The organism is Paraburkholderia aromaticivorans, from assembly GCF_002278075.1.
Taxonomy (GTDB): Bacteria; Pseudomonadota; Gammaproteobacteria; order Burkholderiales; family Burkholderiaceae; genus Paraburkholderia; species Paraburkholderia aromaticivorans.
This window is the reverse complement of record NZ_CP022989.1, coordinates 1,372,559-1,428,084: the sequence shown is the minus strand read 5'-3', so window position 1 is coordinate 1,428,084 and position 55,526 is coordinate 1,372,559. Positions and strand designations below refer to the sequence as shown.

54 protein-coding genes and 1 riboswitch (2 of these 55 running past the window's edge) are annotated in these 55,526 nt (G+C 64.5%); of the genes, 21 read left to right on the top strand and 33 right to left on the bottom strand.

Annotation, left to right across the window (positions count from 1 at the left end):
- The 5 genes from CJU94_RS06440 to CJU94_RS06425 form a co-directional block, all read right to left on the bottom strand.
- On the bottom strand, positions 1–153 hold the 5' portion of the coding sequence (locus CJU94_RS06440) for a hypothetical protein (RefSeq protein WP_095418010.1). It extends 99 nt beyond the left edge of the window; only the first 153 of its 252 coding nucleotides appear in the window; its start codon is at positions 151–153; the stop codon falls past the left edge of the window.
- A complete protein-coding gene (locus CJU94_RS40770) occupies positions 150–356 on the bottom strand; it encodes a hypothetical protein (RefSeq protein WP_157763723.1) in 207 nt (68 codons plus the stop codon). The genes CJU94_RS06440 and CJU94_RS40770 overlap by 4 nt, the downstream gene beginning before the upstream one ends.
- A 576-nt stretch (positions 357–932) precedes the next feature.
- Positions 933–1,613 (bottom strand): DUF2242 domain-containing protein, encoded by a 681-nt coding sequence (locus CJU94_RS06435; protein ID WP_095418009.1) that lies wholly within the window; start codon positions 1,611–1,613, stop codon positions 933–935.
- Between the two features lie 167 nt (positions 1,614–1,780).
- Positions 1,781–2,431, bottom strand: a complete 651-nt coding sequence (locus tag CJU94_RS06430) for a lytic transglycosylase domain-containing protein (RefSeq protein ID WP_095418008.1) — start codon at positions 2,429–2,431, stop codon at positions 1,781–1,783.
- 542 nt (positions 2,432–2,973) lie between these two features.
- On the bottom strand, positions 2,974–3,957 hold the full coding sequence (locus tag CJU94_RS06425) for a helix-turn-helix transcriptional regulator (protein ID WP_244220928.1): 984 nt from the start codon (positions 3,955–3,957) through the stop codon (positions 2,974–2,976).
- A 114-nt stretch (positions 3,958–4,071) separates the two neighbouring features.
- Here CJU94_RS06425 and CJU94_RS06420 point away from each other — a divergent pair, with 114 nt between their 5' ends.
- The 3 genes from CJU94_RS06420 (at position 4,072) to CJU94_RS06410 (ending at position 5,852) form a co-directional block, all read left to right on the top strand.
- The gene (locus tag CJU94_RS06420) at positions 4,072–4,719 is read left to right on the top strand and encodes a glutathione S-transferase family protein (protein WP_095418006.1); all 648 of its coding nucleotides are present in this window, start codon (positions 4,072–4,074) and stop codon (positions 4,717–4,719) included.
- A 184-nt stretch (positions 4,720–4,903) separates the two neighbouring features.
- The gene (locus tag CJU94_RS06415; protein ID WP_095418005.1) at positions 4,904–5,164 is read left to right on the top strand and encodes a DUF6723 family protein; all 261 of its coding nucleotides are present in this window, start codon (positions 4,904–4,906) and stop codon (positions 5,162–5,164) included.
- Between the two features lie 139 nt (positions 5,165–5,303).
- Positions 5,304–5,852, top strand: coding sequence for a copper-binding protein (locus CJU94_RS06410; protein WP_244220927.1), 549 nt, complete (start codon positions 5,304–5,306; stop codon positions 5,850–5,852).
- 91 nt (positions 5,853–5,943) lie between these two features.
- On the opposite strand, the gene glmS is transcribed toward CJU94_RS06410, so the two are convergent.
- From glmS to CJU94_RS06385, 5 genes are all read right to left on the bottom strand, one after another.
- Positions 5,944–7,761: a glutamine--fructose-6-phosphate transaminase (isomerizing) gene (gene glmS / locus CJU94_RS06405; protein WP_095418003.1), complete on the bottom strand. Its 1,818-nt coding sequence runs from the start codon at positions 7,759–7,761 to the stop codon at positions 5,944–5,946.
- A gap of 65 nt (positions 7,762–7,826) precedes the next feature.
- Positions 7,827–9,188 (bottom strand): bifunctional UDP-N-acetylglucosamine diphosphorylase/glucosamine-1-phosphate N-acetyltransferase GlmU, encoded by a 1,362-nt coding sequence (gene glmU, locus CJU94_RS06400; protein ID WP_095418002.1) that lies wholly within the window; start codon positions 9,186–9,188, stop codon positions 7,827–7,829.
- Positions 9,189–9,313: 125 nt separating this feature from the next.
- Entirely contained in the window at positions 9,314–10,324 is a 1,011-nt protein-coding gene (ttcA, locus tag CJU94_RS06395; protein WP_095418001.1) for a tRNA 2-thiocytidine(32) synthetase TtcA, read from the bottom strand.
- Between the two features lie 3 nt (positions 10,325–10,327).
- Positions 10,328–10,723, bottom strand: coding sequence for a dihydroneopterin aldolase (locus CJU94_RS06390; RefSeq protein ID WP_095418000.1), 396 nt, complete (start codon positions 10,721–10,723; stop codon positions 10,328–10,330).
- Between the two features lie 88 nt (positions 10,724–10,811).
- On the bottom strand, positions 10,812–11,630 hold the full coding sequence (locus CJU94_RS06385; RefSeq protein WP_095417999.1) for an SDR family oxidoreductase: 819 nt from the start codon (positions 11,628–11,630) through the stop codon (positions 10,812–10,814).
- Positions 11,631–11,643: 13 nt separating this feature from the next.
- Between CJU94_RS06385 and CJU94_RS06380 the strand changes: the two genes are divergently transcribed.
- The gene (locus CJU94_RS06380) at positions 11,644–12,834 is read left to right on the top strand and encodes a class I SAM-dependent methyltransferase (RefSeq protein WP_095417998.1); all 1,191 of its coding nucleotides are present in this window, start codon (positions 11,644–11,646) and stop codon (positions 12,832–12,834) included.
- Positions 12,835–12,856: 22 nt separating this feature from the next.
- The gene (locus CJU94_RS06375; RefSeq protein ID WP_007179893.1) at positions 12,857–13,051 is read left to right on the top strand and encodes a DUF2905 domain-containing protein; all 195 of its coding nucleotides are present in this window, start codon (positions 12,857–12,859) and stop codon (positions 13,049–13,051) included.
- Between the two features lie 74 nt (positions 13,052–13,125).
- On the opposite strand, the gene CJU94_RS06370 is transcribed toward CJU94_RS06375, so the two are convergent.
- From CJU94_RS06370 to CJU94_RS06355, 4 genes are all read right to left on the bottom strand, one after another.
- Positions 13,126–14,358 carry a multifunctional CCA addition/repair protein gene (locus CJU94_RS06370; protein WP_095417997.1) on the bottom strand — a complete coding sequence of 411 codons (1,233 nt, stop codon included), beginning with the start codon at positions 14,356–14,358 and terminating at the stop codon, positions 13,126–13,128.
- Complete coding sequence (locus tag CJU94_RS06365) at positions 14,355–15,008, bottom strand: glutathione S-transferase family protein (RefSeq protein WP_095417996.1); 654 nt, start codon at positions 15,006–15,008, stop codon at positions 14,355–14,357. The genes CJU94_RS06370 and CJU94_RS06365 overlap by 4 nt, the downstream gene beginning before the upstream one ends.
- Positions 15,009–15,036: 28 nt before the next feature.
- Positions 15,037–15,990, bottom strand: coding sequence for a complex I NDUFA9 subunit family protein (locus CJU94_RS06360; protein ID WP_095417995.1), 954 nt, complete (start codon positions 15,988–15,990; stop codon positions 15,037–15,039).
- 80 nt (positions 15,991–16,070) lie between these two features.
- Positions 16,071–18,038 (bottom strand): lytic transglycosylase domain-containing protein, encoded by a 1,968-nt coding sequence (locus tag CJU94_RS06355; RefSeq protein WP_095417994.1) that lies wholly within the window; start codon positions 18,036–18,038, stop codon positions 16,071–16,073.
- A gap of 77 nt (positions 18,039–18,115) precedes the next feature.
- Between CJU94_RS06355 and CJU94_RS06350 the strand changes: the two genes are divergently transcribed.
- Positions 18,116–18,658 (top strand): 5-formyltetrahydrofolate cyclo-ligase, encoded by a 543-nt coding sequence (locus CJU94_RS06350; RefSeq protein ID WP_244220926.1) that lies wholly within the window; start codon positions 18,116–18,118, stop codon positions 18,656–18,658.
- 55 nt (positions 18,659–18,713) lie between these two features.
- Here the strand turns inward: CJU94_RS06350 and CJU94_RS06345 are convergent, their stop codons facing one another.
- On the bottom strand, positions 18,714–19,226 hold the full coding sequence (locus CJU94_RS06345) for a winged helix DNA-binding protein (RefSeq protein WP_095417993.1): 513 nt from the start codon (positions 19,224–19,226) through the stop codon (positions 18,714–18,716).
- A gap of 207 nt (positions 19,227–19,433) precedes the next feature.
- On the opposite strand from CJU94_RS06345, the gene pxpB reads away from it, so the two are divergent.
- From pxpB to CJU94_RS41720, 7 genes are all read left to right on the top strand, one after another.
- On the top strand, positions 19,434–20,087 hold the full coding sequence (gene pxpB / locus CJU94_RS06340) for a 5-oxoprolinase subunit PxpB (RefSeq protein ID WP_095417992.1): 654 nt from the start codon (positions 19,434–19,436) through the stop codon (positions 20,085–20,087).
- Positions 20,084–21,136 (top strand): 5-oxoprolinase subunit C family protein, encoded by a 1,053-nt coding sequence (locus CJU94_RS06335; protein ID WP_095417991.1) that lies wholly within the window; start codon positions 20,084–20,086, stop codon positions 21,134–21,136. Before pxpB ends, CJU94_RS06335 begins: the two co-directional genes overlap by 4 nt.
- Before the next feature lie 19 nt (positions 21,137–21,155).
- Complete coding sequence (gene pxpA, locus CJU94_RS06330) at positions 21,156–21,908, top strand: 5-oxoprolinase subunit PxpA (protein ID WP_095417990.1); 753 nt, start codon at positions 21,156–21,158, stop codon at positions 21,906–21,908.
- A gap of 247 nt (positions 21,909–22,155) precedes the next feature.
- A complete protein-coding gene (locus CJU94_RS06325; protein ID WP_095417989.1) occupies positions 22,156–22,905 on the top strand; it encodes a DUF969 domain-containing protein in 750 nt (249 codons plus the stop codon).
- The gene (locus tag CJU94_RS06320; protein ID WP_095417988.1) at positions 22,902–23,858 is read left to right on the top strand and encodes a DUF979 domain-containing protein; all 957 of its coding nucleotides are present in this window, start codon (positions 22,902–22,904) and stop codon (positions 23,856–23,858) included. Before CJU94_RS06325 ends, CJU94_RS06320 begins: the two co-directional genes overlap by 4 nt.
- Before the next feature lie 215 nt (positions 23,859–24,073).
- Positions 24,074–25,879: a tetratricopeptide repeat protein gene (locus CJU94_RS06315; RefSeq protein WP_095420240.1), complete on the top strand. Its 1,806-nt coding sequence runs from the start codon at positions 24,074–24,076 to the stop codon at positions 25,877–25,879.
- A 47-nt stretch (positions 25,880–25,926) separates the two neighbouring features.
- On the top strand, positions 25,927–26,115 hold the full coding sequence (locus tag CJU94_RS41720; protein WP_244220925.1) for a type II toxin-antitoxin system PemK/MazF family toxin: 189 nt from the start codon (positions 25,927–25,929) through the stop codon (positions 26,113–26,115).
- 116 nt (positions 26,116–26,231) lie between these two features.
- On the opposite strand, the gene CJU94_RS06305 is transcribed toward CJU94_RS41720, so the two are convergent.
- The 7 genes from CJU94_RS06305 to CJU94_RS06275 form a co-directional block, all read right to left on the bottom strand.
- Positions 26,232–27,383, bottom strand: coding sequence for a TraB/GumN family protein (locus tag CJU94_RS06305; RefSeq protein WP_095417987.1), 1,152 nt, complete (start codon positions 27,381–27,383; stop codon positions 26,232–26,234).
- A complete protein-coding gene (locus tag CJU94_RS06300; protein WP_095417986.1) occupies positions 27,376–28,395 on the bottom strand; it encodes a peptide ABC transporter ATP-binding protein in 1,020 nt (339 codons plus the stop codon). Before CJU94_RS06300 ends, CJU94_RS06305 begins: the two co-directional genes overlap by 8 nt.
- The gene (locus tag CJU94_RS06295) at positions 28,392–29,396 is read right to left on the bottom strand and encodes an ABC transporter ATP-binding protein (RefSeq protein ID WP_095417985.1); all 1,005 of its coding nucleotides are present in this window, start codon (positions 29,394–29,396) and stop codon (positions 28,392–28,394) included. Before CJU94_RS06295 ends, CJU94_RS06300 begins: the two co-directional genes overlap by 4 nt.
- On the bottom strand, positions 29,396–30,313 hold the full coding sequence (locus CJU94_RS06290) for an ABC transporter permease subunit (RefSeq protein ID WP_095420239.1): 918 nt from the start codon (positions 30,311–30,313) through the stop codon (positions 29,396–29,398). The genes CJU94_RS06295 and CJU94_RS06290 overlap by 1 nt, the downstream gene beginning before the upstream one ends.
- Positions 30,314–30,484: 171 nt before the next feature.
- Positions 30,485–31,495 (bottom strand): ABC transporter permease subunit, encoded by a 1,011-nt coding sequence (locus tag CJU94_RS06285; RefSeq protein ID WP_095417984.1) that lies wholly within the window; start codon positions 31,493–31,495, stop codon positions 30,485–30,487.
- Positions 31,496–31,634: 139 nt separating this feature from the next.
- Positions 31,635–33,263, bottom strand: coding sequence for an ABC transporter substrate-binding protein (locus CJU94_RS06280; RefSeq protein WP_095417983.1), 1,629 nt, complete (start codon positions 33,261–33,263; stop codon positions 31,635–31,637).
- Between the two features lie 241 nt (positions 33,264–33,504).
- Positions 33,505–35,148, bottom strand: a complete 1,644-nt coding sequence (locus CJU94_RS06275; protein WP_095417982.1) for an ABC transporter substrate-binding protein — start codon at positions 35,146–35,148, stop codon at positions 33,505–33,507.
- On the opposite strand from CJU94_RS06275, the gene CJU94_RS40765 reads away from it, so the two are divergent.
- Positions 35,135–35,446: a hypothetical protein gene (locus CJU94_RS40765; RefSeq protein WP_157763722.1), complete on the top strand. Its 312-nt coding sequence runs from the start codon at positions 35,135–35,137 to the stop codon at positions 35,444–35,446. The two genes, CJU94_RS06275 and CJU94_RS40765, sit on opposite strands and share 14 nt — an antisense overlap.
- Before the next feature lie 8 nt (positions 35,447–35,454).
- Here CJU94_RS40765 and metF read toward each other — a convergent pair whose 3' ends face one another.
- From metF to CJU94_RS06255, 4 genes are all read right to left on the bottom strand, one after another.
- Complete coding sequence (metF, locus tag CJU94_RS06270; protein ID WP_095417981.1) at positions 35,455–36,285, bottom strand: methylenetetrahydrofolate reductase [NAD(P)H]; 831 nt, start codon at positions 36,283–36,285, stop codon at positions 35,455–35,457.
- An 11-nt stretch (positions 36,286–36,296) separates the two neighbouring features.
- On the bottom strand, positions 36,297–36,650 hold the full coding sequence (locus CJU94_RS06265) for a phage holin family protein (protein WP_095420238.1): 354 nt from the start codon (positions 36,648–36,650) through the stop codon (positions 36,297–36,299).
- Between the two features lie 141 nt (positions 36,651–36,791).
- On the bottom strand, positions 36,792–38,213 hold the full coding sequence (gene ahcY / locus CJU94_RS06260; protein WP_095417980.1) for an adenosylhomocysteinase: 1,422 nt from the start codon (positions 38,211–38,213) through the stop codon (positions 36,792–36,794).
- 33 nt (positions 38,214–38,246) lie between these two features.
- A riboswitch (S-adenosyl-L-homocysteine riboswitch) is annotated at positions 38,247–38,383 on the bottom strand.
- Positions 38,384–38,501: 118 nt separating this feature from the next.
- The gene (locus CJU94_RS06255) at positions 38,502–39,308 is read right to left on the bottom strand and encodes a glycosyltransferase family 2 protein (RefSeq protein WP_095417979.1); all 807 of its coding nucleotides are present in this window, start codon (positions 39,306–39,308) and stop codon (positions 38,502–38,504) included.
- A gap of 283 nt (positions 39,309–39,591) precedes the next feature.
- Between CJU94_RS06255 and CJU94_RS06250 the strand changes: the two genes are divergently transcribed.
- Complete coding sequence (locus CJU94_RS06250; protein WP_095417978.1) at positions 39,592–40,554, top strand: LysR family transcriptional regulator; 963 nt, start codon at positions 39,592–39,594, stop codon at positions 40,552–40,554.
- Positions 40,555–40,614: 60 nt separating this feature from the next.
- Here CJU94_RS06250 and CJU94_RS06245 read toward each other — a convergent pair whose 3' ends face one another.
- Both CJU94_RS06245 and CJU94_RS06240 read right to left on the bottom strand, forming a co-directional pair.
- Complete coding sequence (locus tag CJU94_RS06245; RefSeq protein ID WP_095417977.1) at positions 40,615–42,366, bottom strand: OmpA family protein; 1,752 nt, start codon at positions 42,364–42,366, stop codon at positions 40,615–40,617.
- Positions 42,367–42,537: 171 nt separating this feature from the next.
- Complete coding sequence (locus CJU94_RS06240) at positions 42,538–44,196, bottom strand: GMC family oxidoreductase (RefSeq protein WP_095417976.1); 1,659 nt, start codon at positions 44,194–44,196, stop codon at positions 42,538–42,540.
- Positions 44,197–44,606: 410 nt separating this feature from the next.
- Between CJU94_RS06240 and CJU94_RS06235 the strand changes: the two genes are divergently transcribed.
- Entirely contained in the window at positions 44,607–46,292 is a 1,686-nt protein-coding gene (locus tag CJU94_RS06235) for an isovaleryl-CoA dehydrogenase (RefSeq protein ID WP_095417975.1), read from the top strand.
- Between the two features lie 96 nt (positions 46,293–46,388).
- On the top strand, positions 46,389–47,807 hold the full coding sequence (locus CJU94_RS06230; protein WP_095417974.1) for a coniferyl aldehyde dehydrogenase: 1,419 nt from the start codon (positions 46,389–46,391) through the stop codon (positions 47,805–47,807).
- 42 nt (positions 47,808–47,849) lie between these two features.
- Here CJU94_RS06230 and CJU94_RS06225 read toward each other — a convergent pair whose 3' ends face one another.
- The 5 genes from CJU94_RS06225 to fliE form a co-directional block, all read right to left on the bottom strand.
- Positions 47,850–48,209 carry an EscU/YscU/HrcU family type III secretion system export apparatus switch protein gene (locus CJU94_RS06225; protein ID WP_095417973.1) on the bottom strand — a complete coding sequence of 120 codons (360 nt, stop codon included), beginning with the start codon at positions 48,207–48,209 and terminating at the stop codon, positions 47,850–47,852.
- The gene (gene fliK, locus CJU94_RS06220) at positions 48,206–49,660 is read right to left on the bottom strand and encodes a flagellar hook-length control protein FliK (RefSeq protein ID WP_095417972.1); all 1,455 of its coding nucleotides are present in this window, start codon (positions 49,658–49,660) and stop codon (positions 48,206–48,208) included. Before fliK ends, CJU94_RS06225 begins: the two co-directional genes overlap by 4 nt.
- Before the next feature lie 90 nt (positions 49,661–49,750).
- Complete coding sequence (locus tag CJU94_RS06215) at positions 49,751–50,077, bottom strand: flagellar protein FliT (RefSeq protein WP_095417971.1); 327 nt, start codon at positions 50,075–50,077, stop codon at positions 49,751–49,753.
- On the bottom strand, positions 50,074–50,508 hold the full coding sequence (gene fliS, locus CJU94_RS06210) for a flagellar export chaperone FliS (RefSeq protein WP_007179925.1): 435 nt from the start codon (positions 50,506–50,508) through the stop codon (positions 50,074–50,076). The genes CJU94_RS06215 and fliS overlap by 4 nt, the downstream gene beginning before the upstream one ends.
- Before the next feature lie 218 nt (positions 50,509–50,726).
- Entirely contained in the window at positions 50,727–51,062 is a 336-nt protein-coding gene (gene fliE, locus CJU94_RS06205) for a flagellar hook-basal body complex protein FliE (protein ID WP_095417970.1), read from the bottom strand.
- A 236-nt stretch (positions 51,063–51,298) separates the two neighbouring features.
- On the opposite strand from fliE, the gene fliF reads away from it, so the two are divergent.
- The 4 genes in view from fliF to fliI are tightly spaced (each overlapping or abutting the next) and all read left to right on the top strand, a layout consistent with a single transcriptional unit that may run on beyond the window.
- Positions 51,299–53,101 carry a flagellar basal-body MS-ring/collar protein FliF gene (fliF, locus tag CJU94_RS06200; protein ID WP_095417969.1) on the top strand — a complete coding sequence of 601 codons (1,803 nt, stop codon included), beginning with the start codon at positions 51,299–51,301 and terminating at the stop codon, positions 53,099–53,101.
- Complete coding sequence (fliG, locus tag CJU94_RS06195; protein WP_007179928.1) at positions 53,091–54,086, top strand: flagellar motor switch protein FliG; 996 nt, start codon at positions 53,091–53,093, stop codon at positions 54,084–54,086. The genes fliF and fliG overlap by 11 nt, the downstream gene beginning before the upstream one ends.
- Positions 54,073–54,756: a flagellar assembly protein FliH gene (fliH, locus tag CJU94_RS06190; RefSeq protein ID WP_208645349.1), complete on the top strand. Its 684-nt coding sequence runs from the start codon at positions 54,073–54,075 to the stop codon at positions 54,754–54,756. Before fliG ends, fliH begins: the two co-directional genes overlap by 14 nt.
- Positions 54,750–55,526, top strand: the start of a protein-coding gene (fliI, locus tag CJU94_RS06185; protein WP_095417967.1) for a flagellar protein export ATPase FliI. Its footprint extends 891 nt past the window's final position; 777 of the gene's 1,668 nt are visible here — the first part of the coding sequence; it begins with the start codon at positions 54,750–54,752; its stop codon lies off the right edge, out of view. Before fliH ends, fliI begins: the two co-directional genes overlap by 7 nt.

Below are 55,526 nucleotides of genomic sequence, written 5' to 3'. Positions count from 1 at the left end.
TGAGCCTGCGCCAACCGAAGTCTCGACGCGCACATACCGGCGGCCGCCAAGCCGGGTGCGGCTGAATTCGGTGACATGAACCGGCACGGACGGCTCCGGCGCGAGCCATTTCTCCACCAGAAACCGCAGCGACTGTTCGCTCGCCATTCTCATGATCCGCTCCGGACTGGCTTGTCTTGATGCGCGTCGCGCGAGGCTTCGCTGTTGTCGTCGCTGTCGGCGGCGTCCGCGTCGTGTTCAGCGGATGCGAGCGTGATGGCCCGGTTGGTGGCTGCCGCCCGCAGTGTGCTGCAATGGGTGGCATGTCGAATATCCGAAAGAAGACGGACAAGCTGTCGTGCTGTTCTGCGTTTCATTCCACACCCCCGCACCGCACCAATAACTTCAGGAAACACTTTAACTTTATGCCTGGATCAGCCGTTGCCGAAATGCTTTTGACTAAATAGCAACAGTTGCGCTTGCAAAAAGAGAGACGCAATCTTTGTACCGTCCGTTTTCAATGTGCGCGTGCACAGTGCCGCGGTCTGTACGGTGGCGAGCGCTTGGCGAAGTTGAAAACTTGCCCGGCAAGAGTTGAAAAAACCGATCTCTGAAGCGAGTTATCCACAATTTCCTATGAATAACTCCGGGATATCGCATGGAACAGCCTGTGTGTGGAATCTTGATAAGACGGCCTGTCAGCCAAGCCCCATCAAAGTTATCCCGGATTTGTAGTTTTTCTACAGACGTATTCTGTAGGGTTATGGGTTTTCTATGACGTTGATGTGACGGAACATTTGGGAGTTATCCACAAAAGGGGTTAACCCTTGTTAACTATTACTACGTATGTATACGTCTGAAGTAAAAGACATAGGATAAGTGATGCATCGCGATGAGATCAAAGGCGGATCAGGCCTTGTTCAGCCCTTGATCCGCGAACTGCAGAGGATGACTCAAGGCGCCACGCCGACCCCGCTGGCCGGCTGCGCGGACGCAGCTGTGCCGATCATGTCCGACATTCCGGGAGCGGGTGCCGTCGCCTCGACCGGCATCGGCAGAAGGCGTGTCTCGATGCGGCTACTCGCCACCGGCTGCGTGCGCACGACCGTCTGCAGATAGTGGTCGACGAGCCCGAAGAAGCGGTCGTAAAACTTGCCCGACGGAATCGTCTCGCTCGAGATCTTGACCATCGCGTCGCTGTTCGAGCGGATCGGCAACGACAGCGAACCCAGCACGCTCAGCCCGACGCTCGCCGAGGTATCGCTCTTCTTCAGCGCAAAGCCGTTCTGCACGGCATTGACGTAGACGATGCTGGTGTCGCTCGCCTCCTCCCCTGGCGTACAGACCACATGAAATTCGACGACCACGTGGCTATCGCCCGACGGCTGGAAATTCTTGGTGCCGTCGACGGTGTCGTTGCGCGTCATGGTTGTCAGATAGCCCTGGCTTAGCAGAGCACGACGGGCGGCCTCGCAGCTGTCCGTGGCGTTCGAGTTGAAATTGCGCGCATAGGGGCTCGCGCCTGTTTCGAATGATTCCTGCTGGAATTTCGTTTGCGGCGTGCTGCCACAGGCGGCAAGGGTCAGCAGGCCGACAAGCGCGGCGGCTGTGGTTCTGGAAATCGAGGTCAGCATAGTCGATCGGAAGGGGTGCGGCGTAGGCGCGAATGGGAATGCATTGTAGAGCGGTTGCCCACTATGCGTAAAAAGCACGCAACTCGATGTCTTACGGGACGTGACAGCGCATTGCCGCAGCCGTGGCGCCGTGGCGGGAAGTCAAGCAGAGGGAAACAGGTTGTCGCTCAGTGCGACGCAGCGGGAAGTGTTGACGACGCGGCCGCGGCAGTTTTCCCGCCGGCGCTGACGGCAGGGACGGTGAACGCCCCGGCCCAATCGTCCAGCGCCGCGCAATGGTCGGAGACAGGCTGCGCGGCGCACGCACCGGCCTGCGCGTCCGCCTGCTGGGCGGCGTCTTGCGGCGTGGCGACCGCCGCGAAATCTTCGACCCGCAGGCTCACTTTCTGCGCGTAGGCTTGCGACCCGCCATAGCTCTTGAGCGCGGCGTTCATGTCGCCGTTGGCCGAGCGCATATAGCCGTACAGGATTGCCGAGCCCACTTCGATGTTCGCGGTCGGTTCGGTGAGGTCCTTGACGTTCCTCAGCAGGCCGCGATGCGCGCCCGGCACCACCTGCATCAACCCGGTCGCGCCGTTGGCGCCCTTGGCCTTTTCCTTGAAACGGGATTCGATCGAGATGATCGCCAGTAGGAGCGCCGGCGGGAGGGAATATTTCGAAGCGGCGGATTGCACGGCGTCCGAAATCTTCTGAGCCTTTTCCTTCGCCAAGCCGAATTTGTGCGTCAGATACGCGGACATTCGCTCGGTGTTTTCGTCGGCCGCCGCGGTCTGCATCAGGCCGAGCGAAAGCACGATCAGGCAAAGTAACCGGCTCATAACGGAGGTCGGGAAGAAAAGGGGATCCGGTCATTATAGCTCTGCCCCCAAATTAGACCCAGATCGGGTCGAAATTCGTCTTAGGAAACGTGGCCCCGATTGAGGTTTTTACCTGATTCAGGGCGATCCGGCTGGCTTCGGCACGTAGCAGTCGTTGAGCGTCGCGACGGGAGCGGCGACGTCGTCGAGATCAAGCGTTGACCAGATCAGGGTGCTCGTCGGCTTGGCACAATTGCCGCCTGCCGGGCTGTCGAACAGTTTTTCGTCTCTCGGTAAATGTGCCGTTAGTTGCAATTTAGTGGCGCGGTAGTCGCCGGACTTGCTCGTGTAAAGATGGAACGCGGATCCTCAAGCTCGAAACGCCCGGTCGCGTGAACGGCCTGCGGGAACGCCTTCGCGCGGTCAGCGAAAACGTTCTGGCCGACCGAATACGCCCGTGAAACGCGCCGCGTATGGCTCGTGTTTCAGTTTCGCGTGGTCGTCGCGAGGTCCTTGTTGGCCACTTCGTGGGGATCGAACAGCGGAAAACCCACCTGCCCCCATCAACGCGCGTAACGGCGATGCAGCGCCGCGGCCACCTCCGACATGTGCGCGCGCAACTCAGGCGGCGCCAGCACCTCGGCCTCGGTGCCGAAGCGCAGCAGCTCCGCGCACGCCTGCCTCACCGAACCGACGGGCAGTGTCACGGTGCGCCAGCCGTCGTTGGGATCGGGCTCGCCGATGATCGCCGCCGAGCGCGCGAACGGTGACGTGAAGGCTTCGAGCATCCGCATGCCCCATGGCGACAGGCGCAGCGTCGCTTCGCTCGCGTGCAATTCCTCGGAAAGACGCTGCGTGCTGTCCTGCCAATAGGCGGCGAGATCGAACGCGGGCGGGCGCTCGAACGTCTCATCGAGCACCCTCAATTCGAGGATGCGCGAGATACGGTAAATGCGCACATCCGCCCCGACGCGGCCGACCACGTACCACGCCCCGCTTTTCAGCACGATGCCAAGCGGCTCGATCCGGCGAAACTTCTCGGCTTTCCAGCTCTGATAGCGAATGTGCAGCGGATGCTGCTCCCATACCGCGCGCGCGATCGACGGCAGAAGTGCAGGCTCATCCGCGCCGGAAAACCAGGCCGGCGCGTCGAGATGAAAGCGGGAGCGCATGCGTTGCGCGCTCGCGCGCAGTTCGAGCGGCAGCGCGGCCAGCAACTTGGTCTGTGCGCCGGCCATCACCGCGCCCAGACCGAGCGCCTGCATCGGCCCCGGCAGGCCGGCGAGAAACAATGACTCCGCTTCCTGTGAGGACAAGCCGTTCAGCCGCGTGCGATAGCCGTCCAGCAAGCGGTATCCGCCTTCGGACCCGCGCTCGCTATGAACCGGAATGCCTGCGGCGCCGAGGGCGTCGATGTCGCGATAGATGGTGCGCAACGAGACCGCGCATTCGTCGGCGAGAGACTGCGCCGTGACGCGGCCGCGCGCCTGCAGCGTCATCAGGATGGAAAGAAGGCGGCTCGCTCTCATGCGGACAAGTGTAGCCATACCTGACACGAACTGACAGGTATAGGCGCTTAGGATGAAGGCGTCCCGGCGCAGCGTCGCTGCTTCGAAGCCGGTTCTTTGTGTGCCGCACGCTCATTCGAAAAGGCTCCCTTCATGACCACAGACCGCACGATCACGCTGTTCCACTCGCCGCAATGCCGCTCCGTCAGCGCGCTGACGCTGCTCGAGGAACTCGGCGCACCGTATCAACTGAAGGTGCTGAACATGAAGGCCGGCGAGCAGCGCAAAGCCCCCTATCTCGCGATCAATCCACTCGGCAAAGTGCCGGCGCTTCTCCACGGCGATGCGCTGGTCACCGAACAGGTCGCCATCTTTATCTATCTGGCCGACCTGTTTCCCGAGGCCCGTCTCGCGCCGGCGCTCGATGACCCGTCACGCGGGCCGTATCTGCGCTGGCTGGTCTATTACGCGGCATGCTACGAACCGGCGTTGGTCGACAAGGCGACGAAGCGCGAACCCGCGCCGCTCGCCACCTCCCCGTACGGCGATTTCGATTCGATGATCGCCACGGTGACGAACCCGTTGCAGGCCGCGCCCTACCTGCTCGGTGAGACCATGTCGGCTGCGGATATCTTGTGGGGCATCGCCTTGCATTGGGGAATGATGTTCAAGCTGGTGCCTGAATCTCCGGTCCTGGTCGATTATGTCGCCCGCATTTGCTCGCGCCCGAGCTTCGTGAAGGTGAACGAGCGCGATGTCGCGCTGGCGGCGGAGCACGCGGCGGCGGTGAAAGGCGTTTGACGATACCGGCGGCCGGCTAGGGCGGCGTTACCTGCCGGCCGCCGATTTGCTGGTGGGGTCGCCGGTCGAATCCGCCCGGATTTGAGACAATGAAACCCGCCGGCAAATGTCTCCCGGCACAACCGGGTGTAGGCTGGGCGTTTCTTGCCGGTGTCGGCCCATTGAACAGGCGATGTTTCCAGGTATGAGCAAGACTGCATTCATTCCCAGCGTCCCCGCGACGTCCGAGGACGATTTTGAAATTTCAGCGACGTCGAAACTCGCCGGCTACAAGCGTTTTTTCGGCGTATTGAAAGTGGTTCGGACCACCGACGCACGCGTGCTCTTCCCATTCGACGGCGCGCCCGAACTCGGGCCGTATGCGACCAAGCTGGAAGCGATCGCGGCGGCGCAGGTGTACGGCGAACACATTGTCGCCAGCGACCTGGCGCGCCCGGAGTTGTAGGCGCGAAAGCGCGGCGGATTTGCGTTGATCGCCTGGATTGAATGCTTGCGGCAATGAATCGTGATGATCACTTCCGGAGCAGCAAATGACCTGTCCGCGCAGAATCGGTTCATCGGCCGCTGTCATGTGGGGGGCGGCTATGCTGGTAAGCGTCATCGCCTTCGCGCCCTGGCAATCCAGCTTCGCGCAGGACGCCGACATCCCCGCCGGGCAGCAGGCGCTCGCACGCGCCGAGGTGGTTCACGCTCAGGTTCGCGTCGTCGCAATCAATACCGTCACGAATAGCGTCACGCTGCGCGGTCCGCGCGGCGATCTGGCTGATGTCGACGTCAATCCCGCCCTTGCCGATGTCAGCCGGCTCAGGATCGGCGACAGGCTCAATGTTGCGTATCAGCAGGCGCTGCTGCTCAGCATAGATAAATTGTCCACCAGGGGTGTGCGCGAACGCGTGGAGACGACCGCGGCCATACCGGCTTCGGCGGGCTACGCGTCGTCGGCGCATAGCGTGAAGGTGGTCGCCACGGTAATGAAGATCGATCGCAAGAACCGCATGGTGACGCTGCGTGGCCCCAGGCATCAACAGGTGCTCAGGGCCGCCAGCGGGATTTCGCTCGGGCAGTTGAAAGTCGGCGATAGCGTGCGTGCGGAGTTTATTTCGGCGGCAGCGGTGGAATTGGTGCGGGAGTGAGAGGTGTTTGCGCTCGACCGCAGGGACGAAAAAAAACCACCGGGAAGGTGGTTTTTTTCAACCTGCACGCATGAAGCGAGCACCCGCTCATTCACTCCACCGTTACCGACTTCGCCAGATTTCGCGGCTTGTCCACATCCGTACCTCGCGCACACGCGGTGTGATACGCCAGCAACTGCAGCGGTACGACATGCAAAATCGGCGACAACAGGCCATAGTGCTCCGGCATCCGGATCACATGCAAACCTTCGTCGTTGACGATCTTCGTATCCGCGTCGGCGAACACATACAGCTGACCGCCGCGCGCGCGCACTTCCTGAATATTCGACTTCAGCTTTTCCAGCAGCGCGTCGTTCGGCGCCACGGTCACCACCGGCATGGCTTCAGTCACGAGCGCGAGCGGCCCATGCTTCAACTCGCCGGCCGGATACGCCTCGGCGTGAATATACGAAATCTCCTTGAGCTTCAGCGCGCCTTCCAGGGCGATCGGGTAATGCAACCCGCGCCCGAGGAACAGCGCATGTTCCTTGCGCGAAAACTCTTCCGACCACGCGATGATCTGCGGCTCCAACGCGAGCACGCTATTCAACGCGGCCGGCAAGTGACGCAGCTGCTTCAGGTATTCGGCTTCCTGCTCTCCGCTCAGACGCCCGCGCAGCTTGCCCAACGTCGCCGCCAGCACGAACAGCGCAACCAGTTGCGTGGTGAATGCCTTGGTCGATGCCACGCCGATCTCGCGGCCCGCGTGCGTCAGGAACGACAACTCGGTCTGCCGCACCATGGCGCTCGTGCCGACATTGCAGATGGCCAGCGTATGTGGGTGACCGAGATCCTGCGCATGCTTGAGCGCTGCCAGCGTGTCCGCCGTTTCGCCCGATTGGGAGATCACCACGACCAGCGACTTCGGATTCGGCACCGATTCGCGGTAGCGATACTCGCTGGCAATTTCAACCTGAGTAGGGATTTTGGCGATCGATTCGAGCCAGTACTTCGCGGTCAACCCCGAGTAGTAGCTCGTACCGCACGCCAGAATCAGCAGGCTGTCGATCTCCGCGAACACCTTGCCCGCGCCCTCGCCGAATAGCGACGGGTCGAACGAATCCGATTGCGGGATCGTGTCGGTGATCGCGCGCGGCTGCTCGAAAATTTCCTTCTGCATGAAGTGGCGATACGGGCCGAGTTCGACCGCTCCGCCATACGCCGCCACTTGACGCACTTCGCGCTGCGCTTCATAGCCGTCGCGATCGGCGATGCGCACGCCCTCGAGCGACAGTTCGCAGACGTCGCCTTCTTCGAGGAAGATGAACCGTTCGGTGCTGCCCGCGAGCGCTAGCGCGTCCGAGGCGAGGAAGTTCTCGCCCTGGCCGAGCCCAACCACCAGCGGCGACCCCTGCCGCGCGCCGACCACCGTATGCGGCTGGTCCTTATGCAACACGGCGATCGCATACGCGCCGTGCAATTGCCCGACGGTCTCACGCACGGCCGCGAACAGATCGCCGCGATACAGGCTGTGAATCAGATGCGCAATAACCTCTGTGTCGGTCTGCGAGACGAACGTGTAACCCTTGCCGCGCAGCATTTCGCGCAGCGTTTCGTAGTTCTCGATGATGCCGTTGTGTACCAACGCGAGTGCGTCTTTCGAGAAGATCGGGTGCGCGTTGTCTGTAACCGGCGCACCGTGCGTCGCCCAGCGCGTATGCGCGATACCCGTGATGCCTTCGAGATGGCTCTCGCTCACCTGCTCATCGAGATCGGCTACACGCGCCACGCTGCGCGCACGGCGCGGACCGTCGGCGCCGAGCACGGCCACGCCGCACGAATCGTAGCCGCGATACTCGAGGCGACGCAGTCCTTCGATCAGGACCGGAACGATATTACGTTGCGCTACCGCGCCGACAATGCCACACATGGCCCATTCCTTTTCAGTGCTAGTGCCGGGTTTCAAGGAGCGCGCCTCGTGCGCGCATCAGCCCTTCAGCTTTTCTTCTTGGTCGGGCGCACGTAGCCCGCTTTGCTCGTTTGCGTTTTGTCGTTCAGGACCAGCGCGTCCGCTTCGACGTCCTTCCAGACCGTGGTGCCCGCCGCGATCGTCACGCCGCGCTTCACGCGCACCGGCGCAACCAGCTGCGTGTCCGAACCGACGAACACGTCGTCTTCGATAATCGTGCGGAATTTGTTCGCGCCGTCGTAGTTGCAGGTGATGGTTCCCGCGCCGATGTTCACCCGCGCACCGATATCCGCGTCGCCGATATAGGTGAGGTGATTCGCCTTCGAGCCGTGACCGAGGACCGCGTTCTTCACCTCGACGAAGTTGCCGACATGCGACTCGTCGTGCAGCGACGCGCCGGGGCGCAACCGCGCATACGGCCCGAGCACGACATTCGCGCCGACTTCGGCGCCTTCGATATGCGTGAACGCGTCGACGCGCGTCCCGGCGCCGATGTTCGCGTTGCGGATCACACAGTTCGGCCCGATGGTGACGTTGTCGGCGAGCGTGACACGCCCTTCGAACACGCAGTTCACGTCGATCGAGACATCGCGGCCGCATTCGAGCGTGCCGCGCACGTCCAGACGCGCCGGATCGGCGAGCGTCACGCCCGCGACCAGCAACGCGCCCGCCACGTTGTGCTGATGAATCCGCTCCAGTTCGGCAAGCTGCTGCTTGCTGTTCACGCCGAGCGTTTCCCACTCGTCGTCCGGTTGCGTGGTGACGACTTCGAGTCCGGCTTCGATCGCCATTTCCACCGCGTCGGTCAGATAGAACTCGCCTTGCGCGTTGTCGTTCTTCAACGCGGCGAGCCAGCCGCCCAGGCGCTCGGTCGGCGCCACGATGATGCCCGTGTTGATCTCGGCGATCTCGAGCTGCTCGGGCGTAGCGTCTTTCTGTTCGACGATGCGCGCCACCTTGCCCTGCGCATCACGCACGATGCGGCCGTAGCCGCTCGGGTCCGCGAGCGTGACGGTAAGCACGCCGTAGCCGCCCTGCCCCGCACGGTCGGTCAATGCCTGCAGCGTGCTCGCGCGCGTGAGCGGTACGTCGCCATACAGCACCAGCGTGGGCGCGGACGGATCGAGCAGCGGCAACGCCTGCTGCACCGCGTGGCCCGTGCCGAGTTGCTGTTCCTGCACGGCGAACTGCACGTCAGGCGCGGCGACGGCGTTGCGCACGGCTTCGGCACCATGGCCGATCACCACCACGAGATGCGTGGGCTTGAGCGTGCGAGCCGTGTCGATGACGTGAGCGAGAAGCGGCCGACCGGCCAGGGGATGCAGCACCTTGGGAAGCGCGGACCGCATGCGCTTGCCGGTGCCTGCCGCCAAAATCACAATGTTCATGGCACGGCAAATAGACGAGTTTGGAGCCGACGATTCTAACACGCACCCTCTAACGAAAAAGGCCGCTGTCGCGGCCTCGTTGCAAGCTGAAATGGGCGGAGACGCCCATTCCACGGGCGTTTTGGTCAAAGATCGTCAAACTGGACGATCGCAATCGATTGCGCTCCACCGAGCGTCGCGCTATTACCGGCATCGGTCGAACACGGCTCTTCGTCGAACGCGATATCGCCTTGAGGATCGGCCTCGCCGGTTGCCCGCAGGCCAGCGAACGGGAACAGCTTGTGGTCCATCAAATGCGAGGGCACGACGTTCGACAACGCATTGAACATATTTTCAATGCGGCCGGGGAAGCGCTTCTCCCAGTCGCGCACCAGCGCCTTCATTTCCGCGCGCTTGAGATTCGGCTGGCTGCCGCACAGGTTGCAAGGAATGATCGGGAATTCGCGCAGCTCGGCGTACTTCTCCAGATCGGTTTCTTTCACGTAGGCGAGCGGGCGGATCACGATATTCTTGCCGTCGTCCGATTGCAGCTTGGGCGGCATGCCCTTCAGCTTGCCGCCGTAGAACATGTTCAGCAGCAGCGTTTGCAGAATGTCGTCGCGATGATGGCCGAGCGCGATCTTGGTCGCGCCGAGTTCGCCCGCCACGCGGTACAGAATGCCGCGCCGCAGCCGCGAGCACAGCGAGCAGGTGGTCTTGCCTTCCGGCACCAGCCGCTTGACGATGCTGTACGTGTCCTGGTTCTCGATGTGAAACGGAATGTCGAGTTGCTTCAGGTACTCGGGCAGCACGTGCTCGGGAAAGCCCGGCTGCTTCTGGTCGAGATTGACCGCGACGATGTCGAAGTTGATCGGCGCGCGCTCGCGCAGCCGCATCAGGATTTCGAGCATCGCGTAACTGTCCTTGCCGCCCGACAGGCACACCATCACCTTGTCGCCGTCCTCGATCATGTTGAAGTCGACGATCGCCTGGCCGACCTGGCGCGCAAGCCGCTTGAACAGCTTGTTGTTCTCGTACGCTTCCTTCTGTTCGCGGCGCGTGAGCGGCGACTTCGCACGCGCGGCGGCCGGCGTGGCGCCGGTTGCGTCAGCGGCTGCGGCGGCCGTGGCGCCGTTCAGGATTTCCGGAGCATTCATGGCTCAATCCTCTTTGATACGGAAGACTTCGACGCCCACCGCGTCGCAGTCAGGATAAACGTCCGGCTTTTCCGTCGACACGCGCGCGGCCCGCACTTGCGGATGTTCGAGCATGGTCTTCACGAGGTCGTCGCAAAGCGTTTCCTGCAGGTGAATATGGCCTTGCTCGACACGGCGCGAGATGGTCGAACGCATGAAGTCGTAGTCGACCACTTCGTCCAGCTTGTCCTGAACCGGCGTGGACAGCGCGAGCGGCACGAACAGTTCGACGTTGATCACGACGCGCTGTTCGCCGCGCTTTTCGAAGTCATGCACGCCGATGTTGATGTGCACTTCGTAATTGCGCAGAAAGAGCCGGCGGCAATCGGCGAGCCGGGGATGCGAAAGAGCGGCAAACATGTTCGTTCCAGTCGAAAAAAGCGTGCGGAGCACGCAAAGGGGCGCTTCAAGGTGCGGCGGCCGCCAGATTGGCGACTGGCCACGCGCTTCAGGCGCCCGTCAAAAACATTACGTCGCGCGGCAGCGGCACGAGGTGCTGCCCGCCGTCGACCACCAGCGTCGTTCCGGTCACACCCGCGGCATCCGCGAGATACAGCGCGGCGGCGACAATGTCCTCGGCCCGCGACGCGCGGCCCAAAGGCGTAGTACGGTGAGCGGCTTCAAAACCGTCCGGCGTCTGATCGCCGGATTGCATCGTCAGACCGGGCGCGAGCCCGACCACGCGCACTTTCGGCGCCAGCGCCTGGGCGAGCGCAACCGTGGCTGTCTGCAACGCCGCCTTGGTCAGCGTATACGACAGGTAGTCCGGATTCATGTTGTACAGCTTCTGATCCAGCACGTTGATGACGACGCTGCGCAGGCTTTCGTCGGTGCGTGCGGCCTCGGGCGTCAATTCGTACAACCCGCGCGCCAGCACCAGCGGCGCGCCGACGTTCATTGCGGTCAGTTTCAGCAGCAGCTCGTAACCGACGGTGTGCGCCGTATCTTCCTCGAAGCGCGACGCATTGTTGACGATACACGACGGCCGGCCCAAGGCGTCGATACAAGCCGGCAACAGCCGTTCGACTTGCGCCTCGTCGCCCAATTCGGCGTGCAGCGCGACCGCCCGGCGGCCCAGCGCGGCGATTTCGGCGACCAGTTCGTCGGCTTGCGCCCGCGAGGCGCCGTAATGGACGGCCACGTCCCAGCCGCGCGCGGCGAAGCCGAGCGCGAGCGCCCGCCCGATACGGCGGGCGGCGCCGGTAATCAGTACGACGCGGGGCGTTTGAGGCGCGCGGGCGGCGCCGGTGTCCAGAGAGGCGGTCATTTACAATGCGGGGATGAATCCGAAAGCTCACCAACCCGATAGTTTACCTGCTCCCGGCCCGAGCGCGCTTGCGCAGTCCGAAGCGCTGGTCGCGCAGATCCGTGCGGAGCTCGACGCCGCCGGCGGCTGGCTGCCGTTCGACCGCTACATGGAACGGGCGCTGTACGCGCCGGGACTCGGCTACTACAGCGGCGGCGCCCGCAAATTCGGTCTGCGCGGCGATGACGGCAGCGACTTCGTCACCGCTCCGGAACTGTCGCCGCTGTTCGCCGCGACGCTGGCGCGCCCGGTTGCGGAAGCCTTGCAGGCGAGCGGCACGCGCGACGTGATGGAATTCGGCGCCGGCACGGGCAAGCTCGCCGCCGGCGTGCTCAATGCGCTCGGCGCATTGGGCACCGCATTCGACAGCTACTCGATCGTGGATCTGTCGGGCGAACTGCGCGAGCGCCAGCGCGAAACGATCGAAGCCGCGGCGCCCGCGCTCGCCGCCAAAGTGCGCTGGCTGGATGCGTTGCCGGAGCGGTTCGAGGGAGTGGTGATCGGCAACGAAGTGCTGGACGCGATGCCCGTGCGGCTGTTCGCCTTCACCGGCGGCGCCTGGCACGAACGCGGCGTGGTGTGGCGCAGCGAAGCATTCGCATTCGACGACCGGCCCGTGTCCGCCGCCGCGGACCTCGCGCTGCTGTCGGACATCGACACAGCCGGCGAAGACTACGTGACGGAAACGCACGAAGCCGCGAGCGCATTCACGCGCACCATCTGCACGATGCTGGCGCGCGGCGCGGCCTTGTTCATCGACTATGGTTTTCCGCGTCACGAGTACTACCATGGGCAGCGCGCGCAAGGCACGTTGATGTGCCATTACCGGCACCGCGCGCACGGCGATCCTTTCCTGTACCCGGGTTTGCAGGACATTACGGCGCACGTGGAATTCACCGGCATTGCCGAGGCCGGCGTCGAGACGGGCGCGGATTTGCTGGGCTTCACGTCGCAAGCGCGGTTTCTGCTCAATGCGGGCATTACCGAGGCGTTGTCCGCGATCGATCCCACGGACATCAAGCAGTATCTGCCCGCGGCGAACGCCGTGCAGAAGCTGCTATCGGAGGCGGAGATGGGTGAACTGTTCAAGGTCATCGCCTTCTCGCGCGGCCTGGACGACACGCTGCAAGCATTCGCGAGCGGCGACCGCTCGCATACGCTGTGAATTCCTGCATCAGGAACCGACGATGATCCGCTGGCTGTTGACTACGTTTATCGCCGTGGCGGTGTTGTCGTCGTGCTGGCCGTGGCTGAGGAAAATCGGCATCGGGCGCATGCCGGGGGACGTGACCTTGCGCCTCTTCGGCCGCGAGTATCCGTTTCCGTTCATGTCGACGCTGGTCTTGTCGATGGTGTTGTCGCTCCTCGCCAGACTGCTGTAGGTTTCCGTTGCCTGCAGGCGCGGCGGCATCGAAGTGAGCCCCACACTCGCCGCCGCTCACGCAAGCAGGCAGCCTTAGCCGAGGGCTGCTTCCACCGCCCGGACTCGCTCCTGATGCACGGCGTCCTTGATTCCGGCCGGCGCATCCGCAAGCCGTTTGGCCACGGCGCCGGCGTCCACGCCCCGCGCGGCGATGAGCGCCACTCTCAGCCGCTCGGCTTGCGGATAGTCCCGCGTCTCAAATCCAAGCCGCCCGCGGGCATCGGCTTCACATGCCTGCAAGGCTTCCGCAAAGCGCGCGGGTTTGCGAATCGCGTCGCTGCGCTCGATCAGCCTCACCAGCGCGGCAGCGCCCATTTCCATCACGCGATGAATGTTGCCGTGCTCGCGCGCAACCAGCAGCGCAAGATCGCGGCAATCGTTCGGCACGCGCAGCCGCTCGCATAAAGGCTTCAGCAGATCCACGCTGCGCCCCTCGTGGCCGATATGCCGCGGCAGCACGTCCTCGGGCGTGGTCGCCTTGCCGAGGTCGTGCGCGAGAGCGGCGAATCGAACCGGCAGCGTATAGCCTTGCTGTGCAGCATGATCGACCACCATCATCACGTGCACGCCCGTGTCCACTTCAGGGTGATAGTCGGCGCGCTGCGGCACGCCGAACAGCGCGTCGACTTCCGGCAGAATCCGCGCCAACGCTCCGCACTCGCGCAACACCTCGAACATGCGCGACGGCTTCTTTTCCATCAGACCGCGCGACACTTCCTGCCAAACGCGTTCGGCCACCAGCGCATCCACTTCGCCGTCGGCCACCATCTTGCGCATCAGCGCCAGCGTCTGCGGCGCGACCGTGAAATCCACAAAGCGCGCCGCAAACCGCGCGATCCGCAAAATCCGCACGGGGTCTTCGAGAAACGCGTCGCTCACGTGACGAAACAGACACGCCTGCAAGTCACCCTGGCCGTTGAACGGATCGATTACCGGGCCGGTCAGCTCGCCGTCCGGGCGCACCTCGCGGGCCATGGCGTTGATGGTCAGATCGCGGCGCGCCAGGTCTTCTTCGAGCGTGACGTCCGGCGCATAGAAGAACTGGAAACCGTGATAGCCGGCCGCCGTCTTGCGCTCCGTGCGCGCGAGCGCGTACTCCTCGTGGGTCTGCGGATGCAGGAACACCGGAAAGTCCTTGCCCACCGGGCGGTAGCCTTGCGCCACCATTTGCTCCGGCGTCGCGCCGACCACCACGTAATCACGGTCCTGCACCGGTACGCCCAGCAACTCGTCGCGGATCGCGCCGCCTACGGCATAGATGTTCATGGGCATACGTCTTGATAAGCGATCGCATGCGTTTCATTCAGCGCGTCGTCGATCCACGCTTTCACCGCCGGCAGTTCCGTCACGCGCTGCATATAGGCTTTGGACACGGCCGACAGCGCCGGCTGCCAGGTCCGGAAGCGCATCACGACCGGCGCATACATTGCGTCGGCAATGCTGAATTCGCCGAACAGGAATGGGCCGCCGTAGGTGTCGAGGCAGTCGCGCCAGATCGCCTCGATCCGCGCGATATCGGCGAGCGCGCCCGGCGTGGCGTTCTTGCCAGGGAACGACGCGCGAATATTCATCCACATATTCGTGCGCAGTTCGCCGAAACCCGAGTGCATTTCCGCGCTCACGCTGCGCGCGTGGCTGCGCGCCGCCGCGTCGCGCGGCCACAGCGCATGTTGCGGGAACCGCTCAGCCAGTGTTTCGGCGATCGCGAGCGAATCCCACGTGGCCGAGCCGTCGTCGCCGATCAAACAAGGGATCTTGCCCGGACCCGACGGCGCGTACGCGAGCACTTTCGAATTGGTGTCCGGCTCATTCAGATGAATCAGCACTTCCTCGAATGGAATGCCGAAATGTTTGAACAGCAGCCATGGGCGCATCGACCATGACGAATAATTCTTGTCACCAATAAGCAGCTTCATGCTTTGTATAAGGAATGAGAAGGGAAATTCAGCGTCCGGCGCTGGCGCGGAACGTGTCGAAACGCGAACGCGTCGACGCGCCGGTCAGATAGATCGGCGCGATCGTTTCGATGCTGGCCGGCTCGATGCCGAGCTCGGGCGCGAGCGGTCCGCTCAACACATTGTCGACCTTCATCGAGTCGAGATTGTCGCGCGAGATCACCGGTTCGCCGGGCGCCATTTCGAAAGTCAGCGCCTGCAGGCGCGCCAACGCCTCCGGCAAACGGATGATGCGTGCATGTTTGCCGATCACGTCGCCGCAGTATTTGACGAGATCTTCGAGTGTGTAAACGGTCGGGCCGCCCAGTTCATAGGTGCGGCCGCCGGCGGCGTCCAGATCGAGCACGTTGACGATCGCCTTCGCCACATCGCCGACGTACACCGGCTGGAATTTTGCGTCCGGCATGGCGAGCGGAATCATCGGAAACATCCGCTGCAGAACCGCGAACTTGTTGAGGAACTGATCTTCCGGTCCGAACACCACGGAGGGACGGAAAATCGTCCACGCGAGGTTTGCCGCATGCACGGCTTTCTCACCGTCGCCCTTCGAGCGCGTGTACATGCTCGGGCCGTTCGAGTCGGCGCCTAGCGCGCTGATATGAATCAGCCGGTGCACGCCCTTGCCTTCACATGCCGCTACGATTCGGGTCGGCAACTCCACATGCATGCGCGCGAATTCCGGACCGTATGGCTTGCCGCGTTTGCCGTGCAGCGTGGCCACGAGGTTGATCACGCAATCGGCACCTTCGACAAAGCGCGCGAGTTGCACCGGATCGAACACGTCCGCTTCGATCACGTCGATGGGCAGGAGGGTGAGATGGCGGGCGTTGTAGCGCCGCCGGGTGGCGATGCGCACGTCTTTGCCCACTTCGACGAGGGCGTTGACGAGATGGCTGCCGATAAAACCGGAACCGCCGATGATCGCAATGGCTTTGTGTCGCATTTTCGACTCCCTGGTGGAAGCCGCGGCAACGGCTGGCGTGGCGCGCCGCCGCTCGAAACGACGCGGCGGCGGCACGGCGCTTACGGTGCGATATAACCCAGACGCGCCTTCAGCGATTGCGGACGGCCTTCGAACAATGCCGCATAGTAGACCGTGTTGGACAACACATTCTTAACGTAGTCGCGCGTTTCCTGGAACGGAATCGCCTCAGCGAAGATCGCGCCTTCCACCGGATGCTGCAAGGACTGCCGCCAGCTGCGCGGACGGCCGGGGCCCGCGTTATAGCCCGCAGTGGCCAGCACGGCGGACCCGTCGAACTGATTGTAGATCATGGACAGATAGTTCGTGCCGAGCAGGATGTTGGTGTTGATGTCGTTCATCTGTTCGCGCGAGATCGGACCCAGCCCGATTTTCTTCGCGACCAGTTGCGCGGTGCCCGGCATCAACTGCATCAAACCGCTCGCGCCGACTTCCGAGCGCGCATTCATGATGAAGCGCGACTCCTGGCGAATCAGACCGTACGCCCATTCCACGTCCAGCCCATTGGACTGCGAATCGCGCTCGACGATGTCCTTGAACGGCGACAGATATCGCAGCGAGAAATCGTGCTCGCTCTTCGTGCGGTCCGCCGTGTTGACTGTGCGGTCATACAACTGGATGCGGCGTGCGTATTCGGCGGTTGCGAGCAGTTGCCGGTCGCTCATGTTGCGCAGCGGCCAGTTCCATTCGCGATTGCCTTCGAGCCGCAGATTCAGCGCATAGAATCGCTGCGCCAGATCGAAGCCGGGCGTGTTGCCGGCCTCCTGCACTTCAGCGTCGCTCACCGCGGTTTTGGGCGGGACCGTGATCTTCCGGCCCAGTTCTTCCGCCGCCAACTGGCCGTAGAAATTGTAGCCCGGCGAAATCGACTCGAATTCCTGGTTGGCCGTGGTCGTGTCGCCCGCCTGCTTGAGCGCGCGGGCATGCCAATACACCCACGACGGCTGATTGCGCAGCGCCGCCGGCATCTGTTCGATCGACCAGCGCACCATTGTCCAGTCGCCCGCGAGCAATGCGGTGCGGGTGCGCCATTCATACGCGGGGTTCGACAGCGGCGCATTCACCGACAGGCGATACCAGTCCACCGCGCCCGGCATCTGCTTGGCGGCGGCCTGATAGGCAATGGTGCCCCAGCCGATGGCGCGCTCCGGCGAGCTCAGCGACGGCGCCACCGACGCGAAGGTGGCGGCGGCCATGGCCGGATCGTTGCGCGCCATGCGCGTGATGGCCAGCAACGCGAGTTGATGCGACTGCGTATCCGGCCCGACGCCGCGCGCCAGCAGCAACGGCGGCGTGGTGGTGGCCTGATTGAACAGCACCGGGTCGGGCGGCTGGTTGCTGAGCGCGTCGACAAGCTTCGCGCCCGTGTTGGTGTAGTTCTGTTCGTAGGCGAGGCGGATCTGTTGCCACACGTCGGCGGAACTGAACTGCTGGTTGATCGCCAGCGCGTTGATCAGGTCCACGCAGCCGTCGCCGTACCACTTCGGATCGACGAGCAGCGCGCGGGCCGCGTCGGCGACGTTTTCGCCGCGCGAGGCGCGCGATTCGAGCGCATAGCACTTCACCTGGGTGTCGTCGTTCAGTACGAAGCGGGCGTACTGCTGATCGAAATTGCGCCAGTCGTGACGCGCGCCGAGCACCGTGAGGTAGTCGTTGCGCATGCGGTCGGCGATCGCCTGGCCGTCGTATTTCTGCAGGAAGCTGAGCACCGGCGCGTCAGGTGCGTCGATGCGCGCGTGCCCGCTCGAATCGAACAATTGCGGCTTGATCTGGAAGTACTCCAGATAGGCGGGCGCCGGATAGCCCGGAATCATGCTGGCCAACTGCGCCGCGCGCGCCGCGTCGTTCGTGCGGGATGCCTCGCGCAGCTGGACGAAGATCTGGTCGTCGTTCGTGAGTTGCGAAAGAGGAAGGGGCTTGACGGCGGAGGCCGTGCTGCACGCGACGAGTGCCGCAGCGGCAAGCGCCAGGCCGGCCGCGCGATATACTCGGTAAAGGCGTTTTGACATCGTTGTTTCTGGAGCGCGAATTGGACCCAAGCATAGCATGCAACCCTGCCGCGGAATCGAAAAAGGCGCTGCGTAAAATGCTATTGGAAGCAAGGCTGAAAGCCGCTTCCGAGCCGGCGCGCAACGCCGCGCTCGCACGGCACTTGCTCGATGCATTGAAGCAGTACGGCGCGAACAGCGTGGGGTTCTACTGGCCGCTCGCCGGTGAGTTCGACGCACGCGCAGCGGTCTCGGTCTGGCTCGCGGCAAGCCCGCAACGCGAAGCGAGTCTGCCGGTGATCAGGGAGCGCGGCGTGCCGCTCGAATTTCACGCATGGACGCCCGACACGCCGATGAAGATCGGCCACCACAAGATCGCCGAGCCGACCTCGGGACGCATTGTGACGCCCGAACTGCTGTTCGTGCCGTGCGTCGGTTTCGACGCTCATGGCTACCGCCTCGGTTACGGCGGCGGCTATTACGATCGCACGCTGGCTGCGTGGCCGGGCGCGAAGAAGCCCATCACCGTGGGTATCGCCTACGAGGCGTGCCGCACGCCGTCTTTACACCGCGAAGGCCACGACATTCCGCTCGACCTGATCGTCACCGAGGCGGCGCTCTACCCGCGCCCGGCGGATTGAGCGGCCGGCGGGCACGGCGCGGCCATTGCGCCGCCGCAAAGCCGGCCGCGCCGCGTTATAAGGACGCGGCCGCCCGCGCGGCGGTATCGTAGAGGCCGGACGCGTTGCGCATCAACTGCGCCGCTTCGCCGATCTGCTCGTTGGTCAGGCCGCTTTCCTTCAGCGTCGAGATGAGACAGCTCTCACGCACTTCGCGATATTTCAGGCAGAGCTCGCGGCCGGCGTCGGTCGCCGAGAAGAACACTTCCTTGCCGGTCTTTTCGCTTTTTACATACCCTCTAGCTACGAGCTTCTTCAACGCGTAGGTGGCGACGTGCGTGTCTTCGATGTTCAGCACGAAGCAGATGTCCGCCAGCTTCTTGCGGCGCTCGCGATGGCTGACGTGATGCAGCAGCGAGACCTCGATAGCGGTCATGTCCTTGTCGCCCGCCGCCGACATGCAGCGCACCATCCATCGGTTGAAAGCGTTGCCCGCCATGATGAGCGCGTACTCGAGTTCCGACAGTTCCGCGCTGGTCTCGGACACGAGATGTTCCGAGGAGACGATCTTGGTGGGATGGCGCGACATGGCAAAGGTTCTCGAGAGGCGGATTGGGAAGGTGTCGGGAGTGTACGACGAGCGCTCGGTCCCAGGGAGCCTGGCAAAAACGCTTATTGATAAATTGTTGATATTTTATTGATAATGTACGCTTCAATCGTCACCTCACCGATGCCGATAACCACTCGAAGGGTGTGCGTTGCCCGAATCCCCCGACTCGACCTGGGCCGTTAATTCATGAGCCAACCAAGAATCTTTCCGCTCGGCGATACCGCGCTAGTCTGCGAAGCGCCGCCGCCTGCCACGCTGGAATGCCAGCGTCGCGTGTGGGCGGCGGCCGCTGCCGCGCACGAGTGGCCGCATGTGCTGGAGGTGGTGCCCGGCATGAATAACCTCACGCTGGTTTTCGATCCACTCGAGGCCGACCGCGACGCGCTGGTAAGCCACCTGCAGGCGGCCTGGAATGCGGTGAGCGACGCGCCCGCGCCGGGCCGTGAAGTCGAGATTCCGGTGCAGTACGGCGGCGAGTTCGGCCCTGATCTGAAAACGGTCGCCGATCACACGGGCCTGAGCGTGCGCGAGGTCGTCGAACGTCATTCGAACGGCGACTACGTGGTGTTCTTCCTCGGCTTCCAGCCGGGCTTCGCTTATATGGGCGGACTCGAAGCTGCGCTGCACACGCCGCGCCGCGCGTCGCCGCGGCTCGAAGTGCCGGCCGGGTCGGTCGGCATCGGCGGCGAACAGACCGGCATCTATCCGGCCACGTCGCCCGGCGGCTGGCAGCTGATCGGCCGCACCGAGCTGCCGCTCTTCGACCCGGCGCGCCGGCCGCCCACGCTGCTGCAACCGGGCGACCGGGTGCGCTTCACCATCGCGGGGATACAGGCATGATCGATGTGATTCGCGCGGGTCTGTTGACCACGATTCAGGATCTCGGCCGTCACGGCTACCGGCATCTCGGCGTCGCGATGGGCGGGGCGCTCGATCGTCTGTCGCTCGAAGTCGGCAACCGGCTGGTCGGCAACCGGCCCGATGCGGCGGGTCTGGAAATCACTTTCGGCCCCACCGTGCTGCGCTTTCTGCGCGCCACACGAGTGGCGATCACCGGCACCGAATTCGGCGCGACGCTCGACGGCAAACCGGTCTACTCGTGGTGGAGCCTGCCGGTGCAAGCCGGCCAGGAACTGGTGTTGAATGCGGCGAAGCGCGGCATGCGCGGCTATGTGTGCGTGGCGGGCGGCGTCGACGTCTTGCCGATGCTCGGCTCGCGCAGCACTGATCTCGCCGGCCATTTCGGCGGACTCGGCGGCCGCGCGCTGCGCGACGGCGACCGCCTGCCGGTCGGCGCGCCGCCGCAACGCGGCCACCTCGGCTTCACGCCCGAGGCGCCGGAGTTCGGCGTGAAGGCGCCCGCGTGGTGCAAGTTCGTGCTGGTTCACGAGCCGCTGCGGCGTGGCCGTCACCCGTCAGGCGTGCCGTGGGCCGTGCCGATTCGCGTGCTGCGCGGACCGGAATACGACAGCTTCACCGACCAAGCCCACGAATCGTTCTGGGCCGACGAATGGCTCGTCACGCCGAACAGCAACCGCATGGGCTACCGACTGGCCGGCGCCGAGCTCAAACGCGCGCAGAAGACCGATCTGCTGTCGCACGCCGTGCTACCGGGCACGATTCAGGTGCCGCCGAACGGCCAGCCGATCGTGCTGTTGAGCGACGCGCAAACCACCGGCGGCTATCCGAAGATCGGCGCCGTGATTCAGGCCGACCTCTGGAAGCTCGCGCAGGTGCGGCTCAACGCATCCGTGCGCTTCATCCCGACGACGCCCTACGAGGCGCGTCAGGCTTTACTGGAAGAGCGCACGTATTTGCGGCAGATCGACGCTGCGATCGCGATGCATGAAGAACGCTGCGCGCGCCAGTTTGCCGTCGCGGCGCTGTAATACTGAGTAGGGGAATTCCATGGAAATCGATTTGAACGCCGACCTCGGCGAAGGCAGCGGCTCCGACGAAGCGCTGCTCGACCTCGTCAGCTCGGCGAATATTGCGTGCGGCTGGCACGCGGGCGGCGCCAATGCGATGCACGACTGCGTGCGCTGGGCGGTGCAAAAAGGCGTGTCGATCGGCGCGCATCCGAGCTTTAACGATCCGGAGAATTTCGGCCGCAAGGAAATGGATCTACCGGCCAACGACATCTACGCGGGCGTGCTGTACCAGCTCGGCGCGCTCTCGGCGATCGCCCAGGCCGAGGGCGGGCGCATCGCGCACGTCAAGCCGCACGGCGCGCTGTACAACCAGGCCGCGCGCGACGCGAGGATCGCCGACGCGATCGTTTCGGCGGTGCACGATTTCGACCCGTCGGTGGCGGTGTTCGCGCTCGCCAACAGCGGACTCGTGACGGCCGCGCGCAACGCGGGTCTCACCGCGGTCGAAGAAGTCTTCGCCGATCGCGGCTATCGCGCGGACGGTTCGCTGGTGCCGCGCAAAGAACCGGGCGCGCTGCTCGACGACGAAGAAGAAGTGCTGGCGCGCACGCTCACGATGATTCGCGAGCAACGCGTGCAGGCCGTGGACGGCCAATGGGTGCCGCTGAACGCGCAGACCATCTGCCTGCACGGCGACGGTCCGCATGCGCTGGCGTTCGCGCGGCGCATCCGCGGCGCGCTGCGCGACGCCGGCATCGAAGTCCATCCGGCGGTCGCCGCCCGCGCCTGAGCGTCGGCCGAACCACGAGCCGGACAGCGCGATTCAAACCTTGTCCACCTTCCCACGCCCCGCTTCAAGCGGGGCGTTTGCCAGGTGCAGGACGCATTGCAGTACCCGCAGTCAGCAGGTGCAGGTGTAGTTCGAAGCAGAGGCGGCCGTCCAGAGCCGTCGCAACAAGACGGCGCCCGGACCACCGGACGCCGGCCCACGTTAGCCGTCACAAGCGGCAAGGTTGAAACCCTGTTTGGAGATCCAGATGCAGACAACAGTCAGTCTATGGCCGCTCATTGGCGTGGCCGTCATCATCGTCGGCTTTTTATTGCGGTTCAATCCCATGCTGATCGTGGCGGTCGCCGCGATTATCACGGGCCTCGCCGCGCACTTCCCGCCTGAAAAGATTCTTGCCGAGATCGGCACCGGTTTTATCAAGACCCGCAATATCCCGTTGATCATTCTGCTGCCGCTGGCCGTGATCGGTCTGCTCGAACGGCACGGACTGCGTGAACGCGCGCAAGCGTGGATCGGTGGCATCAAGGCCGCGACCGCCGGGCGTCTTCTGATCGTCTATCTGCTGGTGCGCGAACTGACCGCGGCGGTCGGCCTGACCGGACTCGGCGGCCATCCGCAAATGGTGCGTCCGCTGATCGCGCCGATGGCCGAAGGCGCGACCGAAACCCGCTTCGGCAAGATCAGCGACGCCGTGCGCTTCAAATTGCGCGCGTTCTCCGCCGCGACCGACAACGTGGGGCTCTTCTTCGGCGAAGACATCTTCGTCGCGTTCGGCGCGATCGTGCTGATGACCACCTTCCTGAAGGAAGCCGGGATCGTCGTCGAACCGATTCATGTGGCCGTGTGGGGCATTCCCACCGCTATCTGCGCATTCATCATTCACGGCTTCCGCCTGTATCTGCTCGATCGCAAACTCGAGCGCGAACTGCGCGGCAATGCCATAGCGAGCGGCGCCGCCGGATCGTCGACGCAATCCGCCGCGGGAGACAAAGCATGACGCTCACGATCACCTATCTGTTCTGGCTGCTGGGCGTGGTGCTGCTCGTCATCGGCGGCATGATCGTCACGGACAAGGATCACCCGCGCCGTTTCACCGCCGGCGGTTTCTGGATTCTCTACGCGCTGATCTTCCTGATCGGCGACAAGCTGCCGCCCGCCGTGGTCGGTGTGCTCGTCATCGTCATGGCGCTGATTGCCGGCTTCGGCGGCGTGACCGCGGCGAGGCCGAAAGTGCTGTCGATCGAAGCGCGCAAGGCTAGCGCCGCGCGTCTGCGCAACAAGCTGTTCGTCCCCGCGCTGACGATTCCGGTCGTCACCGTGATCATCACGCTCTCGGCAAGCCACCTGGTGTTCGGCGGCTTGCCGCTGATCGAGAAGGCCAATGTCACGCTGATCGGTTTTGGCATCGGCTGCGTGATCGCGCTCGCGATTGCCTGCGTGCTGACGCGCGACACCGTCGGCCAGTCGATGAAGGAAGCACGCCGGCTGGTCGACGCGTTGTCGTGGGCGGCGGTGCTGCCGCAGATGCTCGGCATGCTCGGCCTCGTGTTCTCGGATGCCGGCGTCGGCAAGGCGGTCGCGCACGTGACCACGGCTTACATCAGCCTCGACTACCGCTTCATTGCGGTGGCCGTGTACTGCATCGGCATGGCGCTCTTCACCATGGTGATGGGCAACGGCTTCGCCGCATTCCCGGTGATGACGGGCGGCGTCGGTGTGCCGATTCTGGTGGGCGTGTTCCACGGCAATCCGGCGGTAATGGTCGCGATCGGCATGTTCTCGGGCTACTGCGGCACGCTGATGACGCCGATGGCCGCGAACTTCAACATGGTGCCGGCCGCTCTGCTGGAACTGCCCGACAAGAACGCGGTGATCAAGGTGCAGATTCCGACCGCGCTGACCTTGCTGATCGTGAACATCTTCCTTCTGAATTTCCTGATGTTCTTGTAGGACTCTGTCTTCGACAATCGATGAACGCTGACGTAACGCAGGATTTTTCTGCGATACGTCGGTGAAATGGACACACTGCACGACATGGATGCGACCGAATTAGGAAGCGTCCGATCGTCGGGAAATGGAGGGCGACCCTACGATGCTGGATGGTCTCCCATCCACACGCGCCGGTACGCGCAGCGCGCGCCGCCGACGCTCTCCTGCAGGTTTCCATGGAACATCACTCCCAGCCTGAGCGCGCGCATGCCGCACCGCCGCAAACCGCTTACCTCACCGCATTGATCGACGCCGCGCTCGAAGCGCACCAGGCCGGCCAGCTCGACACCGCTGAATCGTTTTACCGCGAAGCGCTCACGCTCGATGCCGCGCATACCGGAGCACTGCACTACTTCGGCGTGCTGCACTATCAGCGCGGCAATCACGATACCGCCGCCGGCCTGATGAGCCGCGCGCTCAAACTCGACCGCCACGATGCCGCCTGCTGGAGCAACCGCGGACTCGTAGCGGCCGCGCTCGGTCATCTCGACGAAGCAATGATCTGCTACGACCAGGCGCTGCAACTCAAGCCTGATTTCGCCGACGCGCACAACAACTTCGGCGCCGCGCTGCAAGCGCAGGGCGCCTTCCTGGAAGCGGTCGAACATTACCGGCTGGCGCTGGCATCGAACCCCGCGCTGCTCGACGCGCATCTGAACCTAGGCACGGCGCTAACCAAGCTCGCCCGTTTCGACGAAGCGCTCGCGTGCTACCGGCACGTCCTGTCGCTCGATCCGGCATCGGCGGACGCGCACTTCAGCGCGGGAAATGCGTACCAGGCGAAAGGCGACCACGGCGCGGCGATCGCCAGCTTCGAGCAAGCGCTGGCGCTGCGGGCGGATTATGCGCAAGCGCACGTCAATCTGGGCAGCCTGATCGGCAAGCTCGGCGACTATGCGGGCGCTGAAGCGCACTACCGGCGCGCAGTCGCGCTCAAACCGATTCCGACTCACCTCGTGTGTCTGGGCGGATCACTCGGTGCGCAAGGCCGCCTCGACGAAGAGGAAGGTTTCTATCGCCAGGCGCTCGCGCTCGATCCGCATTACGCGGACGCGCATCAGAATCTCGCATGGCTGTTGCTCAAGCGCGGCGACTACACGCAAGGCTGGGCCGAATTCGCGCTGCGCTGGCGCAAGAGCGACTATGACGCGATCGCGGTGCCGGGCGTGGCCGAATGGCGTGGCGAGCCGCTCGCAGGGCGTCGCCTGCTGCTGGTCGGCGAACAGGGTTTCGGCGACCACTTCCAGTTCCTGCGCTTTGCGAGCGTGCTGGCCCAGCGCGGCGCGACCGTCGACCTCTGCGTCCGCGAGCCGCTGCTGCCTCTGGTCGAGCGCATAGCGGGCGTGCATCGCGCGGTCAGCGGCAAGCCCGGCGGCGAGTACGATTTCTGGGTGCCGATGATGAGCGTGCCGTCCTGTCTCGGCACGGATCTCGCAAGTCTTCCTGCGGACGTGCCCTATCTGTTCGCCGAGGAAACGAAGCTCGAGGCATGGCGCAAACGGCTCGGCGCGGCCAACGGATCGAAGCGCAAGGTGGGCCTCGTTTGGGCCGGCAGTCCCACGTTCGGCAACGACCGCTATCGGTCGATGACGCTGGCCGAACTGAGCACGCTCAGCGAGCTGGAGAATGTCACTTGGTACGCGTTGCAAAAAGGCCCGGCGCATGCGCAATTGGCCGACGCCCCGCCGGCTTTCCGTGCCCATGATTTCACCGCCGAGTTGGACAGCTTCGAAGACACGGCCGCGCTGATCATGAATCTCGATCTGGTGATCGCGGTGGACACCGCCGTCGCGCATCTGGCCGGCGCCTTGGGCAAACCCGTGTGGTTACTGCTGCCCGCCAACTCCGACTGGCGCTGGCTGGAAACGCGCAGCGACTCGCCGTGGTATCCGGGGATGAGGTTGTTCCGCCAAGCGGTGTTGGGGGATTGGGCGCCGGTGGTCGGAGAAGTGACACAAGCTTTGAAGAAGGACGCTCAGTGAGTAAATCGCGACATTGGACAGGTTTTGGCGTGCCTGCGCACAGCCAGATGAGTCACGAAAACCGTTTCGTCGTCACGCCGAGCGAGATCAACGCGCTGCGCGTGTGTACGACCGTGCCCATCACGAGCAGCGAAAGTTTCACCCGCAACGTCGGTCTTGCGGTTCCGGTCTCAGGGCACGACACGAGCGGCGTCGCAGTCCGCAACCAGCTTCGCACCTTCGACATCGACGCATGAGTGAGCGGCGGTTCGGCCCGCTACATCGAAACGCTCGACAAGGTCACCGCTAACGAAATCGTCGCGCGGGTCAGCAGCGCCATCGACCCCGCGCCGTAGCAACATCCAGCGCCGCCTCACCCCGCCTCCACCACGAACCCGCGCTGCCGTAAAAGCTCCAGCACGCCTTTGCGGCCACCCAGATGCAGCGCGCCGATCGCCACGAACACTGGTTTGTTCGGCGCGGCGATCAACAGCATCCGCGAAACGAAGCGCCGGTTGCGGTCATAGACGATCTTGTTGTCGATCGAATCGGAGACACGTTTGTCGCGCGCCAGCTTTTCGGATTTCGCGGCTTGCCAGGCGGCGATCGCATCCGCATCGCCCACGCGCCACAGACGATGTAGCGTCCGCACATCCTCGACGTTTTCCGCCGGCGTCTGCACGAGGTCCTGCGCCAGCATCTCGCGCTGCTGCGCGAGCGACAGCCCCGTGAACGCGCGCATCTGCTGCGGCAAGGTCTCGAGACCGACGATCTTGCCGCGCGTGCGGATATACACGTTCTGCAACTGCGCTTCCGAGCCGTACTCGGTCTGCAGGCCCGCGCTCAGGGAATCGTAGGTTTCGACCAGCAACGAAGCGAGCCAGGGCCGCGTTTTCTTGATGGCGTCCAGTGCTGCCGGGTTGCCGCGCAGGCGGAGCGCCAGCTTGTGCCACAAAGGCTCGGGCAGCAGACCCGGCAGACAGTCGCGCCGGCAGACGCCGTACTTCGACACATCGTCTTGCGAGACAAGCAGTTCGTCGGGTGAGAGTTCGAGCGCCAGTGTCGGCGAGGCAGCCAGTGCGCCGAGGATCGGTGCGCGAAAGGGCTGATTGGCGGGGTAGTCGGCCGGATCGCCGACATGCAGCGTACCCAGCACGTAGATAGTGGTCGTGCCGCGTGTGGCGACGTAGAACGGCATGCGCGCCGGCTGCGCTCGTACCGGGCCGCTCGCCGTGGTGCCCGGCGAGGCGGGCGGCGGATTGAAACCCGGCAGGCTGGCGCGTGGCGGCGCCGGCAGGTTGGGCACTGGCAGCGCTGGACGCCCTGCCTGCGCGGGCGCATTGGCGGCCGCCCCGGCCGCATGCGTGACGCCGATGGCTGCCGTGCCCGGATGAAAAACGGAACAAACGCCGAGGAGCGCGGCACCGGTCAGTGCACGCGCCCTCCAGCGCCGCGCGAATGCGGCACCAAGGTCGCCATCACGCAAGCGGCGCGTAAGACGACGCGCCGCCAACCCATCAGGCATCCACGTCCCCCACCTCCTCGGCGCGGTGACACGACACCTGGCGGCCATCCACTTCACGCAGCTTCGGTTCTTCACTGCGGCAGCGGTCGATCACGTACGGGCAGCGTTGATGAAACGTGCAGCCCGACGGTGGATTCAGCGGCGACGGCATTTCACCTTGCAGCTTGATCTTGATCGCGCGATCCGCCTCGAAGATGGACGGCGTGGCCGACATCAACGCGCGCGTGTACGGATGACGCGGCTTCGAGAAAATCCGCTTCTTGTCGCCGAGCTCCGCCACGCCGCCGAAGTACATCACCATCACATCGTCGGCGATATGCTCCACCACCGAGAGGTTATGCGAAATGAACACGTAGCTGGTCTTGAACTGCTCCTGCAGATCCATGAACAGGTTCAGAATCTGCGCCTGGATCGACACGTCGAGCGCCGACACGGGTTCGTCGGCGACCACGATCTGCGGATCGAGAATCATCGCGCGCGCAATCGCCACACGCTGCCGCTGGCCGCCGGAGAACATATGCGGATAGCGCTTCGCATGTTCCGGACGCAGGCCGACGGTGCGCATCATCTGCGCGATCCGTTCGGCGCGCTCGGTCGCGCTCAGCTGCGTGTTGATCGCCAGCGGCTCGCCGAGCGTCTGCTCGACGGTCTTGCGCGGATTCAGCGACGCAAACGGATTCTGGAACACCATCTGCACGCGCCGCCGCAGCGCCGCGACCTTCGCATGATCGGCGCCGGCCACGTCTTCACCGTCGATCAGCAAGCGGCCCGCGCTGGGCGCTTCGATCATGGTCAATTGACGCGCGAGCGTCGATTTGCCGCAGCCGGATTCGCCGACCACCGCCAGGGTCTTGCCGCGTTCGAGCGCGAACGAGACACCGTTGAGCGCCTTCACCGTGCCGGACGCGAACAGGCCGCGCTTGACCGTGTAGTAACGCGCCAGCTGCTCCGCGACCAGCACGTGATCGCCCGCATGGTTCGACTGGCGCCGTGTTTCGAGTACTGCGTTCATCGTGCGCCTCCATGGGTGTGAACGTTGGCGTCGCCGCTCAGGTTCAGGGGTTTGATGCAGCGTACGCGCGCCACTTCAGCGTGACCCTGCATCGGCGCCAGTGCGGGCCGCGCCTTCATGCAGTCGTCGACCACGTACTTGCAGCGCGGTGCGAAGAGACAGCCCTTCGGCCGGTCGTCGCGTCCCGGCACCATGCCCGGCAGCGCCGCGAGCCGCACGGCGCCGACATTATGCTCGGGAATCGCCGCCAGCAACGCTTCCGTGTAGGGATGATGCGGCGCGGCGAAGATGTCCGGTACGCGGTTGGTCTCGATCACTTCGCCAGCGTACATGACCGCGACGCGTTGCGCGACCTCGGACACCACCGCCAGATCGTGCGAGATCAGCACGAGCGCCATGCCGCGCTCCTTTTGCAGCTTGATCAGCAGTTCCATGATCTGCGCCTGGATCGTCACGTCGAGCGCGGTGGTCGGCTCGTCGGCGATCAGCAGCTTCGGATTGCAGGCGATCGCCATGGCGATCATCACGCGCTGGTTCATGCCGCCCGACATCTGATGCGGGAACGAACTGATACGGCTTTTTGCATCCGGAATGCCGACCTGGTCGAGCAGTTCCAGCGCGCGTTTGTCCAACGCGCTGCCGCGCAGGCCTTCGTGCAGCTTCAGCACTTCCTTGATCTGATAGCCGACCGTGTAGCTCGGGTTCAGACTGGTGAGCGCGTCCTGGAACACCATCGCGATATCTTTGCCGATGATCTTGCGGCGTTCCTTCGCCGATGCCTTCAGCAGATTCTTGCCGTTGAAGGTGATTTCGTCGGCCGTCACTTTGCCGGGTGCGTCGATCAGGCCCATCAGCGCCATCATCGTCACGCTCTTGCCCGAGCCCGATTCGCCGACCACGCCGACCACTTCGCCCGGCGCGACCTCGAGGTTGATCCGGTCGACGGCGGGCAGTCCGTTGAAGTCCACCGACAGATTGCGGATGGTCAATAAGCTAGTCATTACGCCATCCTTTTCAGTTTCGGGTCGAGTGCGTCACGCAGCCCGTCGCCGAGCAGATTGATGGCGAGCACCGAGATCAGGATGGACAGACCCGGCATCGTAACGATCCACCAGGCACTGTCGATGTAGTCACGCGCCGAGGCCAGCATCGCGCCCCACTCCGCCGAAGGCGGTTGCACGCCGAGGCCGAGAAAGCCGAGTGCCGCGGCGTCGAGAATCGCCGACGAAAAGCCCAACGTGGCCTGCACGATCAGCGGCGCGGTGCAGTTCGGCAACACTTGCGAGAACATCAGGCGCAAGGTGCCGGCGCCCGCCACGCGCGAAGCCGTCACGTATTCCTTCTGCAACTCGCCTTGCGCCGACGCGCGCGTCAAACGCACGTAGCCGGGCAACGCGACGATCGCGATGGCGAGCATCGTGTTGACGAGACCCGGGCCGATGATCGCGACCACCGCAACGGCGAGCAGCAGCGACGGCAACGCGAGCAGCACGTCCATGATGCGCATGATCGGCGTGTCGGCCCATTTCTCGAAGAATGCCGCGATCAGCCCGAGCACGACGCCCGGAATCAGCGCGAGCACCACCGAGACGAAGCCGATCCAGAACGACAGCCGCGCGCCGTACATCAGACGCGAGAGGATGTCGCGGCCCGCTTCGTCGGTGCCGAGAATGAACTTCCAGTTGCCGCCGTCGAGCCATGCGGGCGGAATCTTCACGAAGTCGCGGTATTGCTCGATCGGGCTGTGCGGCGCGATCAACGGCGCGAAGATCGCGACGAAGATCAGCGCCAGCACGACGATGCCGGCGCCGACCGCGCCACGGTTACGCGAGAAATTCGCCCAGAATTCACGGGCGGCGATAGCACGGCCACTCGGGGGAGTAACCGACTGGGGGACGGTGTTTTGAATGTCTGCCATGGTCATGCCTCCCGCGGAGCCGCCTCAAGGGAGGCATGCGCCCCCTCGGGGGGCTGCGAACGCAAGTGAGCGTGGGGGTTCATGATATTTGCCTCCCGCGGAGCCGCCTCAAGGGAGGCATGCGCCCCCTCGGGGGGCTGCGAACGCAAGTGAGCGTGGGGGTTCATATTCTTACCTCGTATGGCGGATGCGTGGGTTGAGCACGCCGTACAACAGATCGACGACGAGGTTCACGACGATCACCAGCGTGGCGATCATCAGGATACCGCCCTGCACCACCGGATAGTCGCGCCGGCCGATCGCGTCGATTAGCCACTTGCCGATGCCCGGCCAAGAAAACAGCGTCTCGGTCAGCACCGCGCCCGCGAGCAGCGTGCCGACCTGCAGACCGATCACGGTCACGACCGGAATCAGCGCATTGCGCAATGCATGCACGACGATCACGCGTCCCGGCGACAAGCCTTTCGCGCGCGCGGTGCGGATGTAGTCCTCGCGCAGCACTTCGAGCATCGACGAACGCGTCATGCGTGCGACGACGGCCAGCGGAATCGTGCCGAGCACGATGGCCGGCAGGATCAGATGGCTCAGCGCGGATTTGAACGCGCCTTCGTCGGTGGACATCATGGCGTCGATCAGCATGAAGCCGGTCACGTGCGGAATGTCGTATTCGACCGCGATACGGCCGGACACCGGCGTCCAGCCGAGCTTCACGGAAAACACCATGATGAGGATCAAGCCCCACCAGAAGATCGGCATCGAGTAGCCGGTCAGGGCCGTGCCCATCACACCGTGATCGACCACCGTGCCGCGCCTCAAAGCCGCGAACACGCCCGCCGGCAAGCCCACGATCAAGGCGAACAGCATCGCGCAGATCGACAGTTCGACGGTAGCGGGAAAGCGTGCGAGGAATTCGCCCATCACGCTGGTGTTGGTAATGATCGAGGTGCCGAGGTTGCCGTGCAGCGCGCGTCCGACGTAGTGGACGTACTGCATCGGCAGGGATTCGTCGAGCCCGAGCCGGTGCATCGCTGCGGCGTGCATGGCGGGATCGACGCCGCGCTCGCCCATCATCACTTCGATGGGGTCGCCCGGTATCAGGTGAATCAGCGCGAACGCGAGGATCGTGATGCCGATGAAGGTCGGAATCACCATGCCGATGCGGCGCAAAACAAAGCGGAACATGGTTTTGTCCCTATGGTCTTGATGAAGAAAAAACGCAACCGGCGACGAGGGCTTGTGACCCCGGTCGCCGGACCATTTCGACCAGTTTTCTAACCGTGCGAAAAGCGTACTGCGTGAATTTTACGACTCGGTTTACGAATTACTTGATGCTGACGCCGTCGAAGCGCGCGTAACCGAGCGGTTCGATGCGCATGTCCACGACCTTCTTGCTGACAGGCTGGTACACCGTGGAGTGAGCGATCGGCGAGAACGGCAGTTGCTGCGCGAAGATCTGCTGCGCCTGCGTGTAAGCCGTCGTGCGCGCGCCTTGATCGGAGGTGACGCGGCCCTTCTGGATCAGGTCGTCGAACGGCTTGTAGCACCACTTCGAGAAGTTGTTGCCGTTCACCGCTTCGCAACCCAGCAACGTGCCGAGCCAGTTGTCCGGGTCGCCGTTGTCGCCGGTCCAGCCGATCAGCATCGTGTCGTCCTCACCGGCGTGAGCGCGCTTGATGTACTCGCCCCACTCATAAGTGACGATCTTCGCCTTCACGCCGATTTTGGCCCAGTCGGCCTGGATCATTTCCGCCATCAGGCGGGCGTTCGGGTTGTACGCGCGCTGCACCGGCATCGCCCAGAGGGTGATGTCGAAGCCGTTCGGGTAGCCGGCCTTCGCCAGCAAGGCCTTGGCCTTGTCCGCATCGTAGGACGCGCTCTTCAGGTTCTTGTCGTACGACCATTGCGTCGGCGGCATCGGGTTCGTGGCTGCCTGGCCCGCGCCCTGGTACACCGACTCGATGATCGCCTTCTTGTTGATCGCCATGTCGAGCGCCTGACGCACTTCGACCTTGTCGACCGGCTTGTGCGACACGTTGTACGCGAGGTAGCCGAGGTTGAAGCCCGGTTGCGACGGCATCGCGATGTTCGCTTCAGCCTTCAGCGGCGCGATGTCGGCCGGACGCGGATAGCTCATCACCTGGCATTCGTCGCGCTTGATCTTCTGCACGCGCACGCCGGCGTCCGGCGTGATCGAGAAGATCAGCTTGGAGATCTTCACCGTGTTCGGCTTCCAGTAGTCCGGATTGCCGTCGAAGCGGATCGTCGCGTCTTTCGTGTAGCTGCGGAAAATGAACGGACCCGTGCCGACCGGGAACTGGTTGATGTCGGCGGCCTTGCCGGCTTTCAGCAGCTGGTCGCCATATTCACCCGAGAGGATCGACGCGTATTCCATCGCCAGATTCTGGATGAACGGCGCGTTGACTTCCTTCAGCGTGAACTTGACCGTGTACGGATCGACCTTTTCGACACTGGTGATCAGCTTGTCGAGGCCCATGTCCGTGAAGTACGGGAACTGGACCGGGTAAGCCTTATGAAATGCCGAGTTCGGATCCAGCATGCGCTGGAACGTGAACACGACGTCATCCGCATTGAATTCGCGCGTCGGCTTGAAGAACGACGTGGTCTGGAACTTCACGCCATGACGCAGGTGGAACGTGTAGGTCTTGCCGTCCGCCGACACTTCCCACTTTTCGGCGAGGCCCGGTTCCACCTTGGTGCCGCCGCGTTCGAATTCGACGAGACGGTTGTAGACGGTGAACGTATTAGCCGTGAAATCGGTGCCCGTGGTGTATTGGGCCGGATCGAAACCCGCAGGACTGCCTTCTGAGCAGTAAACCAGGGTTTTATTCGGAATCTCGGCGCGCGCGACACTTGCGCCCACCATCGATGCCGCTGCAGCTGCGACGAGCGTCGTAACACGCGCGGCGCGCAACAGATTGTTTTGCTTCATGTTTCCTCCAGGATCGTGGCCGGCTCCCGCCGGCGTAGCGCGATATTACTTGAGCTTGGCTCGCAGCAACAAGCGGAGGAAATTCCCTGTGTCGATCGGAGTTAGCGCTTTAGCGCTTACTCCGATCCCACGCAGCGCGGACGATCGAAAACCATCGTGCATCAAACGCGGCCGCACCCCGGGCGATGCCGGGAACGTGCGGCCGCAGAGGGTGGCTGCGGCAAAAAGCGGCCCGCCGGCGTTATTTCAGGCCGACATTCATGAATTGCGTCGGGCCGAACGGGTCGATCTTGAAACCCGTGACATTCTTGCTGATCGGCTGATAGACCGTGGAGTGGGCGATCGGCGTAAAGGGAACCTGTTCCTTGAATATCTCCTGAGCTTCCATATAAGCCTTGGTGCGCTCCGGCAGGTCGGTGGTGCCGCGGCCTTTCTTGATCAAATCGTCGTAAGGTTTGTAGCACCATTTGGAGAAGTTACTGCCGTTGACCGCGTCGCAACCCAGCAATACGCCGAGCCAGTTATCAGGGTCGCCATAATCACCGGTCCAGCCGATCAGCATCGCTTCATGTTCGCCGGCATGGCCGCGGCGAATATATTCGCCCCATTCGTAAGTGGCGATCTTCACCTTGACGCCGATCTTCGCCCAATCGGATTGCAGCATTTCCGCCATCAGGCGGGCGTTCGGGTTATACGGCCGTTGAACCGGCATGGCCCACAGCGTCAGGTCGAAGCCGTCCGGATAACCCGCCTGTTTCAACAGCGCTTTGGCTTTTTCCGTGTCGAACGGGGCGTCCTTGAGATTCTTGTCGTAGCCCCACTGGGTCGGCGGCATGGGGTTGGTCGCCGCCTGGCCCGCGCCCTGATACACCGACTCGATAATCGCTTTCTTATTGATCGACATATCGAGCGCACGGCGCACCAACACATTGTCGAGTGGTTTTTTGGTCGTGTTGTAGGCGATATAGCCGAGGTTGAAACCCACCTGGTTCGGCATGGCAAGTGAAGCGTCGGCTTTCACCGCCGGAATATCGGCGGGACGCGGATACGCCATCACCTGGCATTCGCCGCGTTTGAGTTTTTGCAGACGCACGGCCGGATCGACGGTAATCGCGAATATCAGCTTGCTGACTTTGACGATACCCGGCTTCCAGTAATCGGGATTACCGTCGAAGCGAATCGTATCGTCTTTCGTATAGCTGCGGAAAATGAACGGACCGGTGCCGACCGGATATTGATTGATATCCGACGCTTTGCCCGCTTTCAATAACTGGTCGCCATATTCAGCCGACAGGATCGATGCGAACGGCATTGCGATCTGTTGTAAAAACGGTGCATCCACTTCCTTCAGCGTGAACTTGACCGTGTACGGATCGATTTTTTCGACCTTCGCGATATTCTTGGCGAGGCCGAGATCGGTGAAATACGGGAACGGCACCGAATACGCCTTGCGGAACGGCTGCTCCGGATCCAGCATCCGCTGATAGGTGAAGACCACGTCGTCCGCGTTGAATTCGCGCGTCGGCTTGAAAAACGAGGTGGTCTGGAATTTCACGCCGTGGCGCAAATGAAACGTATACGTCAGTCCGTCCGGCGACACATCCCACTTTTCAGCCAGACTCGGTTCGATATCCGTGCTGCCGTGCGCGAACTCGATCAGGCGGTTGTACACCGTGTACGACCCCGCGCTGAATTCGACGCTGGTGGTGTATTGCGCGCTGTCGAAGCCCGCCGGACTGCCTTCGGAGCAGAACACAAGGGTCTTGTCGGGCAGCGTGGCCGCTTCGGTGGCGGCGGGCGCGAGGCCCGCGCTCAGCACTGCACAGGCGCTCAGCGCTGGAAGACAGGTTTGGCGAACAGCAAACAGCAACTTGGATACCGTCATCACGTTCTCCGCACAGCAGCCACGTCAGCTGCGCTTCGATCATAGACAGCACAAAAATCGGGTTCAATGCGGGCTTACGCGCCGCAAGCTTCGCGCGGGGCAGCATGTTTGTTGCGATGCAGCAGCCGTTGCAGGCGTTATGCGTGCGCCGGATTCGTCATTCCGCTTTCGTTCGCCTGGCGTTTGCGTGGTGTTCTGGCGTGGCGTTCGCATGAAAGCCGCGCCGCCATTCACGGCGCGAAAAAAAACCGCGCGGCTGAGGTTGAATCAGTCGCGCGGTTTCGTTTCTGCAACGTGATCTGGCTGTTACGTTTTCAGCCGCTCGCAGATCGCCTTGGTGGCCGCGGCGCCATTGAGCGTGTAGAAGTGCAGGCCCGGCACTTTGGCATCGATAAGACGCCCGCACAGGTCCGTCACCACATCCAGCCCGAACGCGCGGATCGACTCGCGGTCGTCGCCGAAGCTCTCCAGCCGGCGCGCGATCCAGCGCGGCACTTCAGCACCGCACATCTCCGAGAAACGCATCAGCTGCGAAAAGTTCGTGATCGGCATGATGCCCGGCACGATCGGCACGTCCACGCCGAGTTTTCTCGCGTCGTCGACGAAACGGAAGTAGGCGTCAGCGTTGAAAAAGTACTGCGTGATCGCCGAATTGGCGCCGGCCTTCACTTTGCGGGCAAAGTTTTCCAGATCCTGACGCGGCGAGCGCGATTGCGGGTGGTATTCCGGATAGCCGGCCACCTCGATCCAGAACCAGTCGCCGAATTCGGCGCGGATGAAGCTCACCAGCTCCGACGCGTAGCGCAGTTCGCCCACTTCGCCCATGCCTGACGGCAGATCGCCGCGCAGCGCGACGATATGGCGAATGCCATGCGCGCGGTACTCGTTGAGGATCGCGCGCAGGCTCTCCTTGGACGAGCCGATGCACGACACGTGCGGCGCCGCTTCGAGCCCTTCCTTCGCCATATCGACGACGGTATCGAGCGTGCCCTGTTGCGTCGAGCCACCGGCGCCGAACGTAACGGACACGAACTTGGGCTTGAGCGTGGCAAGCTGCACACGCGTGGCGCGCAGCTTGTCGACGCCTTCCTGCGTTTTCGGCGGGAAGAATTCGAATGAAAGTTCGATCGGGTTCATGATTCAGTGGGTCAACCGAGACTGCGGTTGCCAAAAATAAGCGCGGACAGCAGCCACGAAACGATGCTGTACAGAATCGAGCCGAAGAACGCCGACCAGAAACCCGACACTTCGAAGCCCTTCAGGAGCGACGCGCACAACCAGAAACACAGCGCGTTCACCACCAGAATGAAGAGGCCGAGCGTGAGAATCGTCACGGGCAGCGTCAGCAGGATCAACACCGGCCGCAGAACCGTGTTGATCAACCCGAGCACCACCGCGACGATCAATGCGGTGCCGAAACTGCGGATATGAATCGACGGAACGAGGTAGGTGATGATCAGGAGCGCAAGCGCGTTGATCAGCCAGGTCAGCAGCAGGGTCATGTAGAGCTCCTTTGGCAGGATGTCCGGGAACGGGAAAAAGCGCGCAAAACGCGAGCGGCAGGCGGCCATGGCGAACCAGGCGGCGCATGATGCGCCGCCCCGTCTTCAAACTGCCGTGCGGTCAAACCGCCCGCGGCGTGCTTAGTAGCGGTAGTGGTTCGGCTTGAACGGACCGTTCTTGTCGACGCCGATGTAGCCGGCCTGCTCGTCCGACAGCACGGTCAGGTTCGCGCCGATGCGCGCCAGATGCAGGCGTGCGACCTTCTCGTCCAGATGCTTCGGCAACACGTACACCTTGTTCTCGTACTTCGCGCCTTGCGTGAACAGTTCGATCTGCGCGAGCGTCTGGTTCGTGAACGAGTTCGACATCACGAACGACGGGTGGCCCGTCGCGCAACCCAGATTCACGAGGCGGCCTTCAGCCAGCAGAATCACGCGCTTGCCGTCCGGGAAAATGATGTGGTCGACTTGCGGCTTGATGTTGTCCCACTGGTACTGACGGGTCGACGCGACGTCGATTTCCGAGTCGAAGTGACCGATGTTGCAGACGATCGCGTTGTGACGCATCGCCTTCATGTGGTCGTGGCCGATCACGTGGTAGTTGCCGGTCGCCGTCACGAAAATGTCGGCCTTGTCGGCCGCGTATTCCATCGTCACGACGCGGTAGCCTTCCATCGCCGCCTGCAGCGCGCAGATCGGATCGATTTCGGTGACCCACACCGTCGCGCCCAGACCGCGCAGCGATTGCGCGCAGCCCTTGCCCACGTCGCCGTAACCCGCGACCACCGCGATCTTGCCCGCGATCATCACGTCGGTCGCGCGCTTGATGCCGTCGACGAGCGACTCGCGGCAGCCGTACAGGTTGTCGAACTTCGACTTGGTGACCGAGTCGTTGACGTTGATCGCCGGGAACGGCAGGCGGCCTTCTTTTTCCATCTGATACAGACGGTGCACGCCGGTCGTGGTTTCTTCGGTCACACCCTTGATGTGCGCGAGGCGCGTGGAGTACCACGTCGGGTCGGCGTCCAGATGACGTTCGATCGACTTGTACAGCGCGACTTCTTCCTCGTTGGTCGGCTTCGAGATCACCGAGCGGTCTTTCTCTGCCTTCGAGCCGAGGATCAGCAGCAACGTGGCGTCGCCGCCGTCGTCGAGGATCATGTTGGCGAACTCACCGTTCGGCCATTCGAAAATGCGGTGCGAGAATTCCCAGTACTCGTCGAGCGATTCGCCCTTGAATGCGAACACCGGCGTGCCGGCCTTGGCGATTGCCGCGGCGGCGTGGTCCTGCGTCGAGAAGATATTGCACGAAGCCCAGCGCACGTCCGCGCCAAGCGCCGTCAGCGTCTCGATCAGCACGCCGGTCTGGATCGTCATGTGCAGCGAACCTGCGACGCGCGCGCCCTTCAGCGGCTGCTGCGCCTTGTATTCTTCGCGCGTTTGCACGAGGCCGGGCATTTCCGTCTCGGCAATGTTGAGTTCCTTGCGGCCCCAGTCGGCAAGCGACATGTCGGCGACAACGAAATCCTGGGAAGTTTTGGAATCGATAACTGCGGCGTTCATCACGCCCTCCTTTCTAAGAAATTGACTAGAAATTTGACGTGAGCGCGGTTCGATGCGGGGGCCAGGAAAGCGCTATGCGCATTCAGGCCCGCCGATTGAAGCCTTCGAGCCTGGCGGGCGGCCGGCGAATATGCTGATTCGCGGTACCCGTCGCAACGCTCCTCGAAGACGAACGGCGATTGTAGCAAATCGAGATGGCTTCGGGGCGCGGATCGGGTTTCGCGTTTGCCACCCGGTGTGGGCGGTGGACGGGCGCAAGACGCGCCCGACGCAGCCGCCGTCAGCAGCTTACGGAGCGCTCCCCGGCGCGATGGGCGCCGTCTGCGCGGCAGCCTGAAGCGTCACGTGTGCCGCGCGCAATTGCGCGATGCCGGCGCGCGCCGTGTCGAGGAACTGCCGGGAGAGACGAAACGAATCGGCCGTATCGTCCGGATCGGCCGTTTGCAGGCCCAGCGCGATGCGAAAGTAACGCTCGGCGTGAATCCCCGCGTGGTAGTGCATGCGCACGCGCTTTGCGTCCTCCAGACGCGGGTTGCCGAACACATCACGCAACGCCCAGGAAAACGCGCCGTCCTCTCCGCCAATGCGGCGAAATGCGTCGTCCATCGGAAAACCGCCGAGCGCGAGGTATGCCGCGCGGCGAATGATCAAGCTGCTCGGCACCGTATTGCTGAGCGTCGCCGCATGCGCGGCGAAGTCCGGGTGGGCTGTGAGCACACGGGGGAAATCGGTGTATTCCACGTCGAGGCGCACGGACACTTCGTTAGGGTTGTACGCGAGGAACGCGCTCGCGGCGCCGAGGGCGCCGGGCAGGTATTCGTCGTCGGCGTCGAGGAAGGCGAGCAGTTCGTGCGACGCATGCATCGCGCCCCAGTTGCGTGCTCGCGCCGCGCCGCCGTTGTACGGCATCCGCAGCAGACACACACGCACGTCGAGGCTGCCGCACTGGGCCACGATGGCCGCGGAGGCATCGGTCGAGCCGTCGTCCACCACGATGATCTGTGCGGCCTCAGGCTGAATCCGGCAACTTTGCAAAGCACGAACGAGCGTCGCCGCGCCGTTGTAGCAGGGAATGATGATCGAAACGGGCGTCATGAATGAGCGGGCGCGATAGGCGGGTCAACGGAGAAGAACCGTCGATGTTATGCCGCTTGCCGCCGAGCGCATCTTGAAATGGGCGCGCGCCTTCGGCCAGAAGACAGGACATGCGTCGACGCATGCGGCAACGGCGGCGGCAGCGCGACTAACGCCATCGGCGGCCATCGGCGCAGGCACAGCAAAAGTCAGCCCGCACCGCCCTGCGGCGTGCCCGCGATATAAATACGATGACTTACAATCACTCCGATCATTCCAATCTGGAATTCTGGAGCCTGAGATCGTGGAACTACGAGCGCTGCGGTATTTCGTCGAAGTGGTGCGTCAGCAAAGTTTCACCGTCGCCGCCGAGCAGATGTTCGTCACGCAGCCGACCATCAGCAAAATGGTCAAGTCGCTGGAAGACGAAATCGGCTCTCCGCTGTTGTTGCGTGACGGGCGGCAAATGGTGCTGACCGATGCCGGCCGCATCGTCTACCAGCGCGGTCAGGACGTGCTGGCGGCGCATGCGCAGCTGCAGGCTGAACTGAACGACCTCGACACGCTCGGCCGCGGCCAGCTCACCATTGGCATTCCGCCGATGGGCGGCTCGCTCTTCACGCCGGTTATCGCCGCGTTTCGCCAGCGTTATCCGAAAATCGAACTCAAGCTGTTCGAGCAAGGCTCGCGCGCTATCGAAGCGGCGCTGATCAACGGCGAACTGGAGTTGGGCGGCGTGCTGCAGCCGGTCGACCCGGAAAATATCGACGTGTTGCCGGTGACCCGCCAACTCCTGTGGCTCGTCGCGCGTACCGGCTCGCGCTGGGACAAACTCCACGAGGTGCCGCTCGCGCAACTCGCCGACGAACCATTCGTGTTCTACGGCGAAAGTCTCGCGCTCAATGACGTGGTGTTGAACGCGTGCCGGACGGCCGGCTTTGCGCCGACCATCGTCGGGCGCAGCGGACATTGGGATTTCATGGCGGCGCTGGTACTGGCCGGCGTCGGCATCGCCTTATTGCCGGCGCCGTATTGCCGGCGGCTAGACCCTGCGAAGTTCACCTGCCGGCCGGTGGTCGAGCCGGAGATTCCGTGGGAAATGGCAATCGGCTGGCGCCGCAACGGTTATCTGTCACATGCTGCGCGCGCATGGCTCGACGTGGCCCGCGAGGCCTTGCCCGGCCAGGGAGGCGACGATTTCATGCTGGCGCCGGGCATCGGCGTGGCCGGCATCACGACGCCGGCTCCCGCAACGCCCGCCGAATGACGGCATGCCGCCGGCAGAAACCGGCGGCATGTCTTGCATGGCGTATCGAAGCCGACCTGACTACTGCGCGACGAACTCGATGCGACGATTGGCAAAGCGACCGCTCGCCGTGTCGTTGCTCGCCACCGGGCGCGCACCGCCGTAGCCTTGCGCGCTCAGCGAATCGGCCGGCACACCTGTCTTGACGAGGTAAGCGCGCACCGCTTCGGCACGTTGCCTGGACAGTTGCAGATTGGCCCGCTCACCGCCCACATTGTCCGAATAGCCTGCCACTTCGAGCCGGGCCGTTTTGCCGTTGCCCGCGCAGGCGTTCAGCACACGCGCCGACTGGTTCAGATCTTCCACCGCCGAAGCCGGCACACGCGCGCTCGCGCTCGCGAAGTTGATCACCTGCAGGTTCAGCACCTTGACCACGTCCGCAACCGTGCAGGCGTTATCCGCCGCGAGCAGGCCCTTGATCGCGCTGCGGAAGTTCGCGGTGGCGTCGGCGACGGCGTGAGCGACATCGAACGAGCCGATCTGATACGACGCGCCGAACAGCGATTTCAGCTTGTCGAGCCAGCCGAGCTTCTTGTCCGCAGCCGCGCCGCTGAGCTCGATGTGCATGCCGTCCACTTTCACTTCCGCGCCGGGCAGCGACATCAGCGGCAACAGGCCGTCGAGATGGAGCAGCCAGTCGGCCGGCCTGATGGCCGGATCGACCGTGATGTTCGGCGCGAAGTTATATTGCCCCAGGCGCTTGGTCAGCTCGTCGATCAATTGCGTCTTTTCGGCTTCGCTGCCGAGCGTGGCCGTGACCGTCGGCTTGCCGGCCGCGTCCACGGTAAAGCTGAGCTGGCTGTCTTGGGTCGGCGCAGGCGCGGTAGCCGCCGGCTGCACGGCGCTCGCCGCACTCGCGGAGACAGCGGCGCTGGCCGCGGGTGCCGAGGCCGCCACTTCGCGGCTCGCTACCGCCGCGACCGAAGCATGGACCGGCGCGGAAGCGGGCTGTGCCGCGAGGGCGCCTTCCGAATTGCCGTGCCCGGCAGCGCGGCTCGCGTTCTGCTCGCTTTGGCAGCCACGCAGAAACAGAAAAGCCAGCACTGCCGCGAGAGCCGCGAGCAGCCACCAGAGCCACTTGTGTGAACGGCGCCCTTCGCGCATCACGGCATCCGCGGGCACGTGGATGTTCGACAAGGCCTCGGCCACCGGCCTGGACGCGGGCGTCGGATGGTCGATGTGGGCCGACACAGCCTTCAACTGCGACAGAATGTTGGCGGAGAAGGCGCCGAGCCCGCTCAGGCCGAGCGCGGTCATCAGCCGTTCATTCAGATAAGGCGCGATGGCGGGCAGTTGATGGCCCAGCAGTGTGGGCAACTGCCCGGCATTGCCCTGCCCTTCGAGAAAATGCCGCTTGAGCAGGCCGAGCAAGGTCGCACCGGCAAGGCCCGTCATGGCATGGGTGGCGTGCGCGGGCACACCGGTTTGCAGGGCGACTTCGTCGCTCAGCCCGTCGACGCGACGCTCCAGCGCGCGTTCGAGCAGATGCCTCCCGGCAATTTCCAGCTGACTCACGCCGCTGGTGCTGCCGAGCAGATGCGGCAGCTGTTCCGCAATATGGCTATTCACCTCCGGCGAGAGGATCGTGGCGAATAGCGAACGTGCGCCATCGAGCGTCGCGCCCTTCTGCATCAGGCTGGCGACGAGTGCCGGCGCCGTGCTCGCCAGCACCTTGCGGACCGCGTCCGGCGGCAGCCCGAAGCGCTCCGCGAGCTGCCGCACCACACCGTCCGTCAACGCGGACTGAATCAATTGAATCGTATTGATGCTCATCGCTTCGCTTCCTTGAGTTCCCGAACGCGCCACCTGACCCGCTCTTTTTCGCGGCGCGATTATAGGTTTCGGGAAATCTCATAAACGAAGCAGCACAATTTATGACGAATTGGCCGACGTTAGAGATAGTTGTCTCATATTTGCCGGGTGAATCGGACATCTCCGCGAAGCTCAGGCGGCATTCGTCGCTGGTCGAATCCCCTGCGTCGGCGCGACCTTTAGCGCCGCCTGGGACGCTCGGCCGGCCGCCGCGATCAGCTCGGCGGCGCGCTCGCCGATCATCACCGTCGGCGAATTGGTGTTGCCGCCGATCAGCGTCGGCATCACCGACGCATCGACGATCCGCAGCCCCGCGACACCCCGCACCCGCAATTGCGGATCGACCACCGAGCGGGCGTCGCCGCCCATCCGGCAGGTCGCCACCGGGTGATAGATCGTGTCGGCATGCGCGGCGATGGTCCGGCGCAATTCCGCCTCCGGCTGGCCGGGACGCGTGTACAGCTCCGTGCCGCCGTGCAGCGCGAGCGAAGGCGCATCGAGAATGCGCCGCGCCATCTGCGCGCCTTCCACCAGCAGGTCCAGATCGCGCGAGTCGCTGAAAAAGCGTGGATCGATCACCGGCGCGGTGCGCGCATCGGCGCTCGCAAGCGTCACGGTGCCACGGCTATGCGGCCGCAACACGCACACGTGCAGCGAATAACCGTGGCCCCAGTGCATATGGCGGTTGTGGTCGTCGACAATGGCCGCGCAGAAATGCAGTTGCAGATCAGGCCGGTCGAGCGTCGGGCGGCTCTTCAGAAAGCCGCCCGCTTCGGCGACATTGCTCGACAGCATGCCGCGCCCGTGCCGCATGAAAGTGACGAATTGCGGCAGCATCCGCGCAATGCCGCGAATCGAAAAGCCGGTCGGCTCGATCGACGCAACCCGTTTGTTGATCGTGAAATCGACGTGGTCGATCAGGTTCTGCCCGACCTCCGGCGCGTCGTGCAACACGGCGATGCCGAGCGACTGCAAGTGCGCCGCCGGCCCGATGCCCGAGCACATCAGCAGTTGCGGCGAATTGAAGGCGCCGGCCGCGAGCACCACCTCGGCCCGTGCGGTCAGTGTTTCGGTGCGGCCGCCGCGCACGATCTCGACGCCGCTCGCGCGCTTGCCCTCGAAGGTCACACGCAGCACCGTCGCGTCGGCGATCGTGTGCAGATTCGGGCGCTCGCGGTCGTAGATATAGGCGCGCGCCACGCTGCAACGGCGACCGTCGCGCTGCGTCACCTGATAGAAACCGATCCCTTCCTGCTCCGCGCCGTTGAAGTCGCTATTCGGCCTGTAGCCGGCTTCCATAGCCGCCTGCACGAAACGCCGCGAAAACGGGTTCTGATAGCGCAGATCGGAAACGGTGAGCGGGCCGCTATCGCCGTGCCATGCATCGGCACCGCGCTCATTGCCTTCGGCGCGCCGGAAATACGGCAGCACCTCCGCCCACGACCAGCCTTCGCACCCGAGCCGCGCCCATTCGTCGTAATCGAGTGGATGGCCGCGCGTGTAGATCATCGCGTTGATCGCGCTCGATCCGCCGAAGCCGCGCCCCCGCGGCTGATACCCTTGCCGTCCGCCGAGCCCCGGCTGCGGCGTGGTCAGATAACCGTAATTGGTTTTGAGCTTGTGGGGCACCACGGCCGCCACGCCGACCGGCATATTGACGAACAGATTGCGGTCGGTGTGCGGGCCGGCTTCGATCAGCGCGATCGTCGCGTCCGGGCAGCTGTCCGCGAGACGGCTCGCCAGCGCGCAACCGCCCGAGCCCGCACCGACAATGATGTAGTCGTATTGCATCCGCTCCTCCTTGTGGGCCGCGTTGCTCGCGAACCCTGTCTCCGTCGATCGGAATCAGTGCTTGAGCGGTCGACCAGCGTTCGCGCCTCAGAGCGCTACACTGGTTCCATGCAAAGCCGTGACGCCGATCCCCTGCAGGCGACTGCAGCACACTTGTCCACGTGTGTTTCACCGGCATTGTAGGGAGCGTTCGGATACGGCGGCGGGTTCGCGCCAGAGCGATTCCTCTAAACGGAAGTGCTGCCGCGACCCTATGATGAAAGACGCGCATACGCCCGCCGGGCGGCCGCGCAGGGCATTCAAACACGGCGCCGCGAGCGCCGTCCTCGCAGCGCGCGGCGCGACATGCGGCGATCAAACAGCGCACCGTCGAGCGACGCCGGCGAGCATGCGTTGAACGGAGACAGCAGATGCAACGGCACAGCTTCGGCCAGACCCACGAGGTGACCAATCAGGTTCCGCCGCTGGCGGACTACAACCTATTTTCCAGCGACGCCGCGTTATCCGCGGCCCTCGAACGCGACGGCGCCGCGTGGCACCGGAGCGCGTTGTTGCGGCATGGCGCGGCGCTCACCACGCCCGACACGCTCGCGCTGGCCGAGCTCGCCAACCGCCATACGCCGGAATTGTTCACGCACAGCCCGCGCGGCGAGCGCATCGACGCGCTGGAGTTTCATCCGTCGTGGCACACGCTCCTTTCGCTGCTGCGCCGCGAGGGTCTGCATGCGCTGCCCTTTTCCGATCCGCAGCGCGGCGCGATGGTCGCGCGTTGCGCCGGTTACTTCCTGCATGCGCAAATCGAATCCGGCTCGCTCTGCCCGCTGACCATGACCTTCGCGAGCATTCCCGTGTTGCAGCGCGAACCCGCGCTATTCGCCACGCTGCGCGACAAGCTCTATGCGCGCGAGCACGATCCGCGCGACGTGCCGCTGACGCACAAGCGCTCCGCGATGATCGGCATGGGCATGACCGAAAAGCAGGGCGGCTCGGACGTGCGCAGCAACCAGACCCGCGCCTATGCCACCGCCGGCAGCGGCCGCGGCGCCGCCTACCGGCTGGTCGGCCATAAGTGGTTCTTTTCCGCGCCGCAGTGCGACGCCCATCTCGTGCTCGCCCGTACCGACGATCACGAGGGCATCTCGTGCTTCTTCGTGCCGCGCTTCGCGCCGGACGGCCGCAAGAACGGCGTGGAGATCCAGCGTCTGAAAGACAAGCTCGGCAATCGCTCGAATGCGAGCAGCGAAGTCGAATTTCTCGACGCGTTCGGCATCATGATCGGCGACGAAGGACGCGGCGTGCCGACCATCATCGAAATGGCGAATTACACGCGGCTCGACTGCGTGATCGGCAGCGCGGCGCTGATGCGCGCGGCGCTCGTGCAGGCCATTCATCATGCGCGCCATCGCAGCGCGTTCGGCCGGCATCTCGCCGACCAGCCGCTGATGCGCAACGTGCTCGCCGATCTGGCCTTGGAATCGGAAGCGGCAACAGTGCTGTTCATGCGTCTCGCGCGCGCGTTCGAAGAATCCACCGACGCCGCGTCCACCTCGCTCGCCGAACGCGCGTGGCGGCGCATCGTCACGCCCGCGGCGAAGTATTGGGTCTGCAAGCGCGCGCTGGAATTCACCGGCGAAGCGATGGAAGTCTGGGGCGGCAACGGCTACGTCGAAACCGGTCCGATGGCGCGCTTCTATCGGGAAGCGCCCGTGAATTCGATCTGGGAAGGCTCCGGCAACGTGATGTGCCTCGACGTGCTGCGCGCCATGGAGCGCGAACCGGACGCGGCGCAGGCGTTGTTCGCCGCGTGGCAGGCGCAAGCCCAGGCACACCCGGCATTGAGCGCCGCGCTCGGCAGGCTCGCCGCCGCGCACAACGGACCGGCCGAGCATCGCGAAGCCTCGGCGCGGCGGATCGCGCAGCAAGTCGTGCTGATCGCGCAGGCTACCTTGCTGCTCGAGCACGCGCCCGGCGAAGTCGCCGAGGCGTTCATCGCGACGCGTCTTGCCGACGGCTGCGGCGAGAGCGGTCGCGTGTACGGCACGCTGCCGGCCACGTTCGATCACGCGGCGATCGTCGAACGAGCTTTTCCTGTCTGACGCATAGCGCGTTCAAATACGCCGCGCAGCAGCGTAAGCACATCCAGTAAAAGCGCGATTCGACGCGCAACGATATCCATCAGGGAGTGGACACACATGAAGAACGATCTGCCGGAAGTTGCCGCGCTCGAAGCGCTGCTGCGCGACCAGCGCCATGCTTATCTTCGCGCGACGTATCCGTCGTGGGAAACGCGCGCCGCCCATCTGAAAGCGCTGCGCAAAGTCATGCTCGACAATCGCGACGCGCTCGCCGACGCAATGAACGTCGACTTCGGCAATCGCGCGAAACAGGAAGTGCTGCTCGCCGAATTCCTGCTGGTGAAAGAGGAAATCGACGCCGCCCTTCGACACGGCAAGCGCTGGATGAAAGCGCAGCGCCGCAGCACCAATAAATGGCTGCTGCCGGCGCGCGCGAAAGTCGTGCCGCAGCCGCTCGGCGTGGTCGGCATCATCGTGCCGTGGAATTATCCGGTGCTGCTCGCCGTCGGGCCGCTGATCAGCGCGTTGACGGCGGGCAATCGCGCGATCATCAAAATGTCCGAACTGACGCCACGCACCTCGGCGCTGTTCGAGCAGTTGATCGGCCAGACCTTCGCGCGCGACCACGTCGCGGTGGTGAACGGCGACGCCGCGCTCGCCGCCGCTTTCAGCGCGCAGCCCTTCGACCATCTGCTGTTCACCGGCTCGACCAAGGTCGGCCACGAGGTGATGCGCGCCGCCGCCGAGCATCTGACGCCGGTCACGCTCGAACTGGGCGGCAAGTCGCCGGCCATCATCGGCGCGCATGCGCGCTTCGACAACGCGGTGGACAACCTGATTGCCGGCAAGACGCTCAACGCCGGGCAAACCTGCGTCGCGCCGGACTATGTGCTGGTGCCGCGTGGCCAGGAGCAGGCGTTCGTCGAGCGGGCGCGCGCGCGGATGGCCCGGATGTACCCGAACTTCGCCAACAACCCGGATTACACGACGATCATTTCAGAGCGTCATTTCGCGCGCCTCGATCGTCTCGCCGACGAAGCCCGCGCCGCCGGCGCGCAACTGCACGCGCTCACCGACAGTTCGCCCGATGCGGCAAGCCGCCGCTATCCGCTCATCGCCGTCACGAATGCGCCGGACACGTGCGCGTTGATGCAGGAGGAAATCTTCGGGCCGCTGTTGCCGATCGTCCCTTACGACACGCTCGACGACGCGATCGCATGGATCAACGCCCGGCCCCGCCCGCTCGCGCTCTATCTTTACGCCGACGACGCCGCCACCATCGAGCGTGTGACGCTGGAGACCATCGCCGGCGGCATGGCGATCAACGAGACGCTGATGCATCTGGCGTGCGAAAGCCTGCCGTTCGGCGGAGTGGGCGCGAGCGGGATGGGTGCGTATCACGGCTATGAAGGCTTCGTGACGTTCTCGAAGATGAAGCCGGTGCTGACGCAGGCGCGTCTGAACGCGCGCGGGTGGATCTCGCCGCCGTACGGCAAGCGCGTGAACGCGCTGCTCAAGCTGATGATGCGGTTCTGACGGCGGGTTCTGGCGCGTGGTTCCGGCTCCGGCTTCCAACCCTCAGCGCGCCGCGGTGCCGCCTTCCACCTCGGTCGCCACCACGTCGATCACGTCCTGCGCGCCGGCGTTCGCGCCTTGCGCCGGTTCGCTCTCGGCGCCGCTTTCCAGCCGATGCAGCCACGCGAGCAACTCCGCCACTGCCTGATAAAGCTGCGGCGGAATCCGCGCGTCGAGGTCGACCTGCATCAGCAAGGAGACCATTTCAGGCGCTTCGTGCACGTACAGGCCAGCTTCCTTGGCCCGCTGCACGATCATCTCGGCCAGCAAGCCATAGCCTTTGGCGATTACGCGCGGCGCGGGGTCGCTGCTTTGGGCGTCGTAGACGAGCGCGGCCGCGCTGCGGCGATGTTTGCGGCTCATGACATGTCCCAATCGAAATCGTCTGGCGACGCGGCTTGGGTGCGAGTCGTGCGGGCCGTGCGGCGCACGGTCGTGGCCCTGTCGGCGGCCGTCGCGGCCGGGCCCGCGGCGGAGGCCGACTTCACATACGCCGATGTCGCCGCCTGAGCGGCCGCCGCCGCGCCCGCGGCATTGGCGCCGGTGACCGGCGGTCCGCCGCCGATCTCGCGAATCGTCAAGCCATTCAATTCGATGCCCGCCGCCGCGAGCCGCTGACGGAAGCTCTCGCCCTGCATGGCGAGGCGTGCGGCGCCGCCCGGGCTGGCCTGCACCCGCGCGATGAGTCGCGTGCCGGTCAGCGTCAATTCCGCATCGACGGTGCCGAGCGTCGGCAGCGACAGCGTCAGGCGCGTGCGCCACGGCTGGTCGTCTTCGCTCGCCGCGCCGCCGCCGCTGCGATCCCATTCGTCGCCGTCCTGTTCGATGGTCCAGTCGAGCCGCGCGCCCGGCCACGCCTCGCCGGTCCAGCGAAACTGCCCGGTCGCGAGCAGATCGAGCTGCTGACGCACCAGGGGCACGGTCGCGGGATGAACGGCGGCCGCCATCGACTGCGAATTCTGCGACGCGCCGCCGTCGGCCGGTTGCGCGGCCGCGCTGTGCGGGCTCGCATGCGTGGGCTGGCCGTTCAGGTCGGACAGGGAACTGGCCAGCACCTCGCCGGCCATGAACCGTGCGGCCTGCGCAGTCTGGATCAACGGCATGGAGCGGCCGGCGGCGCCAGCGTCCGGCGCGCCGTTCGACGGGCCGGAGGGCGGAGCGTTTGGCGCGGTGCCCATGCCCTGGCGGGCGGCAGGGTTGGCGGAAGACCCTTCGCCGGCGTCGTTCGCCCAGTCGAGCGGCAATTGCGCGGACGCGGCCACCAGCTTGTTTTGCGCCTCGCCGGCCAGCGAAGCGGGCGGACGCTGGCCCGCCAGCCATTGCGCGAGATGGGCTTCGTAGAACAGGCCGCTGTCGCCGACGGTCCGTTCGAGCGCGGCCGCGAGCGCCGCGACCGGCACCTGAGTCGCCGCGACACTGGCGGTGGCTGCCGTTTCGCCGCTCGCAGCGACATTCGGATTGGCGGTCGACCCGGCGGAAACCGTCGCGGCAGCGGACGTGCCGAACAGCGGCAACGCACCGACTTCGACATCGAGCGCCGGCGCGGCCGGCCAGATCGGCGCCTGCCCGAGGACGGCGGGCGTCGCCTCGCCTCCCGAGCGCAGGATTGCGTTGAGCGTGAGCGCGACGGCGGACAGCGCAGTCTGCGCGGAAGCCTGCGGCGCGGGCGTCTCAATCAGACCCGGCATGGTCGGCGCGGTTTCGACGCCCGCCGTGCCGGCTTGCGACGCCGCCGCACTGCCGGGCGCAATGTTGAGCAGACTGTCGATCCGGCTCGCGAGCACCGAAGCGACGGCCGTGTCGATTCCGTTCATGCCGATTCCTTGGTCACATTGGCGGCGGCGCGCTCAAATTAAGTCGGTCAGCCGGATGGATAGAGGCGCGGGCGGCGCACGCGGCGAAACTCAGCGCGCCCCGTACAACTCCTTGAGCACGTGCGTCGGCCGTCCGGCGAACAGCGCCGACAGACTGGCCATGCGCGGATTCGCCAGATCGCGGATCGCAGCGTCGTCGGCAAGGATCTGGCGGATCAGCGCGTATTTGCGCAGACGCTCCGCCTCGTCGAGCTTCACGCCCGTTTCGGCGTCTCGCAACGCTTCCACCAGATGCCGGTATTCCTCCTGCAAGTGGACCAGATCGTTCCACAGTGCGCGCCGGGCAGCCGTCAGCATGCGGCAGGAAATCGCTGCAATCGCCTCGTAACGGGCGAAATATTCTGCGTTCGATGTCATCTCATGCTTTCCGCGGCCGGCTGAGCCGCCATCCGCGCGATCTCCGGGGCAATCCCGATCCATGCTTCTTCGAGTGTCGCCAGAAGGCCATCCACCTCGACCAGCATCGCCTCGCTCTGTTTTATATTGGCTTCGAGCAGCCGGCGCGACATATAGCTATATAGCGCATTCAACCGCTCCGCAATCTCGCCACCCGCCTCAAGGTTGAGCGATTGCTGCAGCCCGCTTTCGACGATCTGGATCGCCTTGCCGATCGCCTCTCCACGAGCCGGCACATTGCCTTGCTGCAGGTGCATGCGCGCCTGCGCAATAGCCTGCCGGGCGCCCTGATACAGCATCACGATCAGACGATGCGGACTCGCGCCCATCACCCCTGTCTCGACGCCGACGCGTGCGTACGCATTGGCTCCAGAGTGTCCTGGGGAAAACATCGGCGCTCCTCCTCTCTTGCACTGCGGTTGGGTCGTGGCTCCCCACCCGGGCACGTTGCCGCACCCCGATTTCTGCCTGTATCTGGTTATCGGATAGGCAGCGGGAAAGCTTTAGGCCGGTGTAAGGAGGATTAAGGGCCGCATTGCCGCGGCCCGTCAAGGCTGCGCGGCATGCACGCGTTCGGGCGGGCGGGAAAGCCTTGCCGCCCGAAACGCGCTTATACCGACATCTGCATGATGTCGTTATAGGCGGACACCAGCTTGTTGCGCACTTGCAGGCCGAACTGGAAGCCCACGTTGGCCTTTTGCATATCGACCATCACGTCGTTGAGCGACACGTTGGACGCACCGAGTTCGAACGCCTTCGATTCGCCGATCGCCTTGGTCTGATCGCCGCTGATCTTGTCCAGCGACGCCTTCAGCGCCGAGGCAAAGCCGCTGGGCGTTGCCGCGCCGGACGCGTCGGCCACGGCATTGCTGCCGCCGGCCGCTTGCGCCGCCATCGACTGCATCTGTTGCAGCGCCGACGAGAGCGCGTTCACGGGGAAAGTCATGTTTTCTCCAGGGAATAACGACCGGCATGCCGGAACCGTACCGATCTGGACGAAAGCATAGCAGCGGGCCATACGGGAAAGCCCCGAAACTAGGGGGGAAACCCGGCTCTATTCAAGCAATCGGGTTGAGCCGCGCTGCGGATAATTTCAATGGTGAAAGTCTCTGTCCGTACGCCCGCCGGCCCTCGGCGCGGTAAGCGGCAGAACGCAAAAGGCATCCCGGAGAAACCCGACGCATGGATTCGTCTGCCAACTCTTTGATCAACCCCGACGCCCGCATGGGCCTCGCCGGCGCGCAGCCAGGCGCCGGTGCGGCCGGCGCCGGCCAGGCTGGCGGCGCGGACCTGGGTGGCCTTTCGGGCAACCTCGGCGGCAACTTCGGTCAGCGCCTGTCGGGCCTCGCGCAAATGCGCGGCAACCCGCGCGCACCGTTGATTTTCGCAGTCGCGCTGCTGGTCGCCGTGGTGGCGGGCCTGTTCCTGTGGTCGCGCGCGCCGGACTACAAGGTGCTCTACAGCAATCTATCGGACCGCGACGGCGGCGCCATCATCACCGCGCTTCAGGCGGCGAACATCCCCTATAAGTTCTCCGACGCGGGCGGCGCGATCCTCGTGCCGGCCGAGCAGGTGCACGAAATGCGCTTGCGCCTCGCGTCGCAGGGTTTGCCCAAGAGCGGTTCGGTCGGCTTCGAGCTGATGGACAACCAGAAGTTCGGCATTAGCCAGTTCGCCGAGCAGATCAACTATCAGCGCGCACTCGAAGGCGAGCTGGAGCGCACGGTCGAATCGATTTCGTCGGTAAAGTCGGCGCGCGTGCATCTGGCGATTCCGAAACCTTCCGTATTCGTGCGCGACAAGGAAGCGCCCTCCGCTTCCGTGCTGGTCAACCTCTACCCGGGCCGCGCGCTCGACGAAGGCCAGGTGCTGGCGATCACCCATATGGTGTCCTCGGCGGTGCCGGATATGCCGGTGAAGGGCGTGACCATTCTCGACCAGGACGGCAACCTGCTGACGCAGCCGTCCACCGGCAGCGGACTCGACGCCTCGCAATTGAAGTATCGCCAGCAGATCGAGCGCAGCACGCAGCAACGCATCGACGCGATCCTGGCTCCGCTGTTCGGCTCGGGCAACGCGCATTCGCAGGTCAGCGCCGACGTCGACTTCTCGCGCAGCGAGCAGACCTCGGAAAACTACGGTCCGAACGGCAACCCGCAACAGGCGGCGATCCGCAGCCAGCAGTCGAGCAGCGCCACCGAAATGTCGCAAGGCGGCGCCTCGGGCGTGCCGGGCGCGCTGTCGAACCAGCCGCCGCAGCCGGCTTCGGCGCCGATCAACGCGCCGGCCGGCGCGAGCGGCGTGACCACCACGCCGGTCAGCGACCGCAAGGACTCGACCACCAACTACGAACTCGACAAGACGGTCCGTCACCTGGAGCAGCCGATGGGCGGCATCAAGCGTCTGTCGGTGGCGGTGGTGGTGAACTACATGCGGGTGGTCGACGCCAAGGGTCACGCCACGATGCAGCCGGTGAGCGCCGACAAGCTCGCGCAGGTCAACCAGCTGGTCAAGGACGCGATGGGCTTCGACTCGGCGCGCGGCGACTCGGTCAACGTGGTCAACAGCCCGTTCAGCACCGACGTCGACCCGAACGCCGACCTGCCGTGGTGGCGCACGCCGGACATGATTGCGCTCGCCAAGCAGATCGCCACGTATCTCGGCATTGGCGCAGTCGCCCTGTTCCTCTACTTCGTGATGGTGAAGCCGGCGCTGCGCCGCGCGTTCCCGCCGCCGGAGCCGGTCGTCGCGGGAGCGCTGCCGTCGCCGGACGAGCCGATCCTGCTGGATGGCATCCCCGCCGCCGAGCGCGCGGGCGCGGGCGGAAGCCCGGTTGCCGAACTGGAAAGCGACAGCGAACTGCTCGCGCTCGAAAGTTCCAAGCACAAATATGAGCGGAACCTGGAGTTCGCCCGCAGCATCGCCCGCCAGGATCCGAAGATCGTTGCAACCGTCGTGAAAAATTGGGTGTCCGATGAGCGCTGAAGGCGTAATGAAGAGCGCGCTCCTGCTGATGTCGATCGGCGAGGAAGAAGCCGCGCAGGTGTTCAAGTTCCTCGGGCCGCGCGAAGTCCAGAAGATCGGCGTCGCGATGGCCGCACTGAAGAGCGTGACCCGTGAGCAGGTCGACGAAGTGCTGCAGGAGTTCGTGCGCGAGGCCGAGCAGCACACCGGCATGTCGCTGGATTCGAACGAGTACATCCGTTCGGTGCTGACCAAGGCGCTCGGCGACGACAAGGCCGGCGCGATCATCGACCGGATTTTGCAGGGCAGCGATACCAGCGGTATCGAAGGCCTGAAGTGGATGGATTCCGCGGCGGTCGCCGAACTCATCAAGAACGAGCATCCGCAGATCATCGCGACCATCCTCGTTCACCTGGATCGCGATCAGGCGTCGGAAATCGTCGCCTGCTTCACGGAGCGGCTACGCAACGACGTGCTGCTGCGCATCGCCACGCTCGACGGCATCCAGCCGGCCGCGCTGCGCGAACTCGACGACGTGCTGACAGGCCTCCTGTCCGGCAGCGACAACCTCAAACGCAGCCCGATGGGCGGCATCCGCACGGCGGCCGAAATCCTCAACTTCATGTCCAGCAACCATGAAGAAGGCGTGATCGAGAACGTTCGCCAATACGACGCGGAACTTGCGCAGAAGATCATTGATCAGATGTTTGTGTTCGAGAACCTGCTCGATCTGGAAGACCGCGCGATCCAGCTGCTGCTGAAGGAAGTCGAGTCCGAGGCGTTGATCATCTCGCTGAAGGGCGCGCCGCCCGCGCTGCGCCAGAAGTTCCTGTCGAACATGTCGCAGCGTGCTGCCGAACTGCTCGCCGAAGATCTGGACGCGCGCGGTCCGGTGCGCGTCTCCGAAGTCGAGACGCAGCAGCGCCGCATCCTGCAGATCGTGCGCAACCTAGCCGAAGGCGGCCAGATCGTTCTAGGCGGCAAGGCCGAAGATGCATATGTCTGATCAGAACTCCTCGGCGAAGGAAAGCCTCTCGGCCTACCAGCGCTGGGAGATGGCCTCGTTCGATCCGGTGCCGCCGGCACCGCCCGAACCCGAAGTCGACGACGGCGCGTTCGAAGCCGAACTCGAACGTCTGCGCGAGGCCGCGCATGCACAGGGCATCGCCTCAGGCCACGTGGCCGGTCAGGCGCTCGGCTACCAGGCCGGTTACGAGCAAGGTCATGCGCAGGGTTTCGAGCAAGGCCAGAGCGAAGCGCGCGAAGAAGCGGCGCGGCTCGTCGCACTGGCGGAAACCTTCAAGTCGGCGCTGGACGGCGCCCAGGGCGCGATCTCCGAAACGCTGGTCGCGCTCGCGCTCGACATCGCGCAGCAGGTGGTGCGCCAGCACGTGCAGCATGACCCGACCGCGCTGATCGCCGCCGCGCGTGAGGTGCTGGCGAGCGAGCCCGCGCTCGTCGGCGCGCCGGCGCTGATCGTGAGTCCCGCCGATCTGCCGGTTGTCGAAGCCTATCTGATGGAAGAACTGCAAACGCGCGGCTGGACCGTGCGCACCGATCCGGCCGTCGAGCGCGGCGGCTGCCGCGCGCAGGCCGGCAGCGGCGAAGTGGACGCCGGCATCGACACGCGCTGGGAGCGCGTGGCCGCGGCCCTCGGCAAGGTGAGCACATGGTGAAGCCGACGCTCGAAGAGATTCGCGCCAGCGATCTGACGCCGCTCGAACGCGAACTGGCGCTGGCGTCCTTCGGCGCCGAGGCGCTCGCCGACGTCCCAGCGGCGGTGACGCCCGCGGCGGCCGCGGTCGCCGCGATCGAAGCCGCGCTGCGCGATCCGGAGCATGCGCATCCGGCCACGGGTGCCGCCGCGAGCCACGACGCGGCTGCTTCGCGCCCGCCATCCGCCACCCTCGCCCACACCCCGCTCACTCCCGTCGCCCCTTACGACCCGGCGCTCGACAGCAACCCGCACATGCAAGCCTGGCGCGGCCGCCTCGACGCGTTGCGCGCGCGCAACGCGATCGCCAAGCCGATGCGCGCCTGCGGACGTCTCACGCGCGCCGCAGGTCTGGTGCTCGAAGCCGTCGGCCTGCGCCTGTCGGTCGGCGCCGAAGTGATGATCGAACTGCCGCAAGGCAGTTCGCTGCCGATGGCCGAAGCCGAAGTGGTCGGCTTCTCCGGCGACAAGCTGTTTCTGATGCCGACCACCGAGGTGATCGGCCTCTTGCCCGGCGCGCGCGTCTTTCCGCTGGAAAGCGCGCCGATCGCCGATCCGATGGCGGGCGCCAAACGCCTGCCGGTCGGCTGGGAATTGCTCGGCCGCGTGCTGGACGCCTCCGGCCGTCCGCTCGACGGACTCGGCCCGCTCGGCGCGCAAGCCGACGCGCCGCTGTCCGCGCCGGTCATCAACCCGCTGAACCGCGAGCCGATTCACAAGGTGCTCGACGTC

Bases quoted from the DNA above. Each gene is read 5' to 3' on its own strand.
- CJU94_RS06215 (WP_095417971.1), bottom strand. From the start codon at position 50,077: ATGACATCGAACGCAGAATATTTCGCCCGTTACGAGGCGATTGCAGCG.
- CJU94_RS06390 (WP_095418000.1), bottom strand. From the start codon at position 10,723: ATGTTTGCCGCTCTTTCGCATCCCCGGCTCGCCGATTGCCGCCGGCTC.
- CJU94_RS06295 (WP_095417985.1), bottom strand. From the start codon at position 29,396: ATGACTAGCTTATTGACCATCCGCAATCTGTCGGTGGACTTCAACGGA.
- pxpB (WP_095417992.1), top strand. From the start codon at position 19,434: ATGAGCCAACCAAGAATCTTTCCGCTCGGCGATACCGCGCTAGTCTGC.
- fliH (WP_208645349.1), top strand. From the start codon at position 54,073: ATGCATATGTCTGATCAGAACTCCTCGGCGAAGGAAAGCCTCTCGGCC.
- CJU94_RS06380 (WP_095417998.1), top strand. From the start codon at position 11,644: ATGAATCCGAAAGCTCACCAACCCGATAGTTTACCTGCTCCCGGCCCG.
- CJU94_RS06320 (WP_095417988.1), top strand. From the start codon at position 22,902: ATGACGCTCACGATCACCTATCTGTTCTGGCTGCTGGGCGTGGTGCTG.
- CJU94_RS06385 (WP_095417999.1), bottom strand. From the start codon at position 11,630: ATGACCGCCTCTCTGGACACCGGCGCCGCCCGCGCGCCTCAAACGCCC.
- CJU94_RS06410 (WP_244220927.1), top strand. From the start codon at position 5,304: ATGCTGGTAAGCGTCATCGCCTTCGCGCCCTGGCAATCCAGCTTCGCG.
- CJU94_RS06325 (WP_095417989.1), top strand. From the start codon at position 22,156: ATGCAGACAACAGTCAGTCTATGGCCGCTCATTGGCGTGGCCGTCATC.
- CJU94_RS06275 (WP_095417982.1), bottom strand. From the start codon at position 35,148: ATGACGGTATCCAAGTTGCTGTTTGCTGTTCGCCAAACCTGTCTTCCA.
- CJU94_RS06355 (WP_095417994.1), bottom strand. From the start codon at position 18,038: ATGTCAAAACGCCTTTACCGAGTATATCGCGCGGCCGGCCTGGCGCTT.
- CJU94_RS06365 (WP_095417996.1), bottom strand. From the start codon at position 15,008: ATGAAGCTGCTTATTGGTGACAAGAATTATTCGTCATGGTCGATGCGC.
- pxpA (WP_095417990.1), top strand. From the start codon at position 21,156: ATGGAAATCGATTTGAACGCCGACCTCGGCGAAGGCAGCGGCTCCGAC.
- ahcY (WP_095417980.1), bottom strand. From the start codon at position 38,213: ATGAACGCCGCAGTTATCGATTCCAAAACTTCCCAGGATTTCGTTGTC.
- CJU94_RS06425 (WP_244220928.1), bottom strand. From the start codon at position 3,957: ATGGCTACACTTGTCCGCATGAGAGCGAGCCGCCTTCTTTCCATCCTG.
- CJU94_RS06420 (WP_095418006.1), top strand. From the start codon at position 4,072: ATGACCACAGACCGCACGATCACGCTGTTCCACTCGCCGCAATGCCGC.
- CJU94_RS06300 (WP_095417986.1), bottom strand. From the start codon at position 28,395: ATGAACGCAGTACTCGAAACACGGCGCCAGTCGAACCATGCGGGCGAT.
- CJU94_RS06435 (WP_095418009.1), bottom strand. From the start codon at position 1,613: ATGCTGACCTCGATTTCCAGAACCACAGCCGCCGCGCTTGTCGGCCTG.
- CJU94_RS06265 (WP_095420238.1), bottom strand. From the start codon at position 36,650: ATGACCCTGCTGCTGACCTGGCTGATCAACGCGCTTGCGCTCCTGATC.
- CJU94_RS06360 (WP_095417995.1), bottom strand. From the start codon at position 15,990: ATGCGACACAAAGCCATTGCGATCATCGGCGGTTCCGGTTTTATCGGC.
- CJU94_RS06345 (WP_095417993.1), bottom strand. From the start codon at position 19,226: ATGTCGCGCCATCCCACCAAGATCGTCTCCTCGGAACATCTCGTGTCC.
- CJU94_RS06415 (WP_095418005.1), top strand. From the start codon at position 4,904: ATGAGCAAGACTGCATTCATTCCCAGCGTCCCCGCGACGTCCGAGGAC.
- CJU94_RS06280 (WP_095417983.1), bottom strand. From the start codon at position 33,263: ATGAAGCAAAACAATCTGTTGCGCGCCGCGCGTGTTACGACGCTCGTC.
- CJU94_RS06350 (WP_244220926.1), top strand. From the start codon at position 18,116: ATGCTATTGGAAGCAAGGCTGAAAGCCGCTTCCGAGCCGGCGCGCAAC.
- fliG (WP_007179928.1), top strand. From the start codon at position 53,091: ATGAGCGCTGAAGGCGTAATGAAGAGCGCGCTCCTGCTGATGTCGATC.
- CJU94_RS06245 (WP_095417977.1), bottom strand. From the start codon at position 42,366: ATGAGCATCAATACGATTCAATTGATTCAGTCCGCGTTGACGGACGGT.
- CJU94_RS06290 (WP_095420239.1), bottom strand. From the start codon at position 30,313: ATGGCAGACATTCAAAACACCGTCCCCCAGTCGGTTACTCCCCCGAGT.
- metF (WP_095417981.1), bottom strand. From the start codon at position 36,285: ATGAACCCGATCGAACTTTCATTCGAATTCTTCCCGCCGAAAACGCAG.
- CJU94_RS06335 (WP_095417991.1), top strand. From the start codon at position 20,084: ATGATCGATGTGATTCGCGCGGGTCTGTTGACCACGATTCAGGATCTC.
- CJU94_RS06285 (WP_095417984.1), bottom strand. From the start codon at position 31,495: ATGTTCCGCTTTGTTTTGCGCCGCATCGGCATGGTGATTCCGACCTTC.
- CJU94_RS06315 (WP_095420240.1), top strand. From the start codon at position 24,074: ATGGAACATCACTCCCAGCCTGAGCGCGCGCATGCCGCACCGCCGCAA.
- CJU94_RS06230 (WP_095417974.1), top strand. From the start codon at position 46,389: ATGAAGAACGATCTGCCGGAAGTTGCCGCGCTCGAAGCGCTGCTGCGC.
- fliK (WP_095417972.1), bottom strand. From the start codon at position 49,660: ATGAACGGAATCGACACGGCCGTCGCTTCGGTGCTCGCGAGCCGGATC.
- fliS (WP_007179925.1), bottom strand. From the start codon at position 50,508: ATGTTTTCCCCAGGACACTCTGGAGCCAATGCGTACGCACGCGTCGGC.
- CJU94_RS06225 (WP_095417973.1), bottom strand. From the start codon at position 48,209: ATGAGCCGCAAACATCGCCGCAGCGCGGCCGCGCTCGTCTACGACGCC.
- ttcA (WP_095418001.1), bottom strand. From the start codon at position 10,324: ATGAATGCTCCGGAAATCCTGAACGGCGCCACGGCCGCCGCAGCCGCT.
- CJU94_RS41720 (WP_244220925.1), top strand. From the start codon at position 25,927: ATGAGTCACGAAAACCGTTTCGTCGTCACGCCGAGCGAGATCAACGCG.
- glmU (WP_095418002.1), bottom strand. From the start codon at position 9,188: ATGAACATTGTGATTTTGGCGGCAGGCACCGGCAAGCGCATGCGGTCC.
- CJU94_RS06375 (WP_007179893.1), top strand. From the start codon at position 12,857: ATGATCCGCTGGCTGTTGACTACGTTTATCGCCGTGGCGGTGTTGTCG.
- CJU94_RS06370 (WP_095417997.1), bottom strand. From the start codon at position 14,358: ATGAACATCTATGCCGTAGGCGGCGCGATCCGCGACGAGTTGCTGGGC.
- CJU94_RS06255 (WP_095417979.1), bottom strand. From the start codon at position 39,308: ATGACGCCCGTTTCGATCATCATTCCCTGCTACAACGGCGCGGCGACG.
- CJU94_RS06235 (WP_095417975.1), top strand. From the start codon at position 44,607: ATGCAACGGCACAGCTTCGGCCAGACCCACGAGGTGACCAATCAGGTT.
- CJU94_RS06305 (WP_095417987.1), bottom strand. From the start codon at position 27,383: ATGCCTGATGGGTTGGCGGCGCGTCGTCTTACGCGCCGCTTGCGTGAT.
- CJU94_RS06240 (WP_095417976.1), bottom strand. From the start codon at position 44,196: ATGCAATACGACTACATCATTGTCGGTGCGGGCTCGGGCGGTTGCGCG.
- glmS (WP_095418003.1), bottom strand. From the start codon at position 7,761: ATGTGTGGCATTGTCGGCGCGGTAGCGCAACGTAATATCGTTCCGGTC.
- fliF (WP_095417969.1), top strand. From the start codon at position 51,299: ATGGATTCGTCTGCCAACTCTTTGATCAACCCCGACGCCCGCATGGGC.
- CJU94_RS06430 (WP_095418008.1), bottom strand. From the start codon at position 2,431: ATGAGCCGGTTACTTTGCCTGATCGTGCTTTCGCTCGGCCTGATGCAG.
- fliE (WP_095417970.1), bottom strand. From the start codon at position 51,062: ATGACTTTCCCCGTGAACGCGCTCTCGTCGGCGCTGCAACAGATGCAG.
- CJU94_RS40770 (WP_157763723.1), bottom strand. From the start codon at position 356: ATGAAACGCAGAACAGCACGACAGCTTGTCCGTCTTCTTTCGGATATT.